The 57,671-nt window shown below is 61.4% G+C and carries 49 protein-coding genes and 1 pseudogene (2 of these 50 running past the window's edge); 24 read left to right on the top strand and 26 right to left on the bottom strand.

Going from position 1 to position 57,671, the window contains the following annotated elements; genetic code table 11:
* Positions 1-764: the 5' end (the start) of a bifunctional aspartate kinase/homoserine dehydrogenase I gene (thrA, locus tag I2I05_RS01970; RefSeq protein ID WP_196280519.1), read on the bottom strand. The gene continues 1,681 nt to the left of window position 1, outside the view; 764 of the gene's 2,445 nt are visible here — the first part of the coding sequence; the start codon lies at positions 762-764; its stop codon lies beyond the left edge, outside the window.
* A 114-nt stretch (positions 765-878) separates the two neighbouring features.
* Here thrA and prfA point away from each other — a divergent pair, with 114 nt between their 5' ends.
* Together prfA and I2I05_RS01960 are read left to right on the top strand one after the other, a co-directional pair.
* Positions 879-1,952, top strand: a complete 1,074-nt coding sequence (prfA, locus tag I2I05_RS01965; protein WP_196280518.1) for a peptide chain release factor 1 — start codon at positions 879-881, stop codon at positions 1,950-1,952.
* Positions 1,953-2,032: 80 nt separating this feature from the next.
* Positions 2,033-3,574, top strand: a complete 1,542-nt coding sequence (locus I2I05_RS01960) for a hypothetical protein (protein WP_196280517.1) — start codon at positions 2,033-2,035, stop codon at positions 3,572-3,574.
* 32 nt (positions 3,575-3,606) lie between these two features.
* Here I2I05_RS01960 and I2I05_RS01955 read toward each other — a convergent pair whose 3' ends face one another.
* The gene (locus tag I2I05_RS01955) at positions 3,607-4,212 is read right to left on the bottom strand and encodes a hypothetical protein (RefSeq protein ID WP_196280516.1); all 606 of its coding nucleotides are present in this window, start codon (positions 4,210-4,212) and stop codon (positions 3,607-3,609) included.
* Positions 4,205-5,761, bottom strand: coding sequence for a 2,3-bisphosphoglycerate-independent phosphoglycerate mutase (gene gpmI, locus I2I05_RS01950; protein WP_196280515.1), 1,557 nt, complete (start codon positions 5,759-5,761; stop codon positions 4,205-4,207). The genes I2I05_RS01955 and gpmI overlap by 8 nt, the downstream gene beginning before the upstream one ends.
* Before the next feature lie 172 nt (positions 5,762-5,933).
* On the opposite strand from gpmI, the gene I2I05_RS01945 reads away from it, so the two are divergent.
* From I2I05_RS01945 to I2I05_RS01925, 5 genes are all read left to right on the top strand, one after another.
* Positions 5,934-6,335, top strand: a complete 402-nt coding sequence (locus I2I05_RS01945) for a DUF4783 domain-containing protein (RefSeq protein ID WP_196280514.1) — start codon at positions 5,934-5,936, stop codon at positions 6,333-6,335.
* 176 nt (positions 6,336-6,511) lie between these two features.
* On the top strand, positions 6,512-7,378 hold the full coding sequence (gene nadC / locus I2I05_RS01940) for a carboxylating nicotinate-nucleotide diphosphorylase (protein ID WP_196280513.1): 867 nt from the start codon (positions 6,512-6,514) through the stop codon (positions 7,376-7,378).
* Positions 7,379-7,510: 132 nt separating this feature from the next.
* Positions 7,511-8,143 (top strand): hypothetical protein, encoded by a 633-nt coding sequence (locus I2I05_RS01935; protein WP_196280512.1) that lies wholly within the window; start codon positions 7,511-7,513, stop codon positions 8,141-8,143.
* An 88-nt stretch (positions 8,144-8,231) separates the two neighbouring features.
* The gene (locus I2I05_RS01930; protein ID WP_196280511.1) at positions 8,232-8,588 is read left to right on the top strand and encodes a hypothetical protein; all 357 of its coding nucleotides are present in this window, start codon (positions 8,232-8,234) and stop codon (positions 8,586-8,588) included.
* 188 nt (positions 8,589-8,776) lie between these two features.
* Positions 8,777-9,526: a ZIP family metal transporter gene (locus tag I2I05_RS01925; RefSeq protein ID WP_196280510.1), complete on the top strand. Its 750-nt coding sequence runs from the start codon at positions 8,777-8,779 to the stop codon at positions 9,524-9,526.
* 11 nt (positions 9,527-9,537) lie between these two features.
* Here I2I05_RS01925 and I2I05_RS01920 read toward each other — a convergent pair whose 3' ends face one another.
* Positions 9,538-9,864 carry a chaperone modulator CbpM gene (locus I2I05_RS01920; protein WP_196280509.1) on the bottom strand — a complete coding sequence of 109 codons (327 nt, stop codon included), beginning with the start codon at positions 9,862-9,864 and terminating at the stop codon, positions 9,538-9,540.
* 32 nt (positions 9,865-9,896) lie between these two features.
* Positions 9,897-10,826 (bottom strand): DnaJ C-terminal domain-containing protein, encoded by a 930-nt coding sequence (locus I2I05_RS01915; protein ID WP_196280508.1) that lies wholly within the window; start codon positions 10,824-10,826, stop codon positions 9,897-9,899.
* 591 nt (positions 10,827-11,417) lie between these two features.
* On the opposite strand from I2I05_RS01915, the gene I2I05_RS01910 reads away from it, so the two are divergent.
* Together I2I05_RS01910 and I2I05_RS01905 are read left to right on the top strand one after the other, a co-directional pair.
* Positions 11,418-11,933 carry a DUF6799 domain-containing protein gene (locus I2I05_RS01910; protein WP_196280507.1) on the top strand — a complete coding sequence of 172 codons (516 nt, stop codon included), beginning with the start codon at positions 11,418-11,420 and terminating at the stop codon, positions 11,931-11,933.
* Between the two features lie 126 nt (positions 11,934-12,059).
* A complete protein-coding gene (locus tag I2I05_RS01905) occupies positions 12,060-13,424 on the top strand; it encodes a lysophospholipid acyltransferase family protein (protein ID WP_196280506.1) in 1,365 nt (454 codons plus the stop codon).
* 14 nt (positions 13,425-13,438) lie between these two features.
* Here the strand turns inward: I2I05_RS01905 and I2I05_RS01900 are convergent, their stop codons facing one another.
* The 3 genes from I2I05_RS01900 to I2I05_RS01890 form a co-directional block, all read right to left on the bottom strand.
* Positions 13,439-14,452 (bottom strand): 2-hydroxyacid dehydrogenase, encoded by a 1,014-nt coding sequence (locus I2I05_RS01900; protein WP_196280505.1) that lies wholly within the window; start codon positions 14,450-14,452, stop codon positions 13,439-13,441.
* A 188-nt stretch (positions 14,453-14,640) separates the two neighbouring features.
* The gene (gene chrA, locus I2I05_RS01895) at positions 14,641-15,930 is read right to left on the bottom strand and encodes a chromate efflux transporter (protein WP_394368715.1); all 1,290 of its coding nucleotides are present in this window, start codon (positions 15,928-15,930) and stop codon (positions 14,641-14,643) included.
* Between the two features lie 178 nt (positions 15,931-16,108).
* Positions 16,109-17,083: an isopenicillin N synthase family dioxygenase gene (locus I2I05_RS01890; RefSeq protein ID WP_196280504.1), complete on the bottom strand. Its 975-nt coding sequence runs from the start codon at positions 17,081-17,083 to the stop codon at positions 16,109-16,111.
* A gap of 154 nt (positions 17,084-17,237) precedes the next feature.
* Between I2I05_RS01890 and I2I05_RS01885 the strand changes: the two genes are divergently transcribed.
* From I2I05_RS01885 to I2I05_RS01875, 3 genes are all read left to right on the top strand, one after another.
* Positions 17,238-18,083: a hypothetical protein gene (locus I2I05_RS01885; RefSeq protein ID WP_196280503.1), complete on the top strand. Its 846-nt coding sequence runs from the start codon at positions 17,238-17,240 to the stop codon at positions 18,081-18,083.
* Positions 18,084-18,254: 171 nt separating this feature from the next.
* Positions 18,255-19,547 (top strand): AAA family ATPase, encoded by a 1,293-nt coding sequence (locus tag I2I05_RS01880; protein WP_196280502.1) that lies wholly within the window; start codon positions 18,255-18,257, stop codon positions 19,545-19,547.
* Between the two features lie 73 nt (positions 19,548-19,620).
* Positions 19,621-20,658: a 5-methylcytosine restriction system specificity protein McrC gene (locus tag I2I05_RS01875; RefSeq protein ID WP_196280501.1), complete on the top strand. Its 1,038-nt coding sequence runs from the start codon at positions 19,621-19,623 to the stop codon at positions 20,656-20,658.
* Positions 20,659-20,840: 182 nt separating this feature from the next.
* On the opposite strand, the gene I2I05_RS01870 is transcribed toward I2I05_RS01875, so the two are convergent.
* Complete coding sequence (locus I2I05_RS01870) at positions 20,841-21,074, bottom strand: hypothetical protein (protein WP_196280500.1); 234 nt, start codon at positions 21,072-21,074, stop codon at positions 20,841-20,843.
* A gap of 166 nt (positions 21,075-21,240) precedes the next feature.
* Between I2I05_RS01870 and I2I05_RS01865 the strand changes: the two genes are divergently transcribed.
* The 3 genes and pseudogenes from I2I05_RS01865 to I2I05_RS22430 form a co-directional block, all read left to right on the top strand.
* Positions 21,241-21,819 (top strand): RNA polymerase sigma factor, encoded by a 579-nt coding sequence (locus tag I2I05_RS01865; protein WP_317192301.1) that lies wholly within the window; start codon positions 21,241-21,243, stop codon positions 21,817-21,819.
* An 81-nt stretch (positions 21,820-21,900) separates the two neighbouring features.
* Positions 21,901-23,079: a S1 family peptidase gene (locus I2I05_RS01860; protein WP_196280498.1), complete on the top strand. Its 1,179-nt coding sequence runs from the start codon at positions 21,901-21,903 to the stop codon at positions 23,077-23,079.
* Positions 23,080-23,192: 113 nt separating this feature from the next.
* A pseudogene (locus tag I2I05_RS22430) lies at positions 23,193-23,699 on the top strand (YkvA family protein); the annotation flags it as partial.
* 485 nt (positions 23,700-24,184) lie between these two features.
* On the opposite strand, the gene I2I05_RS01850 reads toward I2I05_RS22430, so the two are convergent.
* The 5 genes from I2I05_RS01850 to I2I05_RS01830 all read right to left on the bottom strand — a co-directional run bounded on the left by I2I05_RS01850 (position 24,185) and on the right by I2I05_RS01830 (position 31,656).
* On the bottom strand, positions 24,185-24,451 hold the full coding sequence (locus I2I05_RS01850; RefSeq protein ID WP_196280497.1) for an acyl carrier protein: 267 nt from the start codon (positions 24,449-24,451) through the stop codon (positions 24,185-24,187).
* A 115-nt stretch (positions 24,452-24,566) separates the two neighbouring features.
* Positions 24,567-28,010 (bottom strand): efflux RND transporter permease subunit, encoded by a 3,444-nt coding sequence (locus I2I05_RS01845; RefSeq protein WP_196280496.1) that lies wholly within the window; start codon positions 28,008-28,010, stop codon positions 24,567-24,569.
* A gap of 18 nt (positions 28,011-28,028) precedes the next feature.
* Complete coding sequence (locus I2I05_RS01840) at positions 28,029-29,162, bottom strand: efflux RND transporter periplasmic adaptor subunit (RefSeq protein ID WP_196280495.1); 1,134 nt, start codon at positions 29,160-29,162, stop codon at positions 28,029-28,031.
* 129 nt (positions 29,163-29,291) lie between these two features.
* A complete protein-coding gene (locus I2I05_RS01835; RefSeq protein WP_196280494.1) occupies positions 29,292-30,986 on the bottom strand; it encodes a TolC family protein in 1,695 nt (564 codons plus the stop codon).
* Positions 30,987-31,038: 52 nt separating this feature from the next.
* Positions 31,039-31,656 carry a TetR/AcrR family transcriptional regulator gene (locus tag I2I05_RS01830; RefSeq protein WP_230688080.1) on the bottom strand — a complete coding sequence of 206 codons (618 nt, stop codon included), beginning with the start codon at positions 31,654-31,656 and terminating at the stop codon, positions 31,039-31,041.
* A gap of 328 nt (positions 31,657-31,984) precedes the next feature.
* Here I2I05_RS01830 and ispF point away from each other — a divergent pair, with 328 nt between their 5' ends.
* The 6 genes from ispF (at position 31,985) to I2I05_RS01800 (ending at position 39,998) form a co-directional block, all read left to right on the top strand.
* Positions 31,985-32,464, top strand: coding sequence for a 2-C-methyl-D-erythritol 2,4-cyclodiphosphate synthase (ispF, locus tag I2I05_RS01825; protein WP_196280493.1), 480 nt, complete (start codon positions 31,985-31,987; stop codon positions 32,462-32,464).
* Positions 32,465-32,536: 72 nt separating this feature from the next.
* Entirely contained in the window at positions 32,537-34,207 is a 1,671-nt protein-coding gene (locus I2I05_RS01820) for a M28 family peptidase (protein ID WP_196280492.1), read from the top strand.
* Between the two features lie 211 nt (positions 34,208-34,418).
* Entirely contained in the window at positions 34,419-36,104 is a 1,686-nt protein-coding gene (locus I2I05_RS01815; protein ID WP_196280491.1) for a M28 family peptidase, read from the top strand.
* Positions 36,101-37,492, top strand: a complete 1,392-nt coding sequence (locus tag I2I05_RS01810) for a LutB/LldF family L-lactate oxidation iron-sulfur protein (RefSeq protein ID WP_196280490.1) — start codon at positions 36,101-36,103, stop codon at positions 37,490-37,492. Before I2I05_RS01815 ends, I2I05_RS01810 begins: the two co-directional genes overlap by 4 nt.
* A 66-nt stretch (positions 37,493-37,558) precedes the next feature.
* Positions 37,559-38,617, top strand: coding sequence for a hypothetical protein (locus I2I05_RS01805; protein ID WP_196280489.1), 1,059 nt, complete (start codon positions 37,559-37,561; stop codon positions 38,615-38,617).
* 253 nt (positions 38,618-38,870) lie between these two features.
* Positions 38,871-39,998, top strand: a complete 1,128-nt coding sequence (locus tag I2I05_RS01800; RefSeq protein ID WP_196280488.1) for a TlpA disulfide reductase family protein — start codon at positions 38,871-38,873, stop codon at positions 39,996-39,998.
* 5 nt (positions 39,999-40,003) lie between these two features.
* Here the strand turns inward: I2I05_RS01800 and sdaAA are convergent, their stop codons facing one another.
* The 4 genes from sdaAA to I2I05_RS01780 all read right to left on the bottom strand — a co-directional run bounded on the left by sdaAA (position 40,004) and on the right by I2I05_RS01780 (position 43,530).
* Positions 40,004-40,912, bottom strand: coding sequence for an L-serine ammonia-lyase, iron-sulfur-dependent, subunit alpha (gene sdaAA, locus I2I05_RS01795; protein ID WP_196280487.1), 909 nt, complete (start codon positions 40,910-40,912; stop codon positions 40,004-40,006).
* A gap of 130 nt (positions 40,913-41,042) precedes the next feature.
* Positions 41,043-42,290 (bottom strand): hypothetical protein, encoded by a 1,248-nt coding sequence (locus tag I2I05_RS01790; protein WP_196280486.1) that lies wholly within the window; start codon positions 42,288-42,290, stop codon positions 41,043-41,045.
* A 132-nt stretch (positions 42,291-42,422) separates the two neighbouring features.
* Complete coding sequence (gene msrB / locus I2I05_RS01785; RefSeq protein ID WP_196280485.1) at positions 42,423-42,884, bottom strand: peptide-methionine (R)-S-oxide reductase MsrB; 462 nt, start codon at positions 42,882-42,884, stop codon at positions 42,423-42,425.
* Between the two features lie 106 nt (positions 42,885-42,990).
* The gene (locus I2I05_RS01780) at positions 42,991-43,530 is read right to left on the bottom strand and encodes an RBBP9/YdeN family alpha/beta hydrolase (RefSeq protein ID WP_196280484.1); all 540 of its coding nucleotides are present in this window, start codon (positions 43,528-43,530) and stop codon (positions 42,991-42,993) included.
* A gap of 40 nt (positions 43,531-43,570) precedes the next feature.
* Between I2I05_RS01780 and I2I05_RS01775 the strand changes: the two genes are divergently transcribed.
* A complete protein-coding gene (locus I2I05_RS01775) occupies positions 43,571-45,106 on the top strand; it encodes an NAD(P)H-hydrate dehydratase (protein ID WP_196280483.1) in 1,536 nt (511 codons plus the stop codon).
* A gap of 2 nt (positions 45,107-45,108) precedes the next feature.
* On the opposite strand, the gene I2I05_RS01770 is transcribed toward I2I05_RS01775, so the two are convergent.
* The 4 genes from I2I05_RS01770 to pafA form a co-directional block, all read right to left on the bottom strand.
* Positions 45,109-45,957, bottom strand: coding sequence for a UbiA prenyltransferase family protein (locus I2I05_RS01770; protein ID WP_196280482.1), 849 nt, complete (start codon positions 45,955-45,957; stop codon positions 45,109-45,111).
* 70 nt (positions 45,958-46,027) lie between these two features.
* Complete coding sequence (locus I2I05_RS01765) at positions 46,028-46,711, bottom strand: DUF6766 family protein (RefSeq protein WP_196280481.1); 684 nt, start codon at positions 46,709-46,711, stop codon at positions 46,028-46,030.
* Between the two features lie 76 nt (positions 46,712-46,787).
* Positions 46,788-47,348, bottom strand: coding sequence for an inorganic diphosphatase (locus tag I2I05_RS01760; protein WP_196280480.1), 561 nt, complete (start codon positions 47,346-47,348; stop codon positions 46,788-46,790).
* Positions 47,349-47,426: 78 nt separating this feature from the next.
* Positions 47,427-49,136, bottom strand: coding sequence for an alkaline phosphatase PafA (gene pafA, locus I2I05_RS01755; RefSeq protein ID WP_230688078.1), 1,710 nt, complete (start codon positions 49,134-49,136; stop codon positions 47,427-47,429).
* 99 nt (positions 49,137-49,235) lie between these two features.
* Here pafA and I2I05_RS01750 point away from each other — a divergent pair, with 99 nt between their 5' ends.
* A complete protein-coding gene (locus tag I2I05_RS01750; RefSeq protein ID WP_196280479.1) occupies positions 49,236-49,949 on the top strand; it encodes an HAD family hydrolase in 714 nt (237 codons plus the stop codon).
* Between the two features lie 90 nt (positions 49,950-50,039).
* On the opposite strand, the gene I2I05_RS01745 is transcribed toward I2I05_RS01750, so the two are convergent.
* Entirely contained in the window at positions 50,040-52,100 is a 2,061-nt protein-coding gene (locus I2I05_RS01745) for an FG-GAP-like repeat-containing protein (protein WP_317192300.1), read from the bottom strand.
* Between the two features lie 176 nt (positions 52,101-52,276).
* Between I2I05_RS01745 and I2I05_RS01740 the strand changes: the two genes are divergently transcribed.
* On the top strand, positions 52,277-52,591 hold the full coding sequence (locus I2I05_RS01740) for an HAD family hydrolase (protein ID WP_196280477.1): 315 nt from the start codon (positions 52,277-52,279) through the stop codon (positions 52,589-52,591).
* 57 nt (positions 52,592-52,648) lie between these two features.
* Here I2I05_RS01740 and I2I05_RS01735 read toward each other — a convergent pair whose 3' ends face one another.
* The 3 genes from I2I05_RS01735 to I2I05_RS01725 all read right to left on the bottom strand — a co-directional run.
* Positions 52,649-55,393: a right-handed parallel beta-helix repeat-containing protein gene (locus I2I05_RS01735; RefSeq protein WP_196280476.1), complete on the bottom strand. Its 2,745-nt coding sequence runs from the start codon at positions 55,391-55,393 to the stop codon at positions 52,649-52,651.
* A 923-nt stretch (positions 55,394-56,316) separates the two neighbouring features.
* Positions 56,317-56,688: a T9SS type A sorting domain-containing protein gene (locus I2I05_RS01730; protein ID WP_196280475.1), complete on the bottom strand. Its 372-nt coding sequence runs from the start codon at positions 56,686-56,688 to the stop codon at positions 56,317-56,319.
* Between the two features lie 207 nt (positions 56,689-56,895).
* Positions 56,896-57,671 carry the final stretch of a T9SS type A sorting domain-containing protein gene (locus I2I05_RS01725; protein ID WP_196280474.1) on the bottom strand. Its footprint extends 2,140 nt past the window's final position, so only the last 776 of its 2,916 coding nucleotides appear in the window; its start codon lies beyond the right edge, outside the window; the stop codon is at positions 56,896-56,898.

Genomic DNA, 57,671 nt, shown 5'->3' with positions numbered 1-57,671 from the left:
TCCATGGCCTCCTGGTAGCTGATGCGCGCAATGGCCCGGGCGCTGCGCACCAGGCGCGGGTCGGCGGTCATCATGCCGCTCACGTCGGTCCAGATTTCCAGCTTGTCGGCCCCGAGCGCAGCCGCCAGCAGGGCGGCGGTGTAGTCGGAGCCGCCGCGGCCGAGCGTGGTGGTGGTGCCGTTGGCATCGGCGGCGATGAAACCGGGCACCACCCAGATGGTCTGTTCGGTCTTGGCCTTGAAAAAGGCAACCTGGCGCTCGGTGGCCGCCGTGTTTACCTCGGCCATGCCGAAGCGCGAATCGGTGCGAATGAGCTGCCGGGCATCGGCCCACACGGCGTCCAGGCCTTGGGCTTGGGCTGCCGAAGCTATCAGGCGCGACGAGAGCAACTCGCCGTAGCTCATGAGCTTATCCAGGGTGCGCGGCGAGAGTTCGCCTAGGGCAAATATGCCGTCGCAGAGGCGCCGCACTTCAGCAAATTGGGCTTCGACAACTGCTTTCTCCACGCCCTGCTGCCCGTCGTGCAGCAGCTCGAGCGCGGCGCTTAAATGCCGCTGTTCCAGCTGGTCGAGGGTATGGCGATACGTGGCGTCGGCCATGGCCGCGGCGCTGCCGGTGCTAATTAGCGCATCGGTGGTGCCGCCCAAAGCCGATACCACCATGACGACGGGTCCTTGCGCGGCGGCCGCGGCGGCAATGGCCACGGATTTGCGGATATTTTCGGCGGAAGCCACGGAAGTGCCCCCAAATTTCAACACTTGCATACACTTCGGCCGCGGGGCGGTTAGTCAGGTCAAGTTCTGAATGAACGTCCGGCCTACATAGCGGTGTTTAGATTCAGTACCTTTGCAAACTAAAGACTAAATACCGAACACCCGATGCTTGATAAACTAGAAGCCATCAGCCAGCGCTACAATAACGTGAACGAGGAGTTGATGCAGCCCGACGTGATGTCGGACCTGAAACGCTACAAGGCCCTCAACAAGGAATACAAGGAGCTGGGCAAGATTGTGGCCGAGTACCGCAACTACCAAGGCGTGCTCAGCAACATCGAAAACGCTCGTCAGGTGATTTCGACGGAGAAGGACGAGGACTTCCGCCAGATGGCCAAGGACGAGCTCGACGAGCTGCAGCCCGAGCAGGAACGCCTCGAAGGCGTGATTAAAGACCTGCTGCTGCCTAAGGACCCAAACGACTCGAAGGACGTCATTATGGAAATCCGGGCCGGCGCGGGCGGCGACGAAGCGGCCATTTTTGCCGGCGACCTGCAGCGCATGTACATGCGCTTTGCCGAGAAGCAGGGCTGGAAAATGGAGCTCATCGACGCCATGGACGGCACCGCCGGCGGCTACAAGGAAATTATTGTGGCCGTACGCGGCGAAGACGTGTACGGCAAGCTCAAGTTTGAAAGCGGCGTGCACCGCGTGCAGCGCGTGCCGGCCACCGAAACGCAGGGCCGCATTCACACCAGCGTGGCTTCTATTGTGGTGATTCCCGAAGTAGAAGAATTCGACGTGGAGCTGAACATGAGCGACATCCGCAAGGACTATTTCTGCTCCAGCGGCCCCGGCGGCCAGTCGGTAAACACCACGTACTCGGCCGTGCGCCTCACCCACTTGCCCTCCGGCCTCGTGGCCCAGTGCCAGGACCAGAAATCGCAGCTCAAGAACTTCGATAAGGCCCTGGCCGTGTTGCGCTCCCGCGTGTACGACATGGAGCTGGCCAAGAAGAACGAAGCCGACGGCATCGTGCGCAAAAGCATGATTGGCGGCGGCGACCGCAGCGACAAAATCCGCACCTACAACTACCCGCAGGGCCGCGTCACGGACCACCGCATCGGCTATACGGTGTACAACCTGGCCAGCGTGATGGAAGGCAACGTGGACGACTTCGTGGAGCAGCTCCGCATCGCGGAAAGTGCCGAACGCCTGCAGGAAGGCGTAACCAAGTAAATCAAGTCGAGCGCCTGGCTCTGCAATACCATTCTGCCTTAATCGTTGCTGCGGGGCACCCTACGCCTGCGTCTCATTCTATGCGCCACCTCTTCCTGCTGTTTCTGATTATCAGCTGCTTGCTCACCTTCCTGCCCGGCTGCGAGCCCAAGGAGGATTTGTTGCAAACATCTGGCCGGTTGGAGTTTTCAGCAGATACGGTGTTGTTCGACACGGTGTTTACTACGGTAAAAACGGTTACGAAGCGCCTGTGGGTTTACAACCGCAACGGCGGCGCGGTGAAGACAAATATCAGTCTGGCCGGGGCGGCGGACGCCACTTTTTCCTTGGTTATCAACGGCGATGCGGGCCCGGCGACTAGCGCTACTATTCGGGGCCAGGACAGCCTGTTGGTGCTGGTGCGGGCCGTGCTGGGCGACAACGGCAGTGCGGCCAAGCCGTTTCTGCTCGTCGACCAGCTGCGTTTTTCCACGAATGGCAACGAGCAGGACGTGAAGCTGGTGGCCTACGGACAGAACGCCTACTTCCACCGCGCCGACTTCATTAGCAGCAACACTACCTGGGCCACCGATAAGCCGCACGTCATCATAAACACCGACGTAGTGCAGGGCAGCACCACGTTCTCGGTGGGCGTACAGGTCAATCCAAACGCCACGTTACGCATTCCTAAGGGCGCCCGCGTCTACTGCCACGCCGGCGCCACGCTGGTGGTAGCGGGTACGCTCTTGGTTAATGACACTTACACGCCCCCTAGCGGCCTGACTGATACGATAAAGGCGGACAACCGCGAGATTGTGCGCTTCCAAGGCGACCGGCTGGAGCCGTTTTATGCCGATGTGCCGGGCCAGTGGGCGGGCATCATATTCACCGAAACCAGCCGAGGCAACGTCATTCGCTACGCAGAAATCAAGAACGCCAATGCCGGCGTATTTCTCCTGAACCCCGAAAACCGCACCCCAAGGCCGGACATCGTATTGGAAAACACGGTTATCCGGAACATTTCCGGGTCCAATCCTTCCTACGTCAACAACATCAGCCTGCCGGGCGGCATCGTCAGCCTGTCGGGCGATGTGAAGGCCACCAACTGCCTAATTACCAACTGCGGCGAATACGCCGTGCTGGGCGTAGGTGGTGGAATTTATGACTTCAATTTTTGCACCTTTGCGAACTACACGCCGACCTTCCGCCGCGAAACCTCTTCGCTCACGTTCACAAACGAGAAGGCCACCGACCCCACCATCAAACTACCCCTGATACTGAACCTGCGCAATTCCATTCTGTGGGGTTCGAACCTGGGACCAAGCGGAATCGACGACGAACTATTCGTCAAGAACTACGCCGAGTACACATCCCTGGATATCCGCAACACGCTGTTGCGCACGAAAGAGTACGCCACCATTTCCGCCGTGGTGGGCAGCCCGAGCGACAACCTCCTCAATGTTGACCCGCTGTTTAAACGTACGCCAGCGAGTGGTTTCGGCCGGCCAGATTACAGCCTGCAAGCCACTTCTCCCGCCATCTCGCCCAAGCGGACTAAGTCCGGCACTGCGCCCGCTGCCGACATTCTTAACCTGCGACGCAGCGCTACCGACCCCAGCCTGGGAGCTTACGAGTCCAAGTAAACGCAGCTGTCTGGACAGGCTGCCTTTGCCAGCTATTCTACCCGCCCCGCGGCGGCGTAGTGCAGCGTGTCGAACAGCACCAGCTTCTGGGTTCCTACCACTTCGTAATGGCGCAGTTGGCCGTTTTGCAGCTGGAAGCGCAACTGTTTTTGGGCCGAAAACAGCGGGTTGCTCTGCACTATGGTGGCGGCTACTTCCTGTGCTTCGCGGCCTTGCTGCACCACCGTGAGGCGCGAAACGGGCGCGTTGGGTTGGCCGGGCAAGCGCGTGTAGGTGCGGCGGATTTGCCCGCCGGGCAGCGTAACCGAATCTACGGCGTACGCCCCGCGCAGGGCAGCCTTGTTGATATCAGCCTGGAAAAAAATCTGCAACTCGTCAGCCCATTTCACGGCGGGCACGCGCACGGTTTCGGAGGCGTTGCCGCGCACACTCACTCGTTTGGTAACGGCCGCCTGGCGCTGCGCCAACGCTTCAACCTGCTGCGTTACCAGCCCTTTTACATCAAAATAGAGGGGCCGGCGGGCAGCGGGTGCCGCCGGACCAGCATCACCACAGCCCGCCAAAACCACGCTTCCCACCAGCCAGCACCACCGGGCAGAGAATAGCACCCCACTCAGCTTTGCGATGGGCTTATACATTCGGCGCTGGGCTCGTAGCCGTTGCGGGGCGCAACAAGCTTTGGCCGGTCATTTCCAAGGGCTGGGGCAAGCCCATCAGTTCAAGAATGGTCGGCGCCAGGTCGCCGAGCTTGCCATCGGCCAGCGTGCCCACGTAGTCGTTGTCGGCCAGAATGCAGGGCACCAAGTTGGTGGTGTGCGCCGTATTGGGCGAGCCGTCGGCGTTGCGCATGAACTCGGCATTGCCGTGGTCAGCAATAATGATGCTGGCGTAGCCGGCGGCCAGCGCGGTTTCTACCACGGCGCGGGCGCAGGCATCGGTGGTTTCCACGGCTTTCACCACGGCTTCGAACACGCCGGTGTGGCCCACCATGTCGGGGTTGGCGAAGTTCAGGACCACGAAATCGGCCGCCCGCGCTTGCAGTTCCGGCACCAGAGCCGCCACCAATTCGGCGGCGCTCATTTCGGGCTGCAGGTCGTAGGTCGCCACCTTGGGCGAGGCCCGCATGATGCGCGTTTCGCCCTCAAAAGCAACTTCGCGGCCTCCGGAGAAGAAGAACGTAACGTGCGGATATTTCTCGGTTTCCGCAATGCGAATCTGCTTTTTGCCGTGAGCAGCCAGCACTTCGCCTAATGTATTGTTGAGGTTATCCGTTTCGAAAACCGGCGTGACGCCCCCAAAAGTGTCGTCGTAGTTAGTTAGCGTTAGGTAGTGCAGGTTCAGGCGCTTCATTTGGAAGGCGTGGAAATCCTGCTGCGTGAGCACTTCGGTGATTTCGCGGCCGCGGTCGGTGCGGAAGTTGAAGCACAGCACCACGTCGCCGTCCTGAATGGTGGCCAGCGGCTGGCCATCGGCCCCCGTCTTCACGATGGGCTTCAGAAACTCATCGGTCACGTCCTCTTTGTATTGCTCCTGAATGGTTTGAATCAGGTTTTGCGAAGGCGTGCCAATGCCGTTCACCAGCAAATCGTAGGCAACCTTCACCCGCTCCCAGCGGCGGTCGCGGTCCATGGCGTAGTAACGGCCTACCACGGAGGCAATTTTGGCGCCGCTGCGCTCCAGCGACTGCTCCAGCTCGTTCACGTAGCGCACACCGCTCTTGGGGTCGGTGTCGCGGCCGTCGGTGAAGGCGTGCACAAAGACACGCCGCACCCCGGCTTCGTGGGCAATGGTGCACAAGGCCTTCACGTGGTCGATGTGCGAATGCACGCCGCCATCCGACAGCAGGCCAATGAGATGTAGCGGCTTATCGTTGGCAATGGCGTACTCGAATGCTTTCACCAGCGCGGGCATCTGGCCCAGCTTGCGCTCCCGAATGGACTTGCCGATGCGCACCAGCTCCTGGTTTACCACGCGGCCGGCCCCGATATTCATGTGCCCCACCTCGGAATTGCCCATCTGGCCTTCGGGAAGGCCGACGGCTTCTCCTGAAGCCTGCAATTTGCTGTGCGGAAAACGCTGCAACAGCTCATGATAGAACGGCGTATTAGCCGCGTCCACTGCCGAAACCGTTGTATTCTGGGGAATTCCCCACCCATCCAGAATCACCAATAACACCTGTTTATTCATACTGCAAAGATACGGCTGCCTCGGCCATGGGTTGGAATTATCTACCTTCGCAACGCATTACACGCCTATATCTTTTCCCTAAGATTTTCGACTACAGAAAAAGGCATTCTTACTTCCTGGCACCATTTTAGCTTTAATTCTGACGCGGATGACGCATTTATTACCTTAATCAATGAAACGTTATTTCTTTAAGACCCTATTTTTAAGCTGGCTATTCCTGTTCGGTTTTGTCGCGGCACACGCGCAGTCCGAAAACCTTGGGGCCATTCGCGCGGCGTTGCGCAACGGCTCTTCCCGGGAGTTATCGCAATACCTCGCCCCCACCGTTGAAGTTGGGTTTGATGGCGACAAGAAGGGCTACAATGCCACCCAGGCCGAGATTGTCATCAAAGACTTCTTTGCGAAAAATGCTCCCAGCGCCTTCGAATTCATTCACCAGGGCGAGAGCAAAGAAGGCATTCAATACGCCATTGGCCGTTACACGGGCCGTAGCGGCGTGTACCGTGTGTTTGTGAAGCTCAAGCCCTCCAAGGGTGCCCCGCAGATTGACACGTTGGATTTCACGAAGGAATAACCCTTGAATCAGCTATACGGAAGCCCCGACCTGCACTGGTCGGGGCTTTTTTGTGCTCGCTATTTCCGCTGAATTAGGTGCGCGCCGAGCCGGTTTTTCCCGGCGCTACATATCTGTTTTAACGCGGGCGTTCCGTCCGGTTTTATTCGCGAAGACAAGGGCCGTACCTTTGTCCTGTGCAAACTCCCACCCCATCCTATCTCACTCCCGAAGCGCTGACCACCTTCATCCGCACGGCCCTGGCCGAGGACGTGGGCGACGGCGACCATTCGGCCCTTTCCTCCATTCCGGCCGATGCCCGCAACCGGGCCCACCTGCTGGTAAAGGGCGAAGGCATTTTGGCCGGCGTGGCGCTGGCGCCGCTGATTTTTAGCGAAGTTGACCCAACGCTGACCATGAACGTGCTGCTGACCGACGGAACGCTGGTCAAGCACGGCGACATTGCCTTCACTGTAGAAGGCCCGGCCCGGAGCATTCTCACAGCGGAGCGCTTGGTACTCAACTGCATGCAGCGCATGAGCGGCATTGCCACCTACACGGCCTACCTCAACACGTTGCTGGCCGGCACCAAGGCCAAGCTACTTGACACCCGCAAAACCACCCCCAACTTTCGCCTTTGCGAAAAGTGGGCCGTGCTCATTGGTGGCGGCGTTAACCACCGCTACGGGCTGTTCGACATGATTATTCTGAAGGACAACCACGTGGACTATGCCGGCGGCGTGGCCCAGGCCATCCGGGCCAGCCGCGCCTATTTGGCCAGTACCGGCCGGCAGATGCCCATCGAAATTGAAACCCGTTCCCTCGAGGAAGTGCAACAGGTGCTGAATGCCGGGGGCGTTGACCGCATCATGCTCGACAACATGGACGCCGAGCTGCTGCGGGAGGCCGTGGAGTTGATTAACGGCCGTTTTCCCACCGAAGCCAGCGGCGGCATCACCGAGCAAACCATTGCCGGCGTGGCCAGTACCGGCGTCGATTACATCTCCGTGGGAGCCCTCACCCACTCGGTTAAAAGCCTGGACTTAAGCTTAAAAGCGTATTAAATTAAAAACGTCATGCAGAGCGCAGCGAAGCATCTCGCGTGCAGCAGTGACTCAGTTGATTGAATTACTAATGCACGCGAGATGCTTCGCTGCGCTCTGCATGACGTTTCGACGTTACTCACCAGTTTTACAATGAACCAACCCAACCAACGTGGCGGTGGCGGCGGCTTCCGCCAGGCCCAGCAGGCTTCGCCGCTGGCTATTCGCACCAAGAAAACCCAGTTTGACACCAATACTTACACCCGCCTAGCCATGGCCGAGGTCTGGAAAAAAGATTGGATGTATGCCCTGATTCCGTTTGCGCTGGGCTTGTTGCCCGCCATTTTCGTGCACTCGTGGTGGTGGCTGGCGCTGGCGGTGGTGCTCACCGTGCTGTTTGTGCTGTTTCGTTCGGCGCAGGTAACCGGCGTGACCCAGATGGAGCAAAGCAAGCCGCTGTTTGAGCGCATGAGCTTTGAAATGGACCAGAAGCAACTGCTGATGCGCGTCGGCCCCGAAAAGGAAGGCAAGGCTATGCAGCTGACCTGGGACATGATTGGCCGTGCTCGCCGCGATGCCGACGCCTACCTGCTGTACCTCAAGCCCGGCACCCCACCCGAGGGCCTGGCGCCCTGGCGCAAGTGGCTGGCCCGTGCCTTCGATGTGCCCGTGTTCCTACATTTGCCCCTGCGCATCTTCAATTCGCCCAACGACTTGAAGCTGTTTGAATCGCTGCTGCGGCGCAAGAACCTCTTGCCAGCTGATACCGCAGCCGCAACCGTATAAGGGCGCGGGCGGTTAACTAGACTGCCCGGCTGCCAAAACACCGGTTGTTACTTTTCTCCGAACTCCATACCTGCTAATTTTTCTTCTGATGAAATTGACCCACACTTTGTTGCTGGCCCTGGCCACTGCCTCCCTGGCCTTGTCTTCGTGCAGCAGCGAGCCCTCTGACTGGCGCCCCGACGACAAAGTATCCCTGGACATGGTGGCGCCCGGCACCCGCGTTTCCGATAACTTCGACCAACACACCGAGCACGCCCCCAACCAAGCCAAAGGCGGCGCCATCACCAAGCCCATCAGCTCGGCAGCCGATTTGGATGCACGCCCAGCTCCGGCTGCCAAGGCGGCAATGTCGGCCAATGCCGAAGAAGGCCTGCGCAAGCGCGGCAAGCTGAACGACGCCGGCAAGTCGGGCCAAGAGGCCGACAGCGCCCGCAAAGCCGACTAGCGGCGCCGCTGGTCCGCCAGAACCGTTGTAACTCTCGTTTGGGTGGCAGCTTTGCCCGCCGGCTGGCGGTGGCAAAGCTGCCGCTGTTTTTGAGTGAGCAAGCAGGCAAGGAGTAAGTATGGCGCGGCCTGTTGAGGCCGGCGCCCTGTTGCTCCGGCCGGCCTTGCTCATTCCTCATTCCTTCTTGCATGGGGTTTGCTATTTTTCTGCTGCTGCTGACGGTGCTGGGCGCGGGCGCGGCCGCCGCGTGGGTTCCGGTAGCGCGCGGCAGCCAGTGGCTGAAGCCGTTGCTGGCTTTTAGCGGCGCGTATTTGTTTACGCTCACCGTCACGCACATTTTGCCGGAAGCGCTGCAAATGCTGCCTACGCACCCCGAGCGGGTGGGCTATTGGGTGCTGGCCGGTTTTTTTGGGCAATTGTTGCTCGAAGTGCTTTCGCAAGGCGTGGAGCACGGGCACGTGCACCACGAAGCCGCCCACGGTCCGCACGATGCCGCGGGGCGGGTACCATTTCTGCTACTGGCCGCATTGGTCGTGCACTCTTTTCTGGAAGGCAGCATCTTGGTGCACACTCCCGAAGTGGGCCAGATGAGCCAGAATTTTTATGCCATCGTGGTAGGCGTGGCGCTGCACCACGTGCCGGCCGCGTTTGCGCTGGCTACGCTGCTGCGGCTGCGGCTGGGCAATTTCAGGCGGGTGTGGCCGTGGCTGCTGGTATTCGCCCTGGCTTCGCCGGTGGGCATTTTGTTCAGCAACTACGTGGTGCTGTCGGAGTTGCTGAGTGGCGGGCTGTACGCTGCCTTGCTGGGCTTGGTGGCCGGCAACTTCCTGCACGTTTCCACCACCATACTCTTTGAGACCAGCCCGGAGCACCGGCTCAACTGGCCCAAGCTGGGCGCTACGCTGGGCGGCTTGCTGCTGGCGCTGGCCGTGGCGTAATTGCTGGCGAGCTAATTAAAATCTAATACCGGGCTGCTGCCCCGCAAGAAATTTTCCAGCTGGCGGGCGCGAGCCTTCTCGTACTCCAGGGTGGCCTGCAGCCGCACCAGCCGCCGGCGCATGGCCATGATAACATCGAGCGCCTCGGGCGACAAGTCCAGTTCGTGGTGCAAGCGCACCAGGCGCGGCAGCTCGTCCGGCTCATCAATGATAACGGCCTCGGGCGTGGGTGCGGGGCGCAGCAAACCGGCTTGCAGAAACTCGTGTACGACACCGACCCCTAAGCCGTAGCGCGCCGAACACTCCTGAAAAGTAAGGGTAAGAATGTGCGTTTCCATAACAATAAGGCGACGGATTATGCTTCGGGCTCCTACTCGGCAGAGCGGAGCGCGGCCAGCTGCTGAATCAACTCCTTTTCCTGCGCCGTCAGGTGCTGGGGTAGCGTGAGATTAAGGCGCAGGTAGAGGTCGCCAAACTCCCCGGGCTTCTTGTAAATGGGAAAACCCTTGCCGCGCAGGCGCAGGCGAGTTCCATTCTGGGTTTCGGGCTTGAGCTTAATTTTTACGGAACCGCTAAGGGTCTCCACGGTTTGCTCGCCGCCCAGCAGCGCCTTGTAGATGCTGACGGGCACGTCTTGAGTCAGGTCGTCGCCAGTACGGGCGTAGCGGGAATCGGGCTGAATGCGGAAGGTGATGAGCAGCGAGCCGTTGGGGCCGCCATGGCGGCCGGGGCCGCCTTGGTCGCGCAACCGGATGGTCTGCCCATCGGCCACGCCCGGCTGGATGGTGAGGCGCAGGTTTTTGCCATTCACCGTGACGGTGCGCGGGCCGCCGTGGTAGGCTTCTGCCAGCGTCAGCTCCAACTCGGCTTGGTAGTCGGGCCCGGCGCCGGGGCGACTGCCGCCCGCCCGGCCACCGCCCATCTTGCCAAACAGCGAGCCGAAGAAATCCGAGAAGTCTTCTCCTTCGTCGAACCGGCCGCCTTCGCCAAAGCCGCCGCCCTGCGTGTACTGGCTCCAGTCGAAGCCACCGCCGGGCTGGCCGCCGCGGCCCGCGCCGCTGGGCTGCTGCTGGTAGCGCTGCCAGTCGGCCCCAAACCGGTCGTATTTCTTTCGTTTTTCGGGGTCGCTGAGGACTTCGTTCGCCTCGTTGAGGTCTTTGAACTTCCGCTCGGCCTCCTTGTCGTTGGGGTTAATGTCGGGATGGTGCTGGCGGGCCAACTTGCGGTAGGCCTTCTTGATTTGCTCAGGCGTCGCATTTTTTTCCACGCCCAGCACCTTGTAATAGTCTTTGTAATCCACAGCGTGCGTTTTTTGAGTGCTTTTGAATACGAAACCGCTTGCCAGATGCTTCCTGCCATCGCTGGGGTCACAAAATCCATTTTACGGAAATCATGCACCCATTATCGAACATGCGAATTGTTTCCGCTACTGAATACGGCTCCGGTGGCTTTGGGGCTACTTCCCTGAAGGTACGTGAATAGGTTGAAGAGAAATTGTAGTTTAAAAAGGCGTTTTCTTTCCTGGCACGCCCGGCAGTTACACCGAAGCGGGAATCCGTAGGCCATTCATTACTCGTAACCATTAAACAGCCGCCACCCAAGACCCGAGCGTTGAGGTGACGGCAAATAACCTCGTCAGTAGGCTGTACAAGCACATCTAGCTTTCCATTCCCGAGTTCGGGCCGGGCTTGTTTAAGACCGTCACGTATTCTTTGCAACTGCCCAAACTCCATTTAACGTAGTAAATTTGTATCCCTGTGAAAACTTGGCCCCGGTTTTGCATTTAACAATTATCCGCAGATGCAGTCCTTTTACTAAGCGCCATGCCCTCCGCGACTCACATTAATTAATAATCGTTTTTCTTTTTACGCTTCTCTATCCCCAAATTCCCATGAATTTTCGTTTTCTCTTCGGCTGCATTCTATCGCTAACGCTGCTGGGCGGGACTATGGCCCAGGCCCAAACTCGCGTGGCGCCACGCAAGCCCGGCGGTGTAGCCCCCAAGGCTCGGCTGGTGTCCAAAGGCGCTGGGTTGAAAGATGGCCTCACCATGAAAGATGGTCGGATTGTGCTCACCGAGCTGGGCATCACCAACCCAATTACGGCCGATAAAAAGCTGGTGAATGGCACCGTTATTTCGCCAACTGGCCTCGTAACGGCCAAAGACAGCAGCACCATTCAAATGGCTGAGGGCGATTTGGTTTCCCTCACGGGCCGGGTCACCACCCGCCGGTCCATTGTGGAGGCCGACAGCCTGCTCAAAATCAAAACCTTCGACCTGAGGTACCCCGGCAAGCGCAAGAAAATGGAAGAAGAAGCCGAGCGCAAAGCCAAAGTCAAAACCAAGCTCGCCGAGGACAAAGCCAAAGCCGCCGAGAAGCGCGCCAAAGCCAACGCCCGCCGGTAGCCGCACCGGGACTCGCGTACCATACGCCGCCACGCCTATGGGCTGGCGGCGTTTTTTTTGGTGGCGGGTGTGGTAGCGGCGCATGGGCGGGTCGCCTACCTTAGCAGGCCCAATCCTCGTCGGCTCATGCTCTTTTATACCGTCATCAAGCCCATTTTGCAGGTAGCCCTGCGGGTGTTTTTTCGCAACATCGAAGTTCGGCACCGCGAGCGGCTGGCGTTGCCGGGACCGTTGCTGTTTGCCGGCAACCACCCCAACACGCTGATGGACCCGTTGCTGGTGGGTATCAACAGCCGCCAGCCGGTGGCTTTTTTGGCCAAAAGCACCTTTTTTCAGAACCCCATTCTGCGGTCCATTATGGCGTCGGGCAACTCCATTCCCATCTACCGGCGGCAAGATGTGGGAACCGGACCCATCACGCCCGCAGAATTTGCGGCCCAAAACGAAGCCACGTTCGGCCGCTGCTACGACTACCTGGGCGAAGGCGGTACCATCATGATTTTTCCGGAAGGCACCAGCGTGAGCGAGCGCCGGCTGCGCCCCCTCAAAACCGGTGCCGCCCGCATTGCTCTGGGCGCCGAAGCCCGGCACCAGTTCAAGCTGGGGCTGAAAGTGGTGCCCATTGCCATTAATTATTTTGACCCGTCGCGCTTTCGTTCCGACGTGCTGCTGAACGTGGCGCCGCCCATTGTGGTGGCCGACTACGCCGAGCTTTACGCCACCGACCCCGAAGCCGCCGCCGTCCAGCTCACCGACACCATTCGCGAAGCCTTGGAGCGCCGCCTAGTTATCACCCGCGACGCGGCCGACGACGTGTTCGTGCAGCAGATTGAACGAACGTTTGGCGACCATCTCAACCTCGACGATGATGACCCGCACACGCTCTACGACAACTTCCAGCTCAGCCAAACGCTGCTGCAGGCGCTGGCGTGGTTCGACCACAACGCACCCACCCGGCTGGTGGCCGTGCGCCAGCAGCTCCATATCTACCTGCAGGCCCTGCGTAAGCACCGCCTGACCGACGAAGCCCTCGAGGGCCAGCGCCGGGGCACTATTGTTGGCCTACTCAACCTGGTTCTGGGCCTGCCCGTGTGGCTCTATGGCGTACTCAACAACTACCTGCCTTACATTCTGCCCTCGATAGTGGCCAAGCGCGCTACCAAGGAGATTGAATTTGTGGCGCCCATTATGCTGGTAGTGGGCATGATTACCTTCCCCTTGGCCTATGGCCTGCAAGCCGCAGCTGTGCACCACTGGCTCACCCACGACTGGCGCCTGACGGCGCTGTATGTGCTTAGTCTGCCATTTACCGGATTCTATGCCCTGAGCTACTGGCAAACCCTGACCGCCCGCCTGGCCCGGCTGCGCGCCCTGCGCCTGTTTCAGCGCGCTCCGGCCGTGGGCGCAGCCCTGCTGGAACAGCGGGCCGCCCTAGCCGCCCAGCTGGAGGAAGCGCGCGACGCGTACCTGGCCCGGGCAGTGCCGCGCTAGGGACGTCGGGCACGCTACCGGGAGGCAGTGGCGGCCGGCAGCGGCACGGCATTCGTCAGCACCCGGCCCTGCTCAAAATCGGAGATGTTCTGCAGCGTAATCTGGGCGATGTTGTGCAGCGCGTCGGAGGTAAAAAAGGCTTGGTGCCCGGTAATGAGGACGTTATTGAAGGACAGCAACCGCATGAACACGTCGTCCTGAATGACTTTGTTGGAGCAGTCCTCAAAGAACAGGTCACCCTCCTCCTCGTACACGTCGAGTCCCAAGTACTTAATCTTCTCGCTTTTTAAGCCTTGAATCACGGCTTTGGTGTCGATGATGGCGCCCCGGCTGGTGTTAATGAGCATCACGCCGGCCTTCATTTTGGCGATGGCCGCCTCGTTTATTAGGTGGTGGGTTTGGGGCGTGAGCGGGCAATGCAGCGAAATGATATCGGCCTGCGCGTAAAGGCTGTCGAGGGTGGTGAATTCTACGCCTATTTTCTGGGCCTCCGCGCTGTCCTTGACATCGTAGCCCAGTACCCGGCAGCCAAATCCCTTCAGGATGCGGGCCGTGACCAGCCCAATGGTGCCCAAGCCAATAAGGCCCACCGTGCGGCCGTGCAGGTCGAAGCCCATTAGGCCATTGAGGGCAAAATTGCCTTCCCGCACGCGGTTGTAAGCCCGGTGCGTTTTGCGATTAAGCGTCAGGATGAGGGCCAGGGCGTGCTCGGCCACGGCGTAGGGCGAGTACGCGGGCACCCGCACCACGGGCAGGCCGAGCAAGGCCGCGGCACTGAGGTCGACATTATTGTAGCCCGCGCACCGCAGGGCCAGCAGGCGCACCCCAGCATGGGCGAGTTGGTGCAGGACTTCGGCATCAACCCGGTCGTTCACGAATACGCAAACGGCATCGGCGCCCTTGGCCAGCACGGCGGTGTGGGCATTCAGCGGCACTTCCAGGAACTGCAGCTCGTGCCCGTGCTCTTCGTTGACCTGCGTGAAGAATTGCTGGTCGTATTGCTTGGTGTTGAAAAAGGTGACGTTCATGAGCCGGGGATTTGGTCGTTGCAGGCAGGTGCTGGCGCGGTTAGCGGGTCTGCAAAGGTGGGCTTCGGCAGGCCCAGGCCCCATGATTTCCGTCACGGCAAACCCTGATTCATTTCAGCAGCTTCCCCGCGACCCGAGTTATTCGACCGGTGCAAGACGTTGTGCGCGTGGCTAAGAAAGAACCGGCCCTACCGAATAAAGGCTCCAGCCAGCAAGGCGACTCCCACAATGAACACCGACGGCACTTTTTCCGATAGCAGCAACAGGAAGGTGGTGCCCACCAGCAGCGGGTTCACGGGCAGGGTATCGATGGGACCCAGGTGAAAGGGCAGGGCCAGCGTTTTATCCGGCAGCGGGTGGTAGAGCAGGAACGTGGCCGCGCACACCAGCCCGGCACTCACGGCGTTCACGCCTTCCAGCGAGGCCTGCACCACGCGGTATTGCCGCAGCCGGCCCCAGAATCGTATTACAAAGAAAATGAGGAAGGTACCCGGCAAAAAGATGCCCGCCGTGCCCACCAGCGCGCCCATCACCTGCGTGGCCGGGCCGCCCGCCGGCCGCATGGCCAGCGCCCCGATGTAGGCCGCAATCGAAAAATTAGGCCCCGGCATGGCCTGCACCAGCCCCAGCCCCGACAGAAACTCCGGCCCCGTGAGGTAGTGCTTAAACTCCACAAACTCGGCATACAGCAGCGGCGCCAGCACTTGCCCGCCACCAAACACGAGCGAGCCGTTGCGGTAAAAGTTTTCGAACAGCCGCACCGGCAGCAGGCGGGTGTAGTGCCCCAGCACGGCCGCCCCCACCAGAATACCCAGCCACAGCACGAAGTTGGCCCACTCTACCTGCAAGGGCTTTTTCTCCTGAATGATGGCGTGCTTGCGGTAGCGCACCGTGGTAACGGCCCCGCCCGCCAGCAGCAACAGCGGCAGCATCCAAGGCAGTTGGAAGAAGTAGGCCATCATGGCGGCGGTCACCATCAGGGCCACAGCCGTTTTGGTATGAATGACTTTTTCGGCGATGCGGTAGGCAGAAAAGGCCACGAACCCCACTGCCACGGGCTGCACAAACTGCACCAGGGCCGTCACCCGCACCGGGTCGAGGTGGCTGAGGGTGAGGGCGGCCAGCGTCATCAGCGTGACGGAGGGAATCATCCAGACCAGTAGCGTGAGGTACGCCAGGTTGGGCCCGCCCAGCCGAAAGCCAATCACCGTGATGGTTTGGGTGGAGGTGGGCCCGGGCAGCAAGGCGCACAGGGCCTGCAGTTCCAGCAATTCGGCCATGCTGATGTAGCGCCGCTTGTCGACCAGCAACCGGAACATCATGGCCAAATGGGCCTGCGGTCCGCCAAAGGCCGTGAAGCCCAGCGCCGCCACGTCCTTCAAAAAAATAATGCCCCGCACCCGCCGCGTGCGCTTGCCCGACCGGCGCGGCGGCGGCGTAAGCGAAACCGTGGGAGTAGAGGAAGGAATCGATTGCACGGGAAAGGACAGTGGCCTACACTCGAAGGTAAGGCAAATGCCTACGTCCAAAGCAACGGCTGGCGGCGGTTATGCTCCCGCACGAGGCGTTGTGCCGAAAGCAACGGCCTGATTATCGAACAAAAAAGCGGCCCGTCTGGGGAGACGAGCCGCTTTTCAAATCTGCCCATCGGGCCGCTTACTTCTTCTTCAGGCCGAGCTCAATCAGCCGCTCGTTCAGGAACTCGCCGGCCGTGATGTCGGCCTCTTTCTTGGGATTTTCGGGCGTTACGCAGTGCTCCAAGGCCGCCAGGCTCATTTCGGAGCGCGGGTGCATAAAGAACGGAATGCTGAAACGCGAGGTGTTCATTTTTTCGCGGGCCGGGTTCACCACGCGGTGAATGGTCGACTTGAGCACGCCGTTGGTCAGGCGCTGGAGCATGTCGCCCACGTTCACCACAATCTGGTCGGGCAGGGCCGTGATGGGAATCCACTTGCCGTCGCGGCGCTTCACCTGCAGGCCGTCGGCGCTGGCGCCCATCAGCAAGGTAATCAGGTTGATATCGCCGTGTTCGGCGGCGCGCACGGCGTCGGCGGGCACTGCTTCCGGGTCTTCGATGGGGAAGTAGTGAATGGGGCGCAGAATGCTGTTGCCGTGCTTCACCTTGTCGTCGAAGTAGTTCTCGGGCAGGTGCAGGTAGAGCGCAATGGCGCGCAGCACATCCTGGCCGGCACTCTCCAGCGTGCGGTACGCCGTGAAGGTGCTCTGCTTAAAGCTGGGCACTTCCTCGGGCCAGATGTTGTCGGGGTATTCGTTCTTGATGGGGTCCTCTTCTTCCACTTCCTGGCCCACATGGTAGAATTCCTTCAGGTCGCCGGTGTTGCGGCCCTTGGCGTGCTCCTTGCCCTTGCTGATGTAGCCGCGCTGGCCGGCCAACTCCGGGTTTTCGTAGCGCTGCTTGGCTTCGTCGGGCAGTTGGAAGAACGCCTGCACGTCGGCGTATAACTGCTTGGTTTGCTCGTCGTTCAGGCCGTGGTTTTTCAGGGCCACGAAGCCAATGTTTTGGTAGGCCTCACCGAGCTGCTGCACGAAGTGGGCCTTCCGCGCGGGGTCGCCGGAACGGAAGTCGGCGAGGTCGAGCGAGGGAATTTGGTCAAGAAGTTGGTCTTGCATGAGAAAATTAGGTTTACTTTGAGGCTGAGTAAGCCCCACGGTGGGCAAGGACGCAAGTTAAGCAAAACCCTGCACCGGGTATCGGCCGTAAGCAGCTCAGCTTATAGATATTTTCGGATAAACAGCTGACAACCATTTTTTGATTCCCTTCTACATGAAACGTCCTCTCTGGCTGCTCTGCAGCACCACCCTGACTTTGGCCCTCTTGGCAAGCTGCGAAACCAGCAAGCCTACTACCGATGTGAGCGCCGCAGCCGGCACCGGCACCCCGGCCACCAACGGTGCCGCCAGCGCCGAAAGCATGGAGTCGAACGGCATCCGCCTGACGCCCTTCAACGACTCGCCCCGTTTCCCCGAAGCCCAGATGCAGCTGCGTTCGCCCATTGCGAATTCTACGATTCCCAGCGGCGAAGTTGCCTTTGCTTACCAAGTAACTAATTTCCAGCTCACCAAAATGAGCGGCGGCCCGCACATGGCCCAGATGGCCAACTCCAAGCAAGGCCAGCACATTCACAACATCGTGGACAACCAGCCCTACACGGCGCACTACGAAACGAGCTTCAAAAAAGCCATTCCCGACGGGCAGCACGCCGTGCTCTCGTTCTTGTCGCGCTCCTACCACGAGAGCTTGAAGCACCGGGGCGCTTACGACCTGCGCATTATCAACGTGGGCAATGTCACGCCAACCGGTGCGCCCATCATTGACGTGAACGCGCCTAACCTGTTCTACAGCCGCCCGAAAGACACGTATTCCGGCGCCGATGCCCGTCGCATCATGCTGGACTTTTACCTCGTAAACACCACGCTGGAGCCCGGCGGAAACCGCGTGCGCGCCACCATCAACGGCACCGAATTCATGCTTGAGCGCTGGATGCCCTACCAGATGGAAGGCCTGCCCGCCGGTGAGAACACCGTGAAACTGGAGCTGATTGACGGCAGCGGCAACCTGCTGCCTGGCGCCTTCAACTCGGTAACCCGCACGTTCACGGTCGCCCCGTAAGCAGTCCAAGCGCGTAGCCGTCAGCACATCATGCGGAACGCCCGAACCCATCGCTACCACGAGAGTAATAACTTACTTGGGCGGTAGCGATGGGTTCGGGCGTTCCGCATGACGTGTTTTTAGCTGCTTTTGATTGAATTTGCCGCCCGTTCCGGCTCTACCCTATTCGCCATGCCCTCCGCCCCTGCTGCCCAGCCGCCCCCGCTGCTTACCCGCGAGCAAGTGTTGCGGGCCTTGCGCCAGATAGCCCGCGAGGGCCGGCCATTGCCTGCAGGCACCGTTTACGAGCTGGTGTACCGCGGGCGCCGCTACCCGCCCCGCGCCGTGGCCGAGCGCGCCTACCGCCTGGCGACCGGCAACCCCGCCGCCCGCTGGCCCCGCCCGGCCGGCGCCCCAACCAACGCCTTGCTAGAAGGACTCGATTTCACCATCAGCACCAAGCGCCCCGTGCTCACCTCGGGCTCGGCTCACGACGGCGAGGAAACCGCCCGCCAGCAAACGGAAGACCTTTACACGGGCCGGGTCCGCGAAGCTCCGGACGCAACTCCTGCGCCCACCCAAGCCGCCGAACCGCGCGCCTCTTACGAAGAGCCGACTTATTCCCGCGCCGATGCTCTGGCCGAGCTTTTCATCAGCGAAACCGAGCTGGAAGCTACGCTGGCGGGATTGGCCCGGCGCCGCAACCTGCTGCTGCAAGGCCCGCCCGGCACGGGCAAAACCTTTCTGGCGCGCCGCTTGGCGTGGCTGCTGCTGGGCGCCCAGGACGAAAGCCGCATCGAACTGGTGCAATTTCATCCCAGCTACGGCTACGAGGACTTTATTCTGGGCTTTCGGCCCGATGCTGATGGCCGTTTTCACCTCGTGCCCGGCGTGCTGCCGCTCCTGTGCCAACGCGCGGCCGCCGACCCTGAGCGGCCGTACTTCCTGCTCATCGACGAAGTGAACCGGGGCAACGTTCCCCGCATTTTTGGGGAGCTACTCTTGCTGCTGGAGGCCGACAAGCGCGGCCCCGCCCACGCCCTGCGCCTGCCCTACGCGCCCCCGGAGGCGCCCCGTTTCTTCGTGCCCGACAACCTGCACGTCATCGGCACCCTTAATCTGGCCGACCGCTCGCTCAGCCCGCTCGACTATGCGCTGCGCCGCCGCTTTGCGTTTGTGGAATTGAAGCCCCAGTTTGGAACGCCGCTGCAGCATTTTCTCGAGGCGCGGCAAGTGCCCGGACCTCTCGTTGAGCAGTTGTGTACGCGCATGGCCGCCCTCAATCACACCATTGCTGATGACCTGGAATTGGGGCCCGATTTTGTTATTGGGCACAGCTATTTCTGCCAGCCGCCCGCTCAACCCGACCAGGCTGCCAGCTGGCTTCGCCTGATATTCGAGCAGGAAATCGGGCCGCTCCTGGCAGATTACTGGCGGGAGCAGCCAGCTACGGCCGCGGCCCAGCTTCGCAAGTTGCTGGCATAGCTGCTGCCTGAAATAGAATAGCTTCCCTTCTGGCGAAAAACACCCGTGGAATCCGTCCCAGCCGAATAACTCCATGATACCGGTAGCCACTCTCTACTACTTCCTCTGCTATGCTTGGAACCGGCTGCCCGAGCCGGCGGTGCTGGAAGCCAGCGAGGCCACGCCGTTTCATCGGCCGTTGGCCATGCTTGCCCAAGTGCTGTTGCACGGCACCCGCCGCCTGCTCCAAGCCGGCCTGCCGCGCGCGTTTCAGCCCCGGGAAGCGGAGCTTACCAGCCTGCGCGGCCGCATTGAACTGACGCCCAGCCTGAGCCGTGGGTTGCTGGCACAGGGCCGCGCCGTTTGCTCTTTCGACGAGCTAACCCCAGACTCGCCCTTGCACCGCCTGCTGGCCCAAACGCTGGCCAGCCTGGCCAGTGCCGCCGACCTACCCCTGGCGTTGCGCCGGGAGCTGAGCCAAGTACGCCGCCGGTTTCCGGCTTCCTACTACGAGGCGACGGCGGCCAAACCCACCGCGGCTACATTCCGGGAGTTGCGGCGGCAAAGGCCGAGTAGTGCGGGAGCTTTCCTGCTGCACGTGTGCGAGCTGGTGTGGCAGATTGCCCTGCCCGAACCCACCGCGCAGGGCCGCAGCCGCTTCGCTGACTTTCGCCGCGACGAAGTCTTCATGGCCCGGCTGTTTGAGCAGTTCACCCGCAATTTTTTTCGCCGCGAGCAGCGCCGCTACCGCGTTTATGCCGAAACCATCAGCTGGCAAGCCCAGGGACAAACCGATGACCTGGCGCTGCTGCCCACCATGCTCACGGACACGACCCTCGAAGCACCTGACCGTAAAATCATCCTCGACACCAAATATTACGCTGCCGCCTTGCGCACCCGCTACGACCGGCAGCGGCTCATTGCCCCGCACCTCTACCAACTCTACGCCTATCTCCAGAACCAGCGCCCGGCGCCCGCGCAGGCCCTCGAAGGCATCATCCTATACCCTGCCGCCACCCAAAACGTGGATGTGCGCTACACCTTGGGCGGCCATCCGGTGCGGGTCGTCACCCTCAACCTGCACCAACCCTGGCCCGGCATAGCCGCTGACTTACTTGCTTTAATCAGCTGAGCTTGCACTTAGTATTTTAATGCCGGGCTTAACAGAAACTGCTTTTTATCAATTTTGAAAACTTGCTCCGTGCACTGGCAGCGCCGCGCCCAAGCACAAAAAAGCAGCCCGACTTTTCCTTGCGGAAAAATCGGGCTGCTTTGAATCAGCTAGTAATGAGCTGGCACGAAGCCAGCAGTCAACTACTTAGGAGCTTCGGTGGTGGTGGTGGTGGTGCTCGAAGCCTCCGTGGTAGCAGGAACGGTAGCATCCGTAGCGGGAGCAGCCGTCATGGTGGTGTCGGTGGTGGTGGTAGTGGTGGTCTCGGTCGTAGCAGGAGCCTCAACGGTGGTGGTTTCGGTCGTCTTCGACTCGCACGAGGTCAGACCAGCAGTTAGGGCGAGGCCCAGGGCAGCAACTTTAATCAGGTTCTTCATTTTGGGGGTAATTTTGAAAGTGGGTTAACTCAAAAACTGCCCTTTATTCTGGCTTGCCGAAAAGGTAACCCGGTCGATAAAAAATTATTTTAGTGGGTTACTTGTAGCCTTTATCTGTATTAACCCCCGAAAGTGAATGAGCAGGAGCAATCCAACTTCCTCTCCTTTGACTCCTACTGACGACGCACTGATTGCAGCCATCCGCAACGGCGACGAGCGGGCCCTGGCCCACCTCTACCGGTTGCATTGGCCCATGGTGTCCCACTTCGTGCTGCAAAACAGCGGCACGGACGACGACGCCCAGGACGTGTACCAGGAAGGCGTGGTGGTATTTTATGAGAAAGTTCGCGACGGCTCCCTGGAGCTCAGCTGCCAGATTAAAACTTACCTCTACGCCGTGTGTCGCCGCTTGTGGCTCAAGCGTTTGACCAGCAAAAGCCGCTTCGGCGTGCGTTTGCTCGACGACGAGGAGCACGGCCCCTACCTGAACACCGGGGCCGAGGAAGACCTGCTTGCCGCCGAGGAACAGGACCGCCGCTTCGATACCATGAGCGAGGCCCTCAACCACCTCGGCGAGCCGTGCCGCTCGCTTTTAGAAGGCTTTTACCTGCTCGACAAATCGATGCAGGATTTAACCGCAGAATTTGGCTACACCAATGCCGATAATGCTAAAAATCAGAAGTATAAGTGCCTGGTGCGCTTGAAAAAACTATTTTTTACCCACTATAAAGAAGAATCTATCTGAAAGTTTTTAGCTACGGGCCCGTTGCCCGTAGAACATTCAGTTTGCTTACCGCCGCCGGTCCCGCACTGGTAGCTATTACCCATGATGACCGAAGCAGATTATTACGCCCTATTTGAAGCCTACGCCCTAGGCGAGCTGGCCGGGCCCGCCCGCGCCAACCTCGAGGCGCGTCTGGCGGCCGACCCGGCACTGGCCCTGCGGTACGCTGACTTTAAGGAGATGACCAGCACGCTGCGCGCCTACAGCCAGCGCCAGAAGGTGCGCCAACAGTTGCAAAGCCTGCACGCAACCATGCTTGCCGCTGAGACGCCAGAAGAACTTACTTCGGCAGCAACCCCCACCGAACCCGGCAAGCTTACGCCTTCGGTGAATCCCATGCTGCGCATTTCGCGCACCGAGCGCCGGCTGCGCGAGTTCTGGAACGGCCACCGGGCCACGATGGGCGTGGCCGCTTCGGTGGCGGTGCTGGCCGTGTTCTGCACGTTGCTGGGCCTGGAATGGTGGCGGGCAGCCAAAACCCAACCTTCGATGTACGGCTACACCGTGCTCAAACGGGAAGTAGAACGCATTAAGAAGAGCCAGAAAGATTTAACGCTCACGCTGAACCAGTTTGGCCGCGCCGGCTCGACACCTCCGGTGGCCAAGGAAAGCAGCGGCACGGGCTTCGCCCTGACGTCAGAAGGCTACCTGGTGACCAGCTACCACGTAATCCAGGGCGCTGATTCGGTACTGGTAGAAGGCCACGACCACAAGCGCTACCACGCCGAACCGGTGTACTCCGACCGCAAGCACGACTTGGCCATTCTGCGCATTACCGACAAGACATTCAATGGTTTCGGCCGGCTGCCCTACGCCATCAAAGAAGGCCAGGCGGACTTGGGCGAACGGGTGTACACGCTGGGCTACCCCCGCGAAGACGTGGTGTACGGCGAAGGCGCCTTAAGTGCCCGCTCGGGCTTTCAGGGCGACACCGCTTTTTACCAGGTTAGCATTCCTGTGAATCCGGGCAACTCCGGCGGCCCGTTGCTAGATGAGCGCGGCAACCTGATTGGGGTGGTGAGCGGCCGCCAGAACGACGCCCAAAGCGCGGCCTTCGCCACCAAGTCCTCGTATTTGGTGCGGCTCGTCGATTCCCTGGCCGCGGCCAAACCCGCCGTGCCCTACCTCCTGCCCCGCTATGGGCAGCTGGCCGGCACCAGCCGCCCCCAGCAGCTCAAAAAACTGCAGGACTACGTATTCGTAGTAAAGGTTTTTGAATAAGTCTCCAATCTGTTGCTGAGTAGCTGCCACTTTCTGCGCGGCTATTCACGCTGAAAAGGCCTGTTTCTTCACGGAAGCAGGCCTTTTTTTCACTTGATTTTTAAAGTGGTTTTATGGCTGGAGGCCCCGTTCACTTTTCACCATTTCAGATACGAATAGCGGCCTCTTTAACAACCTTGGAACCCTTAAATCAGTATTTAGGCACAGGCCAACCGTGCCGCTATCATCCTCTCTCGAATTACTTAACTCTGCTTCCCGTGGCTCAAAACCAACAAACTCCCCCCAGCAGCAATGATGTTGCCGGCTCCGCTATTTTCAAGAAGTTTCTGAATACGGCGGAAGGCTACGTTCGCCAGCCCACCCGCATGAAGCAACTGCTGACGGACGCCTACAAAAAAGCCAGCGACAAAAACGACGTGGGCACGCTGGCGCACGAGGCTTGGGAAACCCTTCAGACTATGTTCCGGCTCATCAAGGCGTCGATGTCGGGTGAGTACACGGGCGTGCCCGGCACCACCATTGCCGCTGCTGTGGCCGTGCTCATCTATTTCCTGAGCCCGATTGACTTAATTCCGGACTTTATTCCGGTGCTGGGCCTGCTCGACGACGTGGCCTTGGTGGCGTGGTTCTCCACTACGCTCAAGACTGAAATGGACAAATTTACCGAGTGGGAAACCACCCGTCCGTCCTTGGCAGTAGCAGGCGAAACTGAAGAGCACAAAGCTTCGGCTGAGCGCATGGCCGCTTCGATGTCGGCAGGTCCGGCCTCGCCCAACGCCCCCGAGCGCCCCGAGCCCGCCCGCGAGTCGGCTAAGCAGCATGGCACCGTTGACCGGGGCCAGCAGCACTCCAATACGGATTCCGGCTTGGGTTCGCCCGAAAGCAGCAGCCCACGTCCCGTGCACGAGGCCGGCCCCGATGCCCAGCCCACCAGCCCAACCAGTGGCCCCACCGTTCGGACCTGGGAAGGCAGCCGCAACGCTCCCGATGCCGGCACCCTCGACACAGGCGGCAACGTGCGCTAGATTCCACGCAGTAGCAACCACAAAAAAGCCCCGGCAACGTATGTTGCCGGGGCTTTTTGTATATCTATTTTACTAAAAGTCTACGCAGCGGCGGCATGCGCCCGCACGTAGCGAACGAAGTCGCCCACAGTGTAAAGTGGTACTTCGTCGGGGATGACGATGCTGAAGCTGCGCTCCAGTTCAAGGATAATGTCAACCACATCAACGGTGTCGAAACGCAGGTCGCGGGCGAGGCTGGCAGTTTTGCGCACGCGGCTGGCCCGGATGGCCTTGCGCTTGCTGATAATTCGGAATACCTGCTGTTCTATAGAAGGGCTATGCGTGGCGCTGGTAGTGGATACGTACATAAGGGTAAGCGAAAAAAGGTGTCGTAGAATCGGTATGGGCAGGGCAGTGAAGGTGCCCGTCGGTGGTTGATGCTGCAACAAAAACTACCGACGAGCTCCAACAACGCATAAATAGTTAGGCTAGTACCCGTGAGTCTTCAGCCCGTACCACTTCAGAGCCCACTTCTTCCGAATTGGTTGCAAGAGTGTCGGGGTTTTTTCCGGTAATTTTTCCTTTGAGGGTTTCGGTCAGCAAATACATGACCGGCACCACCACCAGGGTAATAACCGTGGCGAAGCTCAGACCGAAAATGATGGTCCAGGCCAGCGGGCCCCAGAATACTACTGACTCGCCGCCAATGAAAAAGTGCGGGTTGCCGGAATTGAACAGCTCATAGAAGTCGATGTTCAGGCCAATGGCCAGCGGGATGAGGCCCAGGATGGCGGCCGTGGCCGTCAGAATCACCGGGTTCAGGCGGGTGCGGCCGGCCAAGATGATGGCTTCGCGCAAGGGCATACCCTGCGAGCGCAGCATGTCGGTGAATTCCACCAACAGAATGCCGTTTTTCACCACAATACCGGCCAAGGCAATGATGCCCACGCCCGTCATCACGATGCTGATGTTCATGCCCGTGATGGCCAGGCCGAATAGCACGCCGGCGATGGAGAAGATTACCTCCGACAGGATGATGAGCGGCTTGCTGAACGAGTTGAACTGCGTCACCAAGATGATGAAAATCAGACCCAACGCGCCCAGACCGGCCAGCGGCAGGAAGTCGCTGGTTTCCTTCTGGTCTTCTTCGGCGCCGCCCATTTTGATGGTGTAGCCAGCCGGCGTGGGGAAGGCCGTGAGGGCCTGCTTGATGTTGGTCACCACGTCGGGGCCAGTGAAGCCGTTGAGCACGTTCGAGGAAATGGTAATCACGCGCTTCACGTCTTTGCGCTTGATGCCGCCGTAGGTGGTGCCGTAGGTCACATCGGCCACGGAGCTGATGGGCACTTGGCGTACTTGGCCAGTGGCATCGCGGAAGGTCAGGGGCGCATTCACGATGGCGTCCACGTCGGAGCGGTAGGGCTCAGCGTAGCGCACTTGGATGGGGTATTCGTCGTCGGCCGTCTTGAATTTGCTGGCTTCCGAGCCGTAGATGGCCGTGCGCACTTCCAGACCAATCTGGGCGGTGCTGATGCCTTCGCGGTTGGCACGGGTGCGGTCGATGTTGACGGCGATTTCGGGGTTGCGGTCTTCCAGGTTGGAGCGCAGCTGCTCGACGCCGCCGATTTTCAGCGAATCGATGTAGCGGGTCACTTTCTTAGACAACTTGGCGAGGGCCACGTAGTCGTCGCCGGCTATTTCGATGGCGATTTCCTTGCCTGTGGGTGGGCCGCTGGCTTCCTGGTCTACCGAGATTTCGGCGCCGGGAATGCCTTTCACTACCTCCCGGATTTTGTCCATGTAGATGCTGGTGGCCGGGCCTTTGCGCTCGCTGAGCTCTTTGAAGGCCACCCCCACTTTGCCCAGGTGCGACTGCGACACGCCTTGGGCCGAGGCTTCGCCGGGGTCGCCGGCGCCGATGGCCACGTTGGTGAGCACCGATTCCACGTCGGGGTTGTCGCGGCCGATGACGCCGTAAATGCGGTTTTCCAACACTTTGGTCACCGAATCAGTGATTTCGACGCGGGTGCCTACGGGCATTTTCAGGTAGGTGTACACAAACTTGGGGTCGCCTTTGGGGAAGAAGGCCACTTTGGGTCCGCGAATGCCCACGGCCACCCCCGAGAGGATGAACAGCACCACCATGCCCACCATGATAGCGCCCTGACGCCAGAGCGTGCCGCCGGTTACGACGCCCACGAGGCTGGCGTAGCCGTTTTGGAACCTAGGCAGGGCCCGGGTTTGGAACCAGGCAATCATCTTCACGAACACGAACTTGTCGAGAAGGACGAATAGGATGATGGTCAGGGTGAGGTTGCCGACGAAGGTCGAGCCGGCGAGGTAGCCAATGATGGCGATAAGGGCCAATACCCCCATAGCAATCAGGAAGCCACGCGTCATTTTCGGCTTGTTGTCCTCTGCATGGTGGTCTTCGCGCTGCATGAAGCTCACGGCGAACACGGGGTTCATGATGAAGGCCACGACCAGCGAGGCCATCAGCGTGAGGATAAGCGTGACGGGCAGGTAGTACATGAACGAGCCCACGATGCCGGGCCAGAACAGCAGCGGCACAAACGGCGCCACCGTGGTCAGCGTACCGGCCAATACGGGCACAAATACTTCGCCGGCGGCGAATTTGGCGGCCTTTTCGGTGGTCAGGTTGGGGTGCTCGTGCAGGATGCGGTGGGTGTTTTCGATGACCACAATGGCGTCGTCGACCACAATACCCAAAGCCAGCAGGAAGGCGAAGAGCACAATCATGTTCAGCGAGAAGCCAAACACCGGAATGAGCAGGAAGGCCAAGAACATCGAAATCGGCACCGACAGGCCCACAAACAAGGCGTTGGTGGTGCCCATGAAGAACATCAGAATCAGCGTCACCAGCAGGAAGCCGATGATGATGGTGTTGATGAGGTCGTGCAGCGTCACGCGGGTGTCGTTCGAGGTATCGCCTGTGATGGTGATGCCCAACTCCTTGGGCAGGCTGGCTTTCGACTCTTCTACCAGCGCCTTGATTTTGTCGGAGGCGTCAATCAGGTTTTCACCCTGGCGCTTCACCACGTTCAAGCTGATGCTGGACTTGCCATCGAGCCGGGCGTAAGACTCCCGGTCCTTGAAGGCGTCTTCCACGGTAGCAATGTCGCCGAGGCGCACGGCGGCGCCGTTCAGGTTTTTCACCTGAATGTCGGCGATGTCCGAGGCCTTGGCGTATTGGCCGGCCACGCGCACGGCGCGGGTTTGGCCGCCCACATCGATGGAACCGCCCGAAATGGTCACGTTCTCGGAGCCAATGGCCCGGGTAATGTCCGTGAAGCCGAGGCGCGAAGCGCGCAGCTTATTCAGGTCCACGTCCACGTTCACCTGGGGCTCGAGGGCCCCGATGATGTCGACGCGGGTGATTTCGGGCAGGGCCTCAATCTTGTCCTGGAAGTCGTCGGCGTACTTTTTCAGCTGCGCGACGGGCAAGTTGCCAGCCAAGTTGATGTTCATGATGGGCAGTTCCGAGAGGTTCACCTCGTTCACCGACGGCGGCGAGGGCAAGTCGCTGGGCAACTCGTTGCTGGCCTTGTCCACGGCGTCCTTGATGAGCTGCTTGGCGTACTGCACGTCCACGCCGGAGTTAAACTCGACGTCCACGATGCAGTAGTCCTGGTTGGAAGTCGAGCTGAGCTTCTTCACCCCGTTCACGCTCTTAATCTCCTTTTCGAGCTGGCGCGTCACCAGGTTTTCGATGTCCGTGGGCGACGTGCCGGGGTACACCGTGGCCACGATGATGCGCGGAATCACGATGTCGGGGAATTTCTCTTTGCCCAGCTTGATGTAGGCAAAAATCCCCGAGATGCACAGAAGCACCGTGATGATGTAGATGCTGGTCTTGTTATTAATGGACCAACTGGTTGGGCCAAATTCTTTTTCGACGTCTTGCATAACAGTTGCTCGGTTAGCTTATAAACTCACTATCTGGCCTTCGTTCAGGTTCTGATACCCGCCCGAGATTACCTGGTCGTTGGCGGCAAGGCCGTTGGTCACTTCCACTTTGCCGTTGTAGGTGTTGCCGGTTTTGATGATGCGGCGCTTGGCTACGGACTTGCCGCCCTCCTGGGCCACCACGTACACGTAGCTGTTCTGCTCGTCGCGCTGCACTAAATCCACGGGCAGCACAGTGGCGTTGGGGCGGTCGTAGTTCAAGATACGAACCGTGGCTACCATGTTGGGGCGCAAATCGGCAGCCTTGGCGTCTTGCAGGCGCAGCTCCACCGTGAAGGTGCGGCTGGTGGCGTTGATGGTGCGGCTCACCACGCGCACCGTGGCGGGAATGTCTTCGCCGCCGAGGTCAGGGATGGTTACCAGCGCTTTATCGCCGGCCTTGATGTTGTTGCCATACGCTTCCGACACGTCGGCCAGAATCTTGCCGCCCATGCCGCTGGCAAGGCGCACCACCGGCGTGCCAGGCGCTACTACCTCGCCCAGCTTGGGAATTACCTCATCGGCCGTGCCAGCGAAGGGCGCTACTACATTATACAGCGCACGCTGCTGGTTGAGCGTGGCTAGGTTGCGGCGCAGGGCGTCGTAGTTGTTCTTGGCTTGCAGGTACTGGATTTCGGTGCCAATCTGCTGGTCCCAGAGGCCTTTTTGCTTTTGATAAACCGTTTGGGCCAGCTCCATGCGGGTGCGCAGCTCCGCGATGCTGGCATCGAGGATGGACGCATCGATGGTGGCCAACACCTGGCCTTTGCGCACTTGGTCGCCGCGCTGCACGCGCAGGTTGGTGAGGCTACCGGCGGCGCGGGCACTCACCACGGCATTCTGGTCGTAATCGACGCGGCCCTGCACTTCCAAGTAACTCTTGAAGCTTTCTGGCTGCACCTTCATCACCGATACCGGCGTGGCCGTGACGGCAGGCTTGTCGCCAGCGCCTGCTTTGGCTTCCAGCTCCGCGATTTTGGCTTGGTTGGCGGCCTGTTCTTTTTTCAGTTTGGCCAGTTCGGCCTTGGGGTCTTTCGAGTCGCCGCCGCAAGAGGCTAACAGCAAGGCGCCAGCGAAGAACAGAGCAGCGGGTTGAGTTTTAGAGAAACGCATGAGAAAGCGGGTGTTTCGAAGTTTTGTTAAGGGGGAGACGCCGGATAAGTAGCGCGGACTTTGTAGTCCGCGTCTCCGCGCCATTCGGGTGTCGTTCGGGGGCACGGACTAAAAGTCCGCGCTACTAGGTTACTTTTTAACCTGGCTGTAGAGCTCGCCGGTGGCTTTATCGCGGTCTACTTTGGCCACCAGCACGTCGTACACGGCGCCGTAGTAGTTGGTTTGGGCCGTGCGCAGCTCGGTTTCGGCCGTGATAACCTCCAAGTTGGAGCCCACGCCAGCATTGAACTTGATGCGGGTGACGCGGGCCACGTCGGCGGCCAGGTCGAGGTTGGCTTTCTGGTTATCCAGCACGTCCAGGGCGTTTACAAGGGTCGTGCGGCTCTGGGCGTCCTGCAGGTCGATGCTCTGGCGCAGCGTTTCAAAACCTTTCTCAATGGTCTGCTGGGCAATGCGGCCCTGCTGCACCTGATACTTGCGGCGGAAGCCGTCGAATACCGGCACTTGCAAGGTCAAACCCACGTTGCCGAAACCGAACCAGTTCTGGTTGATAAAGCCGTTGCCATTGCGCGAGTTGGGCCCGCGAAACTCCATCAGCCCCCCAAGCGTCTGGTCGGAGCCAGTGAAGCCGTAGGCCCCCGTGAGCAACAGGCGCGGGTACGCGCTGGCCCGGCGGTTGCGCAGGTCGAGGCCCGCGAGAGCTTGCTGGGTTTCCAGCAGCGAGAACTCCACGCGGTTGTTATAATTCAACGCACCAATGGCTTGCGGCGACCGGCCGCCGCTGAGCGCCGCCTGCTGGTCGAGGCGATTCTGCTCGGTGGTGTTTTGCTGGCCGGGCGTAGCAGCCGGCTGGCCGGGAAGGGCCGACGTACCGGCCACGCCGCTACCGCTTTCGAAGTTGGCCGCGCCAAGGCGCTGGCGCAACTGCGTGGCATCTACTACCGCCGCCCCCAGGGAGTCGGTGAGGAGCACCGACTGCTGCTGGGGCAGGCCCATCTGAAACTTCAACAAGCCCAGGCTCAACTCGGTGAGGCGCTGCGCTTTCTGCTGCTCCACCACCAGGTTGTTGCGCTGCACCTGCAGGCGGTCCACGTCCAGTTTCTCGGCGAAACCGGCTTTGAAAATCTTGCGCGTCTGGTTCAGCACGGTGTCGAGGCGCTGCACGTTGCGGCCCAGCAGGGCGAGGCGCGAGCGGGCCACCAGCGTGCTGTAGTAGGCTTTGCTCACCTGCTCCACCACGTCGATTTCGGCCTGTTGGGTTTGCTTCTGGGCAAGCTGCTCGTACACTTTAGCAGCTTTCAGGCCGATGAGGTAGGAGCCATCGAACAAGAGCTGCGACAGGCTGGCGCTGGTCGAGCCCGCATACTGCAGGCCGAAAGCCAACGGCGTGGGGCCCGTCTGGGGGGCTTCGCCGTAGGCCGGGCTCAGGGTCACGGCCGAGCCGCCCTGGGCGGCGGCAATGTCGGCCGCCGTGAGCGTAGCGCCTTCCAGCGGCGCGCCGCCGAAGCTGGAAAAGTCTACCAGCGACTTCTGCAGCTTAAAGTTGTTGGCCACGTTGGCGCCCACGGTTACCTGGGGCAGGCCGGCGCTCTTGATTTCGCCCACCCGGGCCTTGGCGGTTTGCTCGGCGAGGCGGGTGGCCAGCAGCGTCGATTTATTCTGAATGGCAAAGCTCACGGCCTGGGGCAGGCTGAGCGCCATGACGCCGCCCGTGGGCGGGGCCGCGGGCAGCGCGGCCGGGGCCGTTTGGGCCAGCAGCGCGGTGGGTGCCGCGCCGGCCAGCGCGGCCAATAGCAGCAGCTTGGGTGACAACAACTTTTTCATCAGCATCAAAAAGGGTAATGGGGAATGCGGGGGTTCGGGGGAAACGGCGTCGTTATTCTTCTTCCGTCACGTGGCGGTATTGGTTGATGAGCTTGTGGCCTTTAATGGTGGCCACGCCCAACAGGAAATGCTCGTCGAGGGCCCGGCGCACCCGCTGGGGCGTGAACTGGGCGGGCGGCAACAGGTCGGGGTTAAACATCAGGTCGATGTGCGAGAGGTGCATGCGGGCAATTACCTCCACGTCGAGGTCGGGCCGGTACAGGCCCTCGGCCATGCCGCGGCGCAGGTTCTGGGTGATTTGCGCGAGGATGTAGGTGCTTTTGTGGGCCACAAACAGCTGCCAGGCGGCGGGGTAATACTTCTGGAGGTCGTAGAAAATGCTGGGGTGAACGCCGCTAAACTGCTGCTCGGCCCAGGTGGTGAGGCGCATCATTTCTTCCACTGCGGTGGCCGCGTTGCCGGCCATGGCCTCGCAGTCGCCCTGCACCCGTCCCAAATGCTGGTCCATGGTGGCGAGCACAATCTGGTCCTTGTTTTCGAACCACTTGTAGAGGGTCTTTTTCGACATGGCCATGCTGGCGGCGATGTCGTCCATGCTCACGCTCTTGATGCCGTTGCGCATGAAAAGCGTGGTCGAGTGATTGAGGATTCGTTCTTTGATTTCCATCATTGCGGGTGCAAAGATACAATGGAAACTTTTAACGTGTTTAAAGTTTCCATTAATATTTTTGAGCTTCCTTCAGCTGCTCCGGCACCTGCTGTCCGGAATTTGACGAATTGCCCGGGTTGATACTTTAGCCATTATCGAAAAAAGCTGAAAGACGTGCGGCATGCGATACTAATTACACTGGCAATTTACAACTAATTTAATTAGTACAAAAGTCATCGATGCTATTATTTATGGCTTTCTAAAAATGGTCCGGTGGCGGCCCGGCGTTGGAGAACACGCTGGCGGGTACTTTTGCAGTGGCCGCGTCGGCCAAACCATACTCGACTTCATGAAAATCCGCACCGGCTTCGGCTACGACGTTCACCAAATGCAAGAAGGGCTGCCGTTCTGGCTCGGTGGCATTCAGGTCCCGCACACCCACGGCGCCCTCGGCCACTCCGATGCCGATGTGCTCATTCACGTTATCTGCGATGCCTTACTGGGCGCGGCCAACCTGCGCGACATCGGCTTTCATTTCCCCGACACCGACGCGCAATACAAGGGCATCGACTCGAAGCGCCTGCTGAGCGAGGTGATGCGCCTGCTGCGGTCCAAGGGCTACGAGGTGGGCAACATCGACTCGACCATTTGCCTGGAGCGGCCCAAGGTGAATCCGCACATTGCCGAAATGCAGCGCGTGCTGGCCGCCGTGATGGGCATCGACGAAGACGATATCTCCATCAAAGCAACCACGACCGAAAAACTGGGTTTTGTGGGCCGGCAGGAGGGCGTGGCCGCCTACGCCACCGTGCTTATTCAGCGCACCTAATTTTTCTGGCCGCGGCTCCGCTCGGCCGCACGTTCTGCATTTCAACCAAACATTCCCGCCATTTTCCCTCAAATGACCAACAAAACCCTCCTGATTGCCTTGCTGGCCCTGGCCAGCGCCGCCCCGGCCCACGCCCAGGGCAAAGTAAAAATCAAGACCAAAACCAAGAAAAGCGCGGCGGCGCCTGTGCCGACTCCCGCGCCCGCCGCGGCCGTGGTCGAAACCGATTGGAGCGTGAAGTACGCCGACCTGGTTTCGGCCGAACGCCTGCGCGCCCACTTGGCGGTGCTCGCCTCGGATGAGTACGAAGGCCGCGAAACCGGCATGAAAGGCCAGCACATGGCCGCTACGTACGTGGCCACGCAGTTCAAAACCGCCGGCCTCACGGGCCCCGTTACCACCGGCACCGACCCCTACCAGCAGCGCTTTAACCTGGAGCAGGTGACCTGGGCCGACGACGCCAGCCTGAAAGTGGGTAAAAACAGCTACAAGTGGTTGGTTGATTTCTACGGCATGGGCGACTCGCCCTTCGCTGAAACGACGACCGTGACCCCGGTATTTGTGGGCTACGGCATCGAGCAGGAGGGCTATTCGGATTACAAAGGATTGGACGTGAAGGGCAAGGACGTGCTCATCGCCTTGGGCGAACCCACGGCGGCCGATGGCAAAGCCTTGCTCAGCGCCGACGGCTCGCCCACCAAGTGGGGCAACGACTACCGCGCCAAAGCCCAGATGGCTTCGCAGAAAGGTGCCCGCTCAATTTTTTTTGTGAGCTTCAACCCCACCAGCAACTTTGCCAAACAGGCCGCCCGTGTGGCCCCCGCCATCAGCCGGCCGTCTACCGTGATGGCGAACGCCGACCGGCCCAGCCGCGCGACCTCGTTCTTTATTTCGCCGGCCGTGGGCTTGGCAATTTTGGGGACTTCGGATGCCAACATCCAGAAGTACCTGGCCAAAATCAACACCACCAAGCAGCCGGTGGCTTCTACCTTCAAGGTGAAGCCGATGCAGCTGAAAGCCGCCCGCAAGCGCACGCCGCTGGAGACGGAAAACGCGCTGGGCTTCATCGAAGGCAGTGACTTGAAGCAGGACATCATCGTGATTTCGGCCCACCACGACCACCTGGGCATTCAGGACGGCGTGGTGTTCAACGGCGCCGACGACGACGGGTCGGGCACGTCGGCCATCATCACCATGGCCGAGTCGTTTGCCAGGGCCAAAGCCGAAGGCCATGGCCCACGCCGCAGCCTGTTGTTCCTGAGCGTGACGGGCGAGGAAAAAGGCCTATTTGGCTCGGAGTACTACGCCAAGAACCCCATTTTCCCGCTGGCCCAAACCATGGTGGACCTGAACGTGGACATGATAGGCCGCACCGACGTGGAGCACGAAGGCAAGCCGGATTATGTGTACGTCATTGGCTCCGATAAGCTGGCTTCGCAATTGAAGGTGGTGCAGGAGGCGCAGAACACCAAGTACACGCAGCTCGACCTGGACTACCGCTTCGACGACCCCGCCGACCCGAACCGCTTCTACTACCGCTCCGACCACTACAACTTCGCGGTGAACAAGGTACCGGTGTCCTTCTTCTTTAACGGCGTGCACGCCGACTACCACAAGGAGAGCGACGAAATCAGCAAAATCGAGTTTCCGAAAATGGAGAAGCGCGCCAAGCTGGTGTTTCACCTCGCCTGGGAGCTGGCCAACCGCGACGAGCGCATCGTGGTGGATTCCAACAAGCCATAAGCACAGCGCTTTGGGGTTATTTAAGACTGCCTAAGCAACTGGATAAGAACGTCATGCTGAGTGCCGTCGAAGCATTTCTCCCGCAATACTAAAATTGATTAGTGGCACGGGAGAGATGCCTCGACGGCGCTCAGCATGACGTTCTTTTTTAGCCTCACCCCTTCTCTTCCCTGCCATCGTGCTATCTGCTGCCCCTCCTTTCTTGTCTTGCATGAAAATTATTTTACTGTGCGGGCTGCTGGCTCTGGCCCAGGCGCTGCCCGCCGTTGCCCAGCAAAAACCGCTCGTCAAGGTTAAAACCAAGACCAAAACGAAGGCGACGGCCAGCACGCCCGCCGCGCCGGACTGGGCCCAAACCTACGCGGCCACTATTCGGCCCGAGGAGTTGCGCGCGCACCTGACGGTGGTGGCGTCCGATGCTTTTCTGGGGCGCGAGGCGGGCCAGCCGGGCCAGAAGCTAGCGGCCGAGTATCTGGTAAAGGAATTTGCGGCGCTGGGCCTGCAAGGGCCCGTGACGGGCAGCGACAACCCGTATTTGCAGCACTTCCTGCTCACGCGCGGCAGCCACGCGGCGGGCGGCTATTTGCAGGCCGGGGGCCAGCGATACGAGTGGCTGAGCGACTTTTTCAGCTACGGCCCTATGTTATCCACTTTTCCCACGGAAACGGTATCGCAGCCGGTATTTGTGGGCTTTGGGGTGGAGCAGGGCGCGTACTCGGATTACGCTGGTCTGGATGTGCAAGGCAAGGACGTGGTGGCCATCATGGGCGAGCCGCAGGACGAGCGGGGCCGCAAGCTGCTCAAACCCAACGGCCGGGCGGCCGACTATTGGGATTCGGGGCTGCGCAAAGCCGTGCTGGCCAAAGCCAAGGGCGCGCGCAGCATTTTCCTGATGACGTTTGCCCCCGCGGAAGCCTTTCGAAAACAGGGCGCGGCCTTTACCGCGTCGCTCCGCGAACCGGCTTTTGGACTGACCACTCCCGGTCCGGCTATTGTGGACACCGTGCGGGAAGACCTTCCTGCGGGCATCGGCGTGTACCTGACCTCGCAGGAGCTGGGGCTTAAACTGGCCGGCACGACCCTGCCGGGGCTGCTGGAATACGCCCGGGCGCTGGGGCGGGCCGGCAAACCGGTGCGGCCGTCGTTCCAGCCGCCGGCCATCACCATTCACTTGCCGCAGCCGCAGGAACAGCTCACCACCGAAAACGTGCTGGGCTACCTGGAGGGCACCGATAAAAAGGACGAAGTGCTGGTCATCTCTTCGCACTACGACCACTTGGGCGTGAAAAATGACACGATTTATAATGGGGCCGATGACGACGGCTCGGGCACGGTGGCGGTGCTGGCCCTGGCCAAAGCCTTCGCCCAGGCCAAAGCTGAAGGCCACGGCCCGCGCCGCAGCATCCTGTTCATTGCCATGACAGCCGAGGAAGAAGGACTTTTCGGGTCGGAATACTACACGGCCTACCCCGTGGTGCCACTGGCCAACACCATTGCCGACCTCAACATTGACATGGTAGGCCGCACCGACCGCAAGCACAGCGCCCGAAGGCATTTTGTGAACATCGTGGGTTCGGATAAGCTGTCGTCGGAGCTGCACCGCATCAACGAAACGGCCAACCGCACCTACACCAAGCTGGAGCTGGACTACCGGTACAATGTGCCGAACGAACCGGAGCATATTTACTATCGGTCTGACCATTACAACTTTGCACGGCGCAAAATCCCGGTTATTTTTTATACCACCGGGGAGCACGCCGACTACCACAAGGCCACGGACGACGTAGAGAAAATCGAATTCGATAAATTGGCCGAACGCGCGCAGCTGGTTTTTCACACCGCCTGGGAACTAGTCAACCGCGAGCAGCGCGTTGTGATTGACTCCAACAAGCCATGACCAATCTCCCAAAATCCACTCAATTCCAGCTCGACGCCGAAGCCAAAGCCTTCGACCGGGAGCACCGCCGCAAAATCCGGTTCAACATCGGCAAGTACGACGCGGCCGTGAGCGCCGGCATGAAGCTCTACGACCAGCACGAGCTGGCCCGTGACCGCGGCGCCTACCTCAAGGCCACCGTGCTCGAGAAGCTGGACGAGTACCTGCTGCAGTTTGAAGCGGCTTTCACGGCGCGGGGCGGCAAGGTGATTTGGGCGCGCGACGCTGCCGAAGCGCTGGCCGAAATCGGCAAGCTCACCAAGGCCCGCAACACCAAAACGGTGGTGAAGGCCAAGAGCATGACCACCGAGGAAATTCACCTCAACAAGTACCTGGCCACGCAGGGCATCGAGTCCGTCGAAACCGACCTGGGCGAGTACATCGTGCAGCTGAACGGCGAGCGGCCCTACCACATTGTGACGCCGGCCATGCACCTGAGCAAGGCCGATATCAACAACATTTTTGTAAAGCACCTGGGCACGAAGTCGACCGACGACGCGCAAGAACTGGTGCTCACGGCGCGGCACCTGCTGCGCAACAAGTACACCGCCGCCGAAGTGGGCGTGACCGGCGGCAACTTCTTAATTGCCGATGCCGGCGCCGTGGCCGTGACGGAGAACGAGGGCAACGCCCGCCTCTCGGCCACGTTTCCGAAGCTGCACATTGCGGTGGTCGGCATCGAGAAAGTAATTCCGAAACTGACCGATTTGGACCTGTTCTGGCCGCTGCTCAGCACCAGCGGCACGGGCCAGCAAGTCACGGTGTACAACACGGTGTATTTCGGCCCGCGCCAGCCCGGCGAAGTGGACGGCCCCGAGGAAATGGTGGTCATTCTGCTCGATAACGGCCGCACCAACCTGCTGGCCCAGCCCGACAAGCGCGCCGCGCTGCGCTGCATCCGCTGCGGCGCCTGCCTCAACGTGTGCCCGGTGTACAAGAACATTGGCGGGCACACCTACGAAACCACGTACTCCGGCCCCATCGGCTCGGTCATCAGCCCGCACTTGAGCGGCCTGCCCGAGCACAAGCACCTGAGCTACGCCAGCAGCCTGTGCGGCGCCTGCACCAGCGTGTGCCCGGTACGCATTCCGCTGCACAACTTGTTGCTGCTGAACCGCAAGCAAAGCGTGGAAGAAGGCTATGCGCCCACCGAAGAACGGATTGCCATCGGCCTCTGGAAGTGGAGCATGCAGCACCGCTGGGCTCTGGATGTGCTGCCCGCTACCATCAAGGACTGGAGCCTGGGCCGCCTGCTGGGCCAGGTGGGCTGGAGCAAGCGGCGCGAAGCCCTGGCCGTGGCCCCGGCCTCGTTCCGGCAGCTGTGGAAGCAGCGCGCCGGCACTCGCTAGCCAAGGCAAAGCGCTGACTGTTCGGCTTTTTGGCGGCGTTGTGCGTAACAGGCATTTTTGCCGTCTATGCACCCTACGTTGCTGCTGGCCTTGCGCGTGTTTACCGGCTTGGGCGGAGTCATACTGGTCATCACTACCCTTTCGGCGGCCATTCGCTCGTTTGTGCTGCCGCGCAACGAAGTGGTGCCCATGAACGTGAAGGTGTTTGTGAGCGTGCGCGTCATGTTTGAAATGGCGGCAAAACTGGTTAATTCCTACGAGCAGCGCGACCGGATTATGGCGCACTACGCGCCGGTGGCGTTGGTGGCCCTGCCCGTAGTGTGGGAGGCACTGGTCGGCCTGGGCTACACCAGCATCTATTGGGCGTTGGGCGAAGGCAGTTGGGCCCGGTGCTATGAGCTAAGCAGCAGTTCCTTGATGACTCTTGGCACGACCGATACGCGGCATGTGCTGGTGGCAGCCCTCACCTATTCCGAGGCCACGCTGGGCCTGTTGCTGCTCACGCTGCTCCTCTCCTATTTGCCCACCATCTACCAAGCGTTTTCACGGCGCGAGGTGACGGTGGCGCTCCTGGAACTGCGGGCGGGTACGCCGCCCACGGCCTCGTGCCTACTGGGCTGGCTCAACCACGACGGCTCGGTGCAGAACGACGACCAGCAGTGGGCCGAGTGGGAACGGTGGTTTGTGGAGATTGAAGAAAGCCACACGTCCTTGCCCATTCTCACCTTTTTCCGGTCGCCGCAGCCCGGCCGTTCCTGGGTAGTCAGCAGCGGCCTGATTCTGGACACGGCCGCGCTGCTCTTTGCCGTGGTGGACGCCCCCCGGCCCCGGCAAGTCGAAATCACCTTCAAAGCCGGCTGCCTGGCCCTGAACCGGGTGTACCGTTTCTTTAACGACAAAGCCCAGGCCGAACCAACCGACCTCATGCCCGAAGATGGATTCGAGAACCCCGACCGGACCGACTTCGAAGTAGCCTGCCACGAGCTGGAAGAGAAGGGCTTATCGTTGCACGAGGACCGGGATGCGGCGTGGGCACGGTACCACGAACTGCGCAACCGCTACCGTATGGCCTTGCAGTTTTTGGCCCGCCTCACCATGGCGCCGGGGCTGAAAACCAACGATTAGCGCGCGCAGCCACCGGGCCGGACGGCGGCCAAGCAGAGCAAAGCCCATTTTTTCCTTTCCGTTGAACCCGAACTGACTGGTTTTCCGGCCCTAGATTGTGGGCCGGCGTCAGGACCGTTGCAGAATATTGTTTGGGCCGGGCTAATAATTGGGGGCTGCCCGCCGTTGCTATTGCCAATCCTACTTGGTGAGTTAGCCGACAACAGCATTAATGAGCTGACTAACTGCCTTTCTCCTTTTCAAACCCGGCCACATGACAAAGTACCTACTTGGCATTTTACTAGTTGTATCCGGCTTTCGGGCTACCGCCCAAATCCCTTATCCCTTTGCCGTGAAGGGCCGCATTGGCCACCTCAACGCGCCGGCCAAAGTCTATTTGGTGCGCGGCTTTCAGGTGCTGGATTCGGCCACCCTGAAAAATGGGGTTTTTGCCCTAAAAGGCAGCACCGAGGTGCCCTCACAAGCGCAACTGGTGCTCCAGCGCAACGGCCGCCGGCCCGACCTGCAACGACTGACCGGCAACCGCATTCAACTCTTTTTGGAACCCGGCCCGGTGGTGGTGACCAGCACCGACTCGCTGCCCCTGGCCAAGCTGGCGGGCGGGCCGCTCACCCGCGACTACCTGCGCCTGGATGCGGCCCTGCAGCCGGCCTTCAGCCGCATAAAGGCTACGGGCATCGAATACCAGCGCGCCACCGAGGAACAGCGCAAGGCGCCGGCTTTTGCCGAGCGCATGCAGCAGGTATTCGCCGCCACCAACAAGGAGATTTACCAGCAGCAAGCGGCATTTGTAAAGGCCAACCCCGCCTCGTGGGTGAGCCTGGAAGCGCTTCAGCAGATGGGGTTTATGCAAGAGCCTCGGTATGCCACGGAGGGCGCGCTCTACGAGGCCCTGAGCCCCGCCCTGAAAGCCAGCCGCCCAGGCCGTTCCTATGGTGAAATGGTGCAGGCCCTCAAAAACGTAGCAGTGGGCGCGCTGGCCCCGGCGTTCACGCAGCAAACCCCGGAGGGCAAGCCCGTGTCGCTGGCCGACTACCGGGGCCGCTACGTGCTGGTCGATTTCTGGGCCAGCTGGTGCAAACCCTGCCGGGAAGAAAACCCCACGGTACTGAAAGCCTACAACGCCTTCAAAAGCCGCAACTTCGAGGTGCTGAGCGTATCGATTGATAACAACCGCGACAAGTGGCTGAAAGCCATTACCGATGACCAGTTGCCCTGGATGCAGGTTTCCGACCTGCAAGGAGTCGGCGGCGAGGCGCCCCGGCTCTACGGCGTGCGTTCCATCCCGCAGAATTTTCTACTCGACCCGCAGGGCAAAATCCTGGCCGTGAACCTGCACGGAGCCGAGTTGGAAGCCGCGCTGGCCCGCTTTATTAAGTAACTGGGCTAGGCTTCATCGGGGTCGTCGGGCAGGATGTTCACGTCCTGCACAAGCACCATTTTCTCTATTTCCTTGCCGCGCTTGGTAGCGGCCAAGCCGCCGAGGGCCGTTTCCTTGTAGCGCGTTTCCATGGCCTGGCCCACTTCGCCGAGGGCGGCCACGCACTGGTCGACGGGAATAACCGGGTCGATGCCGGCGATGGCAATTTGGGCCGACGAAAAGGCGATGGCCGCCGCCGAGGCGTTGCGCACCACGCAGGGCACTTCTACCAGGCCGGCCACGGGGTCGCACACCAAGCCCAGCATGCACTGAATGGTGACGGCCACGGCCGCAAACACCTGCTCCACGGGCCCGCCGAGGCAGTACACAATGGCGCCGCTGCCCATGGCCGCCGCCGACCCGGTTTCGGCCTGGCAGCCGCCCACGGCCCCGGCCAACGACGCATTTTGCTCAATAATGAGGGCAATGCCAGCCGCTACCAGCAAGCCCTCCAGAATCTGGCGGTCGCTGAGCTTGTGCAGGTCCTGGATGGTGACGAGCACGCCGGGCAGGATGCCCGAGGCGCCGGCGGTGGGCGCGGCCACCACACGGCCCATGCAGGAATTCACCTCCTTGGCGCCCAGCGCGCGGGTGATGAGCTGCTTGAACTCGGGCGAGAGGACGGTAACGGGCGAGGCGGCAATCTTCTTGGCGCCGTTGTTTATCATGCCCGAGCGCGAGGTCATGTCGCCGGTCAGGCCTTCGTGCACGGCGTCGCGCATCACATCGTAGGCGCGCTGCAGGCCGGTCCAGATTTCGTCTTCGGTGCGGCCCTTCTGTTCGATTTCATAGGCCAGCACGGGCTGGTACAGCGGCTCACCGGTGGCGGCGCAGTGCTCGCCCCAAGAGGCGAAATCGTTGAAGAGAAGGGACATGGTGGGGGTGGGAAGGTGGATATAAAGAAGTAAACGCAAAGCCCCGGCTGAAGGTGTCTTCAGCCGGGGCTTAAAGCTACGGGATTGGCGCATGGTGGGGCGGCATACCGCTTTTTGGCCGAGCTCAAAATTATAGCTGCTGCCAGCGGGCCTGCCAATGCCGGTTACCGGCGCGCAAGTATACCAAATACAACCCGGCAGGCAGGTTGGTGGGCAGCGGCAGCACGCCACGTGCAGCCTGGGCAGGCGTGCTCGTTAGCACAGTCACCCGGCGGCCCAGCTGGTCGAAAACAGCTCCGTGCGGTGCCGCCGTCCCGGTTTCTAGCAGGATTTGGGCCGTGGTGCCCGCTTCGCTGGGGTTCGGTACCACGGCCAGGGGCCGAAGTGCCGCTGCTCCGCGGCTGCTCGTCACCTGCTGGTAGTTGAATAGCACCCGCGACACATTCACAAATGCGCTGCCCGTCCAGTCCTGGTTCGTCAGCGAGGCTAGGTCGCCAGCGGCATTGTAGGCGTACAAATTCTGTGAATCAACAACCCACGCGTTATTAACCCAGTTGTCGGTGGTCACTACCGAGGGCCGGCCCTGCGCGTCGTACTGGTAAGTGTCGCGGGTGGAGTTGGTATAAACGCCGGTGCTGGACGCTATTTGGTTTACTACCTGTTGCACCTTGTTAGCCGCATTGTAGGTGTAAGTACTGCGGGTCGAAGGCGCCCAATTGGTCCCGTTATTGGTGCTGGTTTGGGTTTCCTGCACCGATACCAGATTCTGGGCATTGTAGGTGTACAAGTCGCGCGATACAGACAGGAACGTCCGCGCCGTATAAAGCTGGTGGAGCACCTGAGTGCGCTGGCCGGCCGCGTTATAAGTATGGGTGTTGCGGCTCACCGAATCGAAGGGTACGCTGGCGGCGCTGCCCGCAGGCCGGGTCAATTGCCATTCCCAGCGCACCTGGGTGGGAGTATTATAGGTATTCACCAAGACTGAAAACGGCCCATACGTAGGTTGTTGAAACTGGTCAATCGTGTCAGTTAGTACCAGCCCAGCAGAGTTGTAGCGCAGGCGGCTGGCTGAAGAAAGGGTCCAAGCATTGCCGTTTTTCAGGTCGGTTTCAATCAGCCCGGGCAGCAATGGGGCATAGTAGCGCGAGTACCGGGCGCGCGAAAAGTCGACCCAGTTCCCATTAGTGTAGTTCTGGAATATGGCCTCCTGCAATTGCGCCGCCGTGATTTGCCGCACGAACGCACCGGGCACTAATCCGGTTGCCCGGTTGCTCAGGCCCCCACCCGAGGCAGTGGGCAGGAGAATATTGGTTTGGGCCGAAGCTGTCGCTCCCGCCAAAAACAAACCTGTCACGATGGAAAGAGATAGTTTTAACATAGCATAATGGATTTAAGGATAGAAAAAATTAAAGCCTGGCCGGGCAGCAGATGCTGCCCGGCCAGGCTTTAATTTACAAAATACATCGGATATATTATACTAATGCCAGATATATTATATTAATCTGGGTCATCAGCCGTTGGTGTGCTCTTCTTGTTGCACCAGTTTGACGCTGGCTGAATTGATGCACAGGCGCAGGCCGCCGGGGGGCGGGCCATCGGGAAAAACGTGGCCCTGGTGGGCGTCGCACACGTTGCAGAGCACTTCCACGCGGGTCATGCCGTAGCTGGTGTCCTTCTTGTAGCGAATGGCGCTTTCGTCGACGGGCTGCGTGAAGCTAGGCCAGCCGGTGCCCGACTCGAACTTGGTGCGTGAGTCGTAGAGCGGGGTGCCGCAGCACACGCAGGCGTAGAGGCCGGCTTCGTGCGCTTCGCAGTACTCGCCGGTGAAGGCGCGCTCGGTGCCGTGCTCGCGGGTGACGTGAAACTGCTCGGCGGTGAGCTGCTGGCGCCACTCGGCGGGGGTTTTCTCTACCCGGCGGGGCGAAGGTGTGGGATTATTGGCGAGGCGGATGACGTCGTTCCAGGTTTGCATATCGGTGGGGGTTCGGGTTAGCTATAAGTGGGTAATGGGTAAACGCAGCCGTGGCCGGGAGGTTTGCCAATGCCTGCTACAGAACCGCTGGAGAGCACGCTGGTTTTTACTCCCAGTCCCGAAGGAGTTCCAGGCCATCGGGCCAAGGGCCGTGGCCGCTGGCCGCATTAATGTGCCCAGCATCGCCAATGTTTACCAATTCGCTGCCCCAGGCTTGAGCAAACTGTTGGGCCCGTGTTAGGGTGACCCACTCGTCCGATGTGCTGACCACTACTGTGCTCGGAAACGGCAGCGGCTGCAAGGGCATGGGGCCAAACCCCGTGGTGGGAAAAGCCCTGTAATGGGCAGTGTCTACGTCGCTCGGGGCTACCAGTAGCGCCCCTTTGATGAGGTGGCCATACTTCGCCGCCCAGTGCGCCACGGTCACGCAACCCAGGCTGTGGGCAATGAGCACCACGGTGCGCAGGTCTTCGCCGGCCAGCGCGTGCTCCAAAGTGGTTACCCATTCTTCGCGGTCGGGGGCATCCCACTCGCGTTGCGCAATGCGGGTGAAAGCGGGGTTTGCGCGTTCAAATTGGGTTTGCCAATGGTCGGGGCCAGAATTGCCAAGGCCCGGCACGATGAAAAAGCGGGTAGTTTGTTGCATATTCAAAAGTAGCTGCCTTGCCTTCTTTCCCATCCGCCCCATGATACTCCTCACCGCCGCCCAAACCCGGGAGCTCGACCAAGCCACCATCGAAGAGCAGAACATCACCTCGGCTGAGCTAATGGAACGGGCCGCCGAGTCCTTTGTGCAGTGGTTTCGGGGCCGCTACGCCACCGCCAGCGCCGGGGAAATTCTGGTGCTGTGCGGCCCCGGCAACAACGGCGGCGATGGCCTCGCGGCGGCTCGGCTACTGCAGCAAGCCCATTACGCCGTGCGCGTGGCCCTACTCCCAGCCGAGCAGCACTCCGCCGACTGGCGCCACAACCGCCAGCGGCTAACCGCCGCCGTGCCGGTGACAGACATCAGCGCCGCCCACCTCCCCCACATCGCGCCGCACACCCTTGTGGTTGATGCCCTGTTTGGCACCGGACTTTCTCGGCCGCTGGAAGGACTCCCCGCGGCCCTGGTTGCCCACCTAGCTGCAGCCGATGCCCGTGTGGTGGCCGTGGACATTCCGAGTGGGCTGTTTGCCGATGCGCCCCAACCCGCCGACAGCGCCGTGGTACGGGCCGAACACACCGTCAGCTTCGGCCTGCCCAAATTGGCGTTTCTATTACCTCAGAATGCAAAATTCGTGGGCGAGTGGCACGTGGGGGATATTGGCCTAAGCCAGCAGTTCATCGCCAACGCCGCTTCGCCCTGGCATTATACGGACGCGGCGGCCGTGGCCGGCTCCCTGCCGCCCCGCTCCCGGTTCAGCCACAAGGGCACGTTTGGGCACGCACTTTTGCTGGCCGGAAGCCGGGGCAAAATGGGCGCGGCGGTGCTGGCGGCGGGCGCCTGCCAGCGCGGCGGCGCGGGGCTGCTCACAGCCCGCGTGCCCGGCTGCGGCTACGACATCTTTCAAATCAGCGTGCCCGAAGCCATGTGCCTGCCCGACCCGCAGCCGGACGTCATCAGCGAACTGCCCGACTTAACTCCTTATCAGGCCGTAGGCATCGGCCCGGGCCTGGGGCAGGAAGCGGCCAGTTTAGCTGTGTTGCGGCAGCTCCTGAGAGATTCGGCCGCTGCTCCCGGTCGCTCCCAGCCGATGCCGCTTATCATTGATGCCGATGCACTGAACCTACTGGGGCAGCACCGCGAGCTGCTGGACTTGCTGCCCGAAAACACCGTGCTTACCCCGCACCCCAAGGAGTTTGAGCGCCTCACCGAGCCTGCGCGCGACGACTACCACCGCTTAGAACTGCTGCGCGACTTTGCCCAACGGCACCGCAGCCTGGTGGTGCTCAAAGGCGCCTATTCCTGCCTGGCCACGCCCGGCGGCGAGTTGCATTTCAACAGCACCGGCAACCCCGGCATGGCCACCGGCGGCAGCGGCGACGTGCTCACCGGCCTGCTCCTGGCTCTGCGCGCCGATGCCCGACTCCTACCCGCTGATGCCGTGCGGCTAGGGGTATATGCCCACGGGATGGCGGGCGACCTTGCCGCCCACGAAACCGGCGAGGCCGGGCTGATAGCGGGCGACATCGTGCGCCAACTCGGCCCGGCGCTGAGCCGGTGCAGTCATTTGATTTAGAATCAGAACACGAAGTACGCGGCGGCCTGCACCAGCAGCAGCCCGTCGGTGAGCAGGGCGTAGAAGTAGTCGCCTCGGGTTTCTTCGGTGGCGCTCACCACGCCGGCGGTGAGCGCACCGGGCAGGAGCACGGCCAGCGGTGGAGCGCCCCGCACCAATCCCAGCCCCATCGAAGCCACCAGGAACGCCAGCGCCAGCCGCCGGGCTCCGGCCACACCCAGCACGCCCGGAAAGGTGCGGGTGCCCGCCCGCCGGTCGCGCCCATAGTCGCGAATATCGAACACGATGGTAATGACCATTATCAGGCAAAATCGCTGCGCGGCTAAGCCCGCTCCGGCAGCCACCGGCTGGTGCAGGAACAGTAGGGGCAGGCCCACGGTCACGGCGGTCCAGACGGTGGCAATCACAAAGCCTTTTAGCAGCGGCACTTCGCGCAGGGCCCGGGGCCGCCCGCGCCACGGCCACAGCGGCCACGAATACACCAGCGCCAGCACCACCAGCGGCAGGAGCAAGCGCCAATAGTGCCACCATCCGTCCACGAAAAAGAAAAAGCCTGCCACCAGCGCAGCCCCGCCCGCCAAGCCCACCAGCAGCAAGCGGTGGCGCTGCTGCCAGGCCTTGCGGGCAGAAGTGCCGGCGGGCTCACGGTGCTTGAAGGGCAAGGCCGCATCCAAGTTGTATACCAGCAGCGTGGCCGCAAATACCAGCCCCACTAGCCGGTACCCGCCGGCGTTCAGGGGCGGCCATTGGTGCAGGGTGGCCGCCGTTTGGGCAGCGGCGGCGGCGGCCAGCCACGCGCTGCTGTAGAGCACGGCATCGAGCACACGGGCCGGAAGGGAGCGGCCTGGCACGGCAGGAGAAACAGACAGAAGCGAATGGGCCACGGGTAAATTTAGCGCCGCGGCCGCAGTGTGAGGGCAGCTACCGGCCGGTTTCCGAGTGCGCTGCATCCACGGGCTTGCTTTCGGGCGAGCCGTGCTGGCGCAGAAAGATGCTCAGCCCCACAATGCTCACGATGCTGAGGAACTCGCTCTGCCAGTTCTGCAGAGATTCGAACCAGAAGCGCGAAGTGGCGAAGTACGTCCAGACGTTCACGGCCGCTTTGCCCTGATGCACTTGCTCGATGCTGTACACCTCGGCGCCGCCCTTAGCGTGCAACCACACGGAGGCCAGAAACAAGACGAAAAAGGCGATGCTGAGCGAGTTTTTGTAGAGGGCCAGCACCCAGCCGCCGCGCCGCACGGGCCAGGGCGCGCCTTCTTTGCGGGGGTCGGGTTCAGCGTCTACGTCTTCCTCTTCGTAGAGCTTTTTCGATTCGGAAGAGCCTTTCTGACGCAGCCATACGGTGAGCAGCACGTAGAGGGCCATCTGCAGAAACTCGCTTTCCCAATTCTCAAACGTGGCTTCCAGGAAATGGCCCGAGGTGAGGTATTGCCCGGCGGTGAGTTCGGCCAAGCCCATTTCCCGAAGCTCGTCGTTGTAGTCGTACCAACCGGTGACGAACTGTCCGCCCAAGCTCAGCAGTATCAGCAACCCAACGACTAAAAGCAAACTGTTTTCGTAGCAAAAACGCCAAAAAGGCGAAGCAGGACGCGGGATGGTCATGCTTCGCCTTTACGTGAAAGGGGCCCCAGAAGACGAATAAGGCCAGTTAAGCCCATCCGTGAGACGCCTTGCGCCCCTATTTCATGGCGTACTGCTCGCCGAAGGTGGCTTCGTAGAGCTTGATGCTGTCGTTGATGATGCGGTAGGCGTCTTCCTTGCCCATGAAGCGCTCCACGGTGACGTGCTTGTTGTGCTCCAGGGCTTTGTAGTCCTCAAAGAAGCGCTGCATTTCCAGTAGGGTGTGCGGCGGCAGGTCGCTGATGTCGTTGTAGTGGTTCACGGAGATATCGTGGGCGGCTACGGCGATGATTTTATCGTCCTCCTCGTCCTGGTCCACCATCTGCATCACGCCAATAACCTTGGCTTCCACGAGGCACATGGGCACGATGTCGACGGAGCACAGCACCAGAATGTCCAGCGGGTCTTTGTCGTCGCAATAGGTCTGAGGAATGAAGCCGTAGGCGGCCGGGTAGTGCACGGCCGAGAACAGCACGCGGTCGAGCTTCAGCAGGCCGCTTTCTTTGTCGAGCTCGTATTTGCCCTTGCTGCCTTTGGGGATTTCGATGATGGATTGCACAACCTGAGGGTTGTTGTCGCCGCGCGACACGTTGTGCCAGGGATTGAAATGGTTGGCCATGTAACTAGGATTGATTGAGATAAGACAGCAGTAAAGCGCCCCTTCCCCTATAGGAAGAGGGCTTAGGAAAAAAGTAACTTATTTGAGCACCTCCACCAAAGGAACCCCGGAAGCTCCGCTTGGTTCCTGAATGTGCAGGAAGCGCGCCATGGTGGGCGCAATGTCCACCACCTTCACGGGGGCAGCCGATTCGCCGTGCTTTACGTGCCAGCCCCAAAAAAGTAGGGGCACGTGCGTGTCGTACGACCACGACGCGCCGTGGGTGGTGCCTTTCACCACCGGATAGGTGTAGGCTTCGAGCCAGCCGGGCAGCAGCACGGCCAGCACATCGCCCGAGCGGGGCGCGTAAAACCCGTTTTCCTGGAGCATGCCGGTGCCTTCGCTCCAGTGAGCACTTTGCAGGTCGGCGGCGGTGCGGGTTTGGGCCACGCCGGGCAGGGCAAGCAGCAGGGTGGCCACTTCGGCTTGCACTTTAGCCAGCTCAAGGCCTTTTTTGGCCAGCAACGGGCGGTTGAGGTACACCTGCAGGTTGTCGAAATCGAGCACCCAGTTGCCGGCCCCGTGCAGGCGGGTGAGGCCGCGCTGCACCGAGTCGCGCATGGGGGCCACGCCCGCGCCGCCGCCGGGCAAGCGGTGCTCCTTCAGGAAGCCCACGGCATTGGCCGCGCCGTGGTCGGCGGTGAGGAACACCAGGGACTGGCCCTTGCCCACGGTTTTATCGAGCTGGGTGAGCAGGCGGGCCAGGTCGCGGTCGAGGCGCAGGTAAGTGTCCTCGGCCTCCACGGAGTTGGGCCCGAACCAGTGCCCGATGTAGTCGGTGCTGCTGAAGCTTACCGTGAGCATGTCGGTGATGCCGGGGCGCTGGCCCAGCTGCTCGGCTTGCACGGCCGCCAGGGCAAAGTCGGCGGTGAGCGAGTTGCCGAAGGGCGTCCAGCGAATGAGGTCCAGGTTTTGGGTGGGCCGGGGTTTTTCTTCGTCGGCCGTCTTCAGGATTTGGGCACCGGCCGCCGTGGGCGTGGCGCTGAGCACGGGCAGGTTGTGCGGAAACACGGGCTTGTCTTCGCCCTTGAAGGTAATTTCCCAGGGTTCGTCGTCGGGAGTGCTTTCGGTGTAGGCGCTGAGCGGCAGCAGCGTTTCCCAAGGCTTGCTCAGGTACTGCGCGGGGTGGCCTGCGTCGTTGAATTTGGTGACCCACGCCGGCAGCTGGGTTTGGTAGAAGGTGCTGGTAATGAAGGCGCCGTTGGCGCCGTCGTACCAATAGGCGGCGTTGGCGGCGTGGCCGGCGGGCAGGATGCTGCCCCGGTCCTTGATGCACACGCCGATGACCTTGCTCTGGAAATTGGTGGCCAGCCGCAGCTCATCGCCAATGGTGGTGCTGAGCATGTGGCGCGGCGACATCTGCCCCGCCCCGCCCGTACCGCCCACCGACTGCACGGTTTTGTCGTCGGTCACGTACGTGCCTTTGCCGGTCTCGCGCTCAAACCAGTTATTGCCGATGATGCCGTTGACCGACGGCGTGGCCCCGGTGTAGATGCTGGCGTGGCCGGGCCCGGTGTAGGTGGGCACGTAGTTGTAGTTGCAGCTTTCGAAGCTGAAGCCTTCGCCCAGCAAGCGCTTGAAACCACCCGAGCCCAGCTTGCTCCAGTAGCGGTAGAGGTAATCGTAGCGCATTTGGTCCACCACAATGCCTACGACGAGTTTGGGGCGAGGCAGTGGTTTGGCAGCTTTCTGGGCAAACGCCGGGACGGCCATCACTGCCGCCACGGCAAAAGCAAATATCTTTTTCAATCGAAATAAGGTAAGTCTAGCGGCGGCAAAGATACCCCCGTCCGTCTTCAGTCCAGCTTACGCGGCCCCGGCGCGCGGTTATCGTTCTGCTCATTCCCCATGAAACCTACTCTCCTCTTCGACCTAGACGGCGTCATTGTCGACAACACGCCCTACCAGGCGCGTGCCTTTCAGTTGCTGTTCCGCGACCTTGGCCTCACCACCAATGCCCGCAAGCTGCTGGCCCGCCTCAACGGCATGCCCGCTACCAACATCCTCAAAACGGTTTTCCGGCATCCCGTGCCCGCCAAGCAGCTCAAAGACTACGCCGGGCAGCGCGAGTTTCTCTACCGCACCCTGTACTGGAGCAAGCGCCGCGCCATGCCCGGCCTCGTGGCCTTCCTGGAAGCAGCGCGCGCGGCCGGCTTCAAAATCGGCCTCGGCACCGGCTCTCCGCCCGAAACCATCAGCTACATCCTCGACCACCTCGACCTGCGCCGCTACTTCGACGTCGTCATTGGCAAGGACGACATTGCGCGCGGCAAGCCCCACGCCGACACCTTCTCCGTGGGCGCCGCCAGGCTGGGCGCCCGCCCCGAAGACTGCGTCGTGTTCGAAGACGCCGTACTGGGCGAGCAGGCTGCCTATAAAGCTGGCATGCGCTGCGTAGCAGTGGCCTCCACCCTGCCGGCCAAGGCGTTTCAGAACCCCCTCACGGTTATTAAGGACTTCACCGGCTTCACCCCCAAGCGCCTACTGGAGCTACTTGAGCAGCAGCCCACCGCCCCCAAGCCCGATAAGCAGCGCGCCCAGCGCCAGTATATGCAGCTTTAGAAACCGGGGAGCACAGGCAGTTCTGCTGCACTCTACTTAGTAATGAGTAATGAGTAATGATGCCAAGCTTGTCCGCCTGCCTCAACTAATCTATTCTATCACCACATGCCGGGTTTCGGTGTGCACGCCAGCTTGCAACCGCACCACGTATATCCCTGCCGATAATTGAGAACCGTCGAGATTGACCTGGGCTCCGCCGGCTGGTAGCGATACCTGCCGTTGCTGCATGGTCTGCCCCAGCATATTCAGCAGCGTAATATGCGCCGTGGCTACGCCGGCTACCGGCGGCACCACCACCGTGAGGCGACCATGACTGGGACTTGGATACACAAGCAGGCCAGCCGTGGGACGCTGCGGGGCAGTAGCCAGCGCACTACTAACTATGAATTGGGTACTACTTGTGAGAATGCCCTGGGGAGTGGTGATGGTGACTGGCCCGGAAGTGGCCCCGCCGGGCACCCGCACCCGCAACAGGGTAGGCGACACGACACTGAAGTCGCCCGCTGGCACCGGGGTGCCGTTGAAGCTCACGGCGCTGGCCCTGGTTACGTCGGTTCCGCGCAGCAGGATGGCCGCCCCTATCGAGCCGCTTGCGGGGTTGAGCGCGGTATGCAAACTGGAAAGCTGATTCAGCCGCACGCTCACAGTGCCGGAGCCCCCGCCCGAGCCGCTGCCGCTGTTGTTGTTATTAGCCGTTATCAGGTCCAGGGTGCCATCCCCGTCTACGTCGCCCAGTGCCACTGCCCACGGAAAGCTGGCGCCCACCCCCGGCTCTGCCGTGAAAACAGGCTCCACAAATATTCCGCTGCCAAGGCCGGCGTTCAGGCGCAGGGTTACCGTCGCGGTGTTGTTGTCGTTGCCAATCAGCATATCCAGGTCGCCATCACCGTCCACATCGCCAAGGGCAATATCGAGGGGATGGCGCGAAACGCCCATGCTTTGAAAGGCGCTGAACCCATTGCCCATGTTATTGAGCCAGGTATCAACGCCGTCCGTCGCGCCCCCTTTGCTCACCACCAGGTCGGGGTAGCCATCGTTGTTGATGTCACCCAACGTAGCGTTGCGTGTAAAGGCTCCCAGGCTGAAATCCGCATTCGCAGTGGGAGCCCCGAAGGTGCCGCTGTTCAGGCCGCTGTTTAGCCGAACACTCGCCACGTTGGTGTTGCCGGCACAAATCGCTACCAGGTCCAGGTCCCCATCCCCATCAATATCACCCAGTAATACCTGGCTGGGAACTGTTCCAACAGAAACTTCAGCACTATTAGCGCCTACCCAGAAAACCCCGCTGTTGACCCCGTCATTCCGGCGAATGCTGACGGTATTACTGCCCGCATTCGCCGTAAGGACGTCCAGGTCGCCGTCGCCGTCGATGTCGCCTAACGCCAAGCCGACCGGGACGCTGCCCACGGAAACGCTGGCCTGATTGGGGGGCACAAAGAAGCCACTGTTCACCCCGTTGTTCAGGCGGATGGCCAAGCTGCCGTTGACCAATGTTGCCAACAAATCCAGGTCGGTGTCTCCATCAATATCCCCCAGGGCCAGGCGGACCAGGCCCGGCGAACTGCCCAGCGGGAAATCAGCACTCTGGCTGGCGGACACGAAGTTCCCACTGTTCAGACCGCTGTTCAGGCGCACGCTCACCACATTTTCGCCGGTACCTACTAGTAGGTCGAGGTCGCCGTCGCCGTCCACATCGCCCAGTACCAAGCTGGATGGGCCGGTGGCAACGGGCACGAGGCTGGGCTTGGCAGCCGGGGGAGCAAACGTGCCGCCACCAAATCCGTCGACTCCGGTTGTGAATTGATAGCAGTAAGGTATTGCCGCTATCCCTCCCGTGCTCTGCACCGTGGCGGGCACGGTTACCTGCACCGTTTCGCCGGGCAGAAAAGGAGTGGTTGGTGCGAAGACAATAGTACTGCCATTGGCACTAAAAGTGCCGGCTTTTCGGCCACCAGCCCGCACCGAATGCACCTCTACTGTCCCTGCCGAAACCGAGGCAACAGCTTGCGACAAAGTGATGCTCACCGGAGCCGTACGCGGTGCCGCCACGGCGCTGCGACCAGGCTGCAAACCGGTAACAACGGGGGACTGGGCGCAAGCAGCGGAGCCAAATAGGAGAAAGTAGGCAGTGGGCAGAATTGATTTGTGCACGTAAACCAGCAAGATGTAACGATAAGCAAACGGCAATCCACAGGAAAGGCCGCCCACCCTGCAAGCTACGCTACCGCACCGGCCCAAACCACATTCCTAACTACAAAAGCATTGTCTGTCAGAAGTGAAATTTTTGCTTATAGCCAGGCAAGTTGCTTACTCCACCGTGAGGCGCAGTGCCATGCTCCCCACCCGCACACGTACACGCCGATACCTTCTCGGTGGCCGCCGCCAGGCTGGGTGCCCGCCCCGAAGACTGCATCGTGTTCGAAGACGCCGTGCTGGGCGAGCAGGCCGCCTACCGAGCCGGCATGCGCTGCGTGGCCATCGGCTCCTCGCTCAACGAGAAAGACTTCCAGAACCCCCTCGCCTACCTAAAGGATTTCACTGGCTTCACGCCCGCGCGGCTGCTGGAGCTAATCGCGCAACAACCCAAAGCCCCCAAGCCCGACAAGCAGCGTGCCCAGCGCCAGTACATGCACCTGGAATAAACCCAAAAAGGCCCCGACGCAGAGCGCCGGGGCCTTTTCAGAAACGTAAAGCTGCCCCTATTCCACCACGAGGCGCACGGCCTGGGTGCCGGTGCGCACCACGTACACGCCCGCCGGCAAGTGGGCCGGCAGCACGAGCGCCGCCGCGCCCGCCGCATTGGCCGTGGCCGCGAGCACCGCGCGGCCCACGGCGTCGAACACGGTGACCGGGGCGCCGGCGGCCGCGCCGGTCACCGTGGTGGCCCGGGCCGGATTGGGCGCCAGCACGAGGCGGCTGGCGGCCGGGCCCGACAGGGCGACGGTGCGCACCGGCGAGTAGCTGAAAGTGCCATCTACGTCCACCTGCCGCAGGCGGTAGTAGAGCGCGGAGGCGCTCGCCGGCCGCCGGGCATCGAGCCACTCGTAGGCGCGGGCGCTGCTGCTGGTGCCCGCCGCGGCCACCGTGCCGATGCCGGCGAACGTGCGGCCGTCCAGGCTGCGCTCCACCTCGAAGCGGGCGCTGTTCTGCTCGGTGGCCGTGGCCCAGGCCAAGCGCACGGCGGCGGGGCCCTCGGCCGTGGCCGTGAAGGCCGTGAGCGCTACCGGCAGCGGCGCGGAACCGGTGTGGGCAAAGAAGCCCGAAAAGCCTGTGACCGGGAAGCGCACTTCCCAGCGGGTGGCGGCGGCGTTGTACGTCACGGCCGTGGGGGTAATAAAGACCTTGGCTGGCCCGGCGCCGGCCCAGCCGGTGTAGCTGCCCGGCGCGCCGGTGGCGCTCGTGCCGTGGAACTGCGTCAGGCGCAGGTTGGCCGCGTAGCCTTCGGGGTCGGCGGCCGAGGTGGGCAGCGCGGGCCGGCCGGCGCGGGCGGCGTTGTAGTCGGCGAAATCGGCTTGGGTGAAGTAGAGCGTGAGCTCGGCCGTGGCCGTGGCGGCGTTGGCGGCCGGAGCGAGGTCGTAGTAGCGGCGCACGTAGGGCTGGCGGTTGTAGGTGGGCGCCGTGGCCTGCACGAAAACCGTGACGACGGTGCGGCCGCGTAGGGTGTAGGCCCCGGCAGCGTTGAGCTGCAGCAGCTGGTTCACACAGTCGGAGTAGGGCAGGGAAACCGCGGTTTGCACCCCCAGCACGGTGGTGGTGGCCGCGGGAAGGTTGTTCGACGGCGCGCTGCTGCCCGCTACCTCGTAGGCGCCCAGGTCCAGCGCGCGCAGGCGGGGGTTGCCCAGCAGGTCGGTGGCCGGGGTCGTGCCCGTGCCTAAGTCCACGGCGAAGCTGCCGCAGGCTAGGCGCAGGCCGTCGTCGGCGGTGGCCCATAGGCCGTCGGAGCCAATAGGATTGGCCGCGTCCACGTAGCCGGGGGCCTCGGTGTAGCAGTTGCTGAGCGTGGCGTTAAGAACCGTGAGGTTCGGCGCCGTGCCCGCCGCGTCGCGCACGATGCAGTGGCTGACGGTGAGCACGTTGGTGGCATCTACCTTGTAGAGTTCTTCGCGGTTGAGGTCGTTGTTGTTGTTCGGGGTGGTGTTCTGGTAGAGGATGCAGTTGGTCAGGGTGCCCCCGGTGGCGGCGGCGCTATACAGGCCGCCGCCGAGGCTGCTGGTGCCCATGGCCGTGTTGCCGCTGAAGGTGCAACCGCTCACCGTGGGGTTGAAGCTGTTGCTGATGGACATTCCGCCGCCGTTGCCGCCAGTAATCGTGTTGCTGCTGAAGACGCAGTTGTTCACTTTGGCATTGTCGCCGCTGATGGACATACCGCCGCTGTTGCCGCTGGTAACCGTGTTGCTGCTGAAGACGCAGTTGCTCACCGTGGAATTGCTGCCGCTGATGGACATACCGCCGCTGTTGCCGCTGGTAACCGTGTTGCCGCTGAAGACGCAGCCGCTCACCGTGGAATTGCTGTTGCCGGTGCCACTGATGGACACCCCGCCGCCACTGCTGGCGCCGCCGGAGGTGTTGCCACTGAAGACGCAGTTGCTTGCTTTGAGGCTGCCGAGGTTGCCGAGGTTGCTGCCTATACCCGCGCCGTTGCCCCTGATGCCGGTCGTATTGCCGGTAAAGGTGCAGCTGCTCACCGTGGGGCTGCTGTTGGCAAAAAGGTACATGCCACCGCCGCCGAGGCTAGCCGTGTTGCCGCTGAAGGTGCACTGGCTCACCGTGGGGCTGCTGTTTTCGTTGTACATGCCTCCGCCACTACTGGCCGTATTGGCGCTGAAGACGCAGTTGCTCACCGTAGGGCTGCTGAAGAGGTTGGACATCCCTGCCCCAACGTTCATTTTAGGGGCGAAGCTCGGTCCGTCGGCCCGCCCGCCAGTCAGGGTAAAGCCGTCCACCACGCAGGCGCTGCCGCGCCCGTTGGTCACCAGCACGTGGTAGGCGTTGCTGGCCGTGGTGGTGGTAGTGGGGGTCGGACCGTCGTTGTTGTCAATGTCGGCGCTCAGGGTAGTGAGGTTGGCCGCGGGGTTGCGCTGGGCGGCAGCGGTTTCGGAGCCGGCAAAGCCGCCGTATAGCTTGATATCGGCCGTGAACAGGTAGATGGCTTGGTATCGTACGGAGGCTGGGTAGGTGGTCGGCACCTGGGTGGGCCGGTACGTGCCGGCCTTCACCCACACCTCGTCGCCGGCCACGGTGGCCAAGTTGATGGCGGCTTGCACGTCCTTCTTGGCCGTGTCCCAGCTGCGGCCGTCGCCGGTGTTGTCGGGTCGGGCCACGTTGACGTAGTACACGGTGGCGTGGGCGCGGCCGGAGAGCAGCAGGGCCAGCAGCAACCCGAACAGGACCAGAACGCGGCCCGCAAAGACCGGGCGGGCAACCAAAGAATAAAGTTGTGTCATGCAAGCAACTTGGAGTGCCACGTCCTGGAGGTAAGGCAACGGTCCTGTGCGTCACACAGAGACTTTTTATATGTTAGGGTTGAAGTATTTCCATCAAAGGTACAATCACCCCCCTACAGCTCGCAGTAAGTTGAAGAATTTCCTCAGCGAACTGCTTTATTTTCAGAAATAATGCCCACCTTTCCGGGGCAGGCCGCGTGGCCTGCCCGGTGCCCGGCAGCAGGGGCGGCTGGTCTTCTTTTTCTCACCAACCAATCTTCCTACCACTTCCATTACACCCGCCAAGCTGGCCGAAGCCCTCGACCACCTCAAGCAGGCCCGCGCCCTGCTCGCCCCCTACCTCCACCCCCTCGCCCCGGACGAGCGCCAGAACATCGTGAAAATGGGCGACAAGTCCATGGGCTACATGGGCAAGCTGCTCGACTACGCCGCCAACTCGCCCGCCTTCGTGCCCCCCTTCATCAGCTTCGAGGAGCTGGAGCAGGACGTGGGCGTGGCCACCGCCCTCCCCCCTCGAGAAGCTGGCCGAATAGGTCGCCCTCGACCTGAAAAGCACCGTGATGCTGGCCGGCTCCGAAACCATGAGCCAGGCCTCGCCGGTGTACTAAAACATCAAGTTTATGGCCCAGCAGCGCCAGCCCGGCGCCCAGGCCGCCTATGATGACCTGAGCCAACGCTTCCCCGGCCGCGCTCTCAAGAATCCCGCGCCCGTGTCCTAGCCCGGCGCTCCTCCATTGTAGCGTGGACTCTGCGAGTCCGCGCCCGCCGGAAAGAAATCCTCCGTTCATTCAGGCGCGGGCTCGCCGAGCCCGCGCCACCCGCCGGCCGCACTGCCCGGCCCCGAGCAAGCTCCGAACGACCAACTGGTGTTTAGGGGAAGGGCCGGGGGTGGGGTGACGAGGGGCCAGAGGCTGCTGAACGGCCTACTCCACCTTCAGGGTGCGCGCCGTGCGCAGGTCGCCCACCTTCACCTGCACCCGGTAGAGGCCGGGCGCCTTGCCCAGCAAGGGCACTTCGGCCGCGCCGCCGGTTTCGAGCAAGCTCACGGGCTGCTCAAACACCACGGTGCCCTGGGAGTCAATGAGCGTGACGGTGGCGCTGGTGGCCCCGGCCACCGCCGGCACCTGCACCGTAGCTCGGATGTGGGCCGGGTTGGGGTACACGCTCAGCTCGGCCAGGGGCTCGGCCGGGGCCTGGGCGAGGGCGGCGGGGCTGGCCAGCAGCACCAGCAGCGGCAGCGGCCAGGCCAAGTGGCGGCCCGCCGAAAGAAGCAAAGAAGCAGGAGCAATGAACATAGCAGCGGTGGAAATGGAAGCGCAGAGCCGGACCCTCCCGCTCGGCCGTAGGCCCGGGAGGGCTCCGTTGAACGCAGCCCTGCCCCCAACAGTATGGCCAGGCGGTCAGAAAATGCGCGGGTCGCAACCAACCACCTCGTTTTTAAGGCGAAAATCTAGGGCCTTCGCCCCTCTCAACTGCCCCCTCGGCGGGCACCTCACCGGCGACTACTCCACAGCCAGGCGCTGGCTCAGCTGCTGCATCCCCACCTGTGCGCGCACCTGGTAAAGGCCCGGAGCCAGGCCAGTGAGCGACAGGGGCGCCGCGCCCCCGGCCGCCGGCAACGGCACGAGTTGGGTGCGCAGAGAGCGGCCCAGCGCGTCCAACACCGTAAGGGTGGCGTACCGGGTGCCGGGCGCAACGGGCAGCAGCACCGTCACCGTGCCGCGGGCCGGGTTGGGATAAAGGCGTAGCGGGTCGGGGCCTTTGGCCGGCACCGTGGCCAGAGGCACCAGTGTGAAGTTCAGTCCGTTGGTGATGCCGCCGTGAGTGGTGACGGTGAGGGGCCCGGGCATGGCCCCGGCGGGCACCACCACCCCGCTAATCTGGGTGCCGGCCGCGTTCACGGTGAAGCCCGCCGTAACCACTTGGTTGGCAGTGCCCGTGAAGTTGACGGCCGTGGCCCCGCCCAAGTTGGTGCCCGTGATGGTGAGCGGAAGGCCGACGAGGGCGTGCGTGGGATTCAGCGAGGTGAGGATGGCCAGCAAGGGGTCGTTGTAGAAAGCCACGTGCGACATGAGCTTGCTGTTATCGGCCACTCCGCTGAGGTTGCCGCCAGCCACCACCTTGCCGCTCTTGGTGATGGCCATCGCGAGTACATTCTGATTCAAGCCGGTACCCAAGTCGCTCCATTCGAAATCGTCCCACTTGGCGGCGTACTGGGTGGACGCGGGCGGTGACGTGCGCTGGGTGTAGAACTGACCGCCCACGTACACGCTGCTGC

This window comes from Hymenobacter jeongseonensis (assembly GCF_015694725.1).
Classification (GTDB): Bacteria; Bacteroidota; Bacteroidia; order Cytophagales; family Hymenobacteraceae; genus Hymenobacter; species Hymenobacter jeongseonensis.
Note: the sequence above shows the minus strand (reverse complement) of the source record. Positions and strands in the feature narration are given on the sequence as shown.

Coding starts and splice junctions, on each gene's coding strand:
- prfA (WP_196280518.1), top strand. CDS start 879: ATGCTTGATAAACTAGAAGCCATCAGCCAGCGCTACAATAACGTGAAC.
- I2I05_RS01960 (WP_196280517.1), top strand. CDS start 2,033: ATGCGCCACCTCTTCCTGCTGTTTCTGATTATCAGCTGCTTGCTCACC.
- I2I05_RS01955 (WP_196280516.1), bottom strand. CDS start 4,212: ATGTATAAGCCCATCGCAAAGCTGAGTGGGGTGCTATTCTCTGCCCGG.
- gpmI (WP_196280515.1), bottom strand. CDS start 5,761: ATGAATAAACAGGTGTTATTGGTGATTCTGGATGGGTGGGGAATTCCC.
- I2I05_RS01945 (WP_196280514.1), top strand. CDS start 5,934: ATGAAACGTTATTTCTTTAAGACCCTATTTTTAAGCTGGCTATTCCTG.
- I2I05_RS01935 (WP_196280512.1), top strand. CDS start 7,511: ATGAACCAACCCAACCAACGTGGCGGTGGCGGCGGCTTCCGCCAGGCC.
- I2I05_RS01930 (WP_196280511.1), top strand. CDS start 8,232: ATGAAATTGACCCACACTTTGTTGCTGGCCCTGGCCACTGCCTCCCTG.
- I2I05_RS01925 (WP_196280510.1), top strand. CDS start 8,777: ATGGGGTTTGCTATTTTTCTGCTGCTGCTGACGGTGCTGGGCGCGGGC.
- I2I05_RS01920 (WP_196280509.1), bottom strand. CDS start 9,864: ATGGAAACGCACATTCTTACCCTTACTTTTCAGGAGTGTTCGGCGCGC.
- I2I05_RS01910 (WP_196280507.1), top strand. CDS start 11,418: ATGAATTTTCGTTTTCTCTTCGGCTGCATTCTATCGCTAACGCTGCTG.
- I2I05_RS01905 (WP_196280506.1), top strand. CDS start 12,060: ATGCTCTTTTATACCGTCATCAAGCCCATTTTGCAGGTAGCCCTGCGG.
- I2I05_RS01900 (WP_196280505.1), bottom strand. CDS start 14,452: ATGAACGTCACCTTTTTCAACACCAAGCAATACGACCAGCAATTCTTC.
- I2I05_RS01890 (WP_196280504.1), bottom strand. CDS start 17,083: ATGCAAGACCAACTTCTTGACCAAATTCCCTCGCTCGACCTCGCCGAC.
- I2I05_RS01885 (WP_196280503.1), top strand. CDS start 17,238: ATGAAACGTCCTCTCTGGCTGCTCTGCAGCACCACCCTGACTTTGGCC.
- I2I05_RS01880 (WP_196280502.1), top strand. CDS start 18,255: ATGCCCTCCGCCCCTGCTGCCCAGCCGCCCCCGCTGCTTACCCGCGAG.
- I2I05_RS01875 (WP_196280501.1), top strand. CDS start 19,621: ATGATACCGGTAGCCACTCTCTACTACTTCCTCTGCTATGCTTGGAAC.
- I2I05_RS01870 (WP_196280500.1), bottom strand. CDS start 21,074: ATGAAGAACCTGATTAAAGTTGCTGCCCTGGGCCTCGCCCTAACTGCT.
- I2I05_RS01860 (WP_196280498.1), top strand. CDS start 21,901: ATGATGACCGAAGCAGATTATTACGCCCTATTTGAAGCCTACGCCCTA.
- I2I05_RS01850 (WP_196280497.1), bottom strand. CDS start 24,451: ATGTACGTATCCACTACCAGCGCCACGCATAGCCCTTCTATAGAACAG.
- I2I05_RS01845 (WP_196280496.1), bottom strand. CDS start 28,010: ATGCAAGACGTCGAAAAAGAATTTGGCCCAACCAGTTGGTCCATTAAT.
- I2I05_RS01840 (WP_196280495.1), bottom strand. CDS start 29,162: ATGCGTTTCTCTAAAACTCAACCCGCTGCTCTGTTCTTCGCTGGCGCC.
- I2I05_RS01835 (WP_196280494.1), bottom strand. CDS start 30,986: ATGAAAAAGTTGTTGTCACCCAAGCTGCTGCTATTGGCCGCGCTGGCC.
- I2I05_RS01830 (WP_230688080.1), bottom strand. CDS start 31,656: ATGATGGAAATCAAAGAACGAATCCTCAATCACTCGACCACGCTTTTC.
- ispF (WP_196280493.1), top strand. CDS start 31,985: ATGAAAATCCGCACCGGCTTCGGCTACGACGTTCACCAAATGCAAGAA.
- I2I05_RS01820 (WP_196280492.1), top strand. CDS start 32,537: ATGACCAACAAAACCCTCCTGATTGCCTTGCTGGCCCTGGCCAGCGCC.
- I2I05_RS01815 (WP_196280491.1), top strand. CDS start 34,419: ATGAAAATTATTTTACTGTGCGGGCTGCTGGCTCTGGCCCAGGCGCTG.
- I2I05_RS01810 (WP_196280490.1), top strand. CDS start 36,101: ATGACCAATCTCCCAAAATCCACTCAATTCCAGCTCGACGCCGAAGCC.
- I2I05_RS01805 (WP_196280489.1), top strand. CDS start 37,559: ATGCACCCTACGTTGCTGCTGGCCTTGCGCGTGTTTACCGGCTTGGGC.
- I2I05_RS01800 (WP_196280488.1), top strand. CDS start 38,871: ATGACAAAGTACCTACTTGGCATTTTACTAGTTGTATCCGGCTTTCGG.
- sdaAA (WP_196280487.1), bottom strand. CDS start 40,912: ATGTCCCTTCTCTTCAACGATTTCGCCTCTTGGGGCGAGCACTGCGCC.
- I2I05_RS01790 (WP_196280486.1), bottom strand. CDS start 42,290: ATGTTAAAACTATCTCTTTCCATCGTGACAGGTTTGTTTTTGGCGGGA.
- msrB (WP_196280485.1), bottom strand. CDS start 42,884: ATGCAAACCTGGAACGACGTCATCCGCCTCGCCAATAATCCCACACCT.
- I2I05_RS01780 (WP_196280484.1), bottom strand. CDS start 43,530: ATGCAACAAACTACCCGCTTTTTCATCGTGCCGGGCCTTGGCAATTCT.
- I2I05_RS01775 (WP_196280483.1), top strand. CDS start 43,571: ATGATACTCCTCACCGCCGCCCAAACCCGGGAGCTCGACCAAGCCACC.
- I2I05_RS01765 (WP_196280481.1), bottom strand. CDS start 46,711: ATGACCATCCCGCGTCCTGCTTCGCCTTTTTGGCGTTTTTGCTACGAA.
- I2I05_RS01760 (WP_196280480.1), bottom strand. CDS start 47,348: ATGGCCAACCATTTCAATCCCTGGCACAACGTGTCGCGCGGCGACAAC.
- I2I05_RS01750 (WP_196280479.1), top strand. CDS start 49,236: ATGAAACCTACTCTCCTCTTCGACCTAGACGGCGTCATTGTCGACAAC.
- I2I05_RS01735 (WP_196280476.1), bottom strand. CDS start 55,393: ATGACACAACTTTATTCTTTGGTTGCCCGCCCGGTCTTTGCGGGCCGC.
- I2I05_RS01730 (WP_196280475.1), bottom strand. CDS start 56,688: ATGTTCATTGCTCCTGCTTCTTTGCTTCTTTCGGCGGGCCGCCACTTG.